At 62.9% G+C, this 52,068-nt stretch carries 41 protein-coding genes and 3 tRNA genes; 28 read left to right on the top strand and 16 right to left on the bottom strand.

Annotated elements, in window-relative coordinates:
- The coding region (locus AAC023_RS00450) for an amidohydrolase family protein (RefSeq protein ID WP_339736996.1) at positions 1-1,916 on the bottom strand (1,916 nt) is incomplete at its 3' end.
- Positions 1,917-2,155: 239 nt separating this feature from the next.
- Here AAC023_RS00450 and AAC023_RS00455 point away from each other — a divergent pair.
- The 9 genes from AAC023_RS00455 (at position 2,156) to AAC023_RS00495 (ending at position 14,400) form a co-directional block, all read left to right on the top strand.
- Positions 2,156-4,030, top strand: a complete 1,875-nt coding sequence (locus tag AAC023_RS00455; RefSeq protein WP_339736998.1) for a cation:proton antiporter — start codon at positions 2,156-2,158, stop codon at positions 4,028-4,030.
- 102 nt (positions 4,031-4,132) lie between these two features.
- Complete coding sequence (locus tag AAC023_RS00460; RefSeq protein ID WP_339737000.1) at positions 4,133-5,707, top strand: L,D-transpeptidase family protein; 1,575 nt, start codon at positions 4,133-4,135, stop codon at positions 5,705-5,707.
- 330 nt (positions 5,708-6,037) lie between these two features.
- Positions 6,038-7,192 (top strand): OmpA family protein, encoded by a 1,155-nt coding sequence (locus AAC023_RS00465; RefSeq protein ID WP_339737002.1) that lies wholly within the window; start codon positions 6,038-6,040, stop codon positions 7,190-7,192.
- Positions 7,193-7,406: 214 nt separating this feature from the next.
- Positions 7,407-8,693, top strand: coding sequence for a cystathionine gamma-synthase family protein (locus tag AAC023_RS00470; RefSeq protein WP_339737004.1), 1,287 nt, complete (start codon positions 7,407-7,409; stop codon positions 8,691-8,693).
- 78 nt (positions 8,694-8,771) lie between these two features.
- Positions 8,772-10,040, top strand: a complete 1,269-nt coding sequence (locus AAC023_RS00475; RefSeq protein ID WP_339737006.1) for a hydrolase — start codon at positions 8,772-8,774, stop codon at positions 10,038-10,040.
- Positions 10,041-10,056: 16 nt separating this feature from the next.
- Positions 10,057-11,073 carry an arginine N-succinyltransferase gene (locus AAC023_RS00480; protein ID WP_339737008.1) on the top strand — a complete coding sequence of 339 codons (1,017 nt, stop codon included), beginning with the start codon at positions 10,057-10,059 and terminating at the stop codon, positions 11,071-11,073.
- Between the two features lie 4 nt (positions 11,074-11,077).
- The gene (astD, locus tag AAC023_RS00485; protein ID WP_339737010.1) at positions 11,078-12,523 is read left to right on the top strand and encodes a succinylglutamate-semialdehyde dehydrogenase; all 1,446 of its coding nucleotides are present in this window, start codon (positions 11,078-11,080) and stop codon (positions 12,521-12,523) included.
- 20 nt (positions 12,524-12,543) lie between these two features.
- Positions 12,544-13,884, top strand: a complete 1,341-nt coding sequence (gene astB / locus AAC023_RS00490) for an N-succinylarginine dihydrolase (protein WP_339737012.1) — start codon at positions 12,544-12,546, stop codon at positions 13,882-13,884.
- A gap of 90 nt (positions 13,885-13,974) precedes the next feature.
- The gene (locus tag AAC023_RS00495) at positions 13,975-14,400 is read left to right on the top strand and encodes a response regulator (protein WP_339737014.1); all 426 of its coding nucleotides are present in this window, start codon (positions 13,975-13,977) and stop codon (positions 14,398-14,400) included.
- A 41-nt stretch (positions 14,401-14,441) separates the two neighbouring features.
- On the opposite strand, the gene phhA is transcribed toward AAC023_RS00495, so the two are convergent.
- From phhA to AAC023_RS00510, 3 genes are all read right to left on the bottom strand, one after another.
- A complete protein-coding gene (gene phhA, locus AAC023_RS00500) occupies positions 14,442-15,323 on the bottom strand; it encodes a phenylalanine 4-monooxygenase (RefSeq protein ID WP_339737016.1) in 882 nt (293 codons plus the stop codon).
- A 158-nt stretch (positions 15,324-15,481) separates the two neighbouring features.
- Positions 15,482-16,738 (bottom strand): beta/gamma crystallin-related protein, encoded by a 1,257-nt coding sequence (locus tag AAC023_RS00505; RefSeq protein WP_339737018.1) that lies wholly within the window; start codon positions 16,736-16,738, stop codon positions 15,482-15,484.
- A gap of 139 nt (positions 16,739-16,877) precedes the next feature.
- Positions 16,878-19,007 carry an AsmA family protein gene (locus tag AAC023_RS00510; RefSeq protein ID WP_339737020.1) on the bottom strand — a complete coding sequence of 710 codons (2,130 nt, stop codon included), beginning with the start codon at positions 19,005-19,007 and terminating at the stop codon, positions 16,878-16,880.
- Positions 19,008-19,139: 132 nt separating this feature from the next.
- On the opposite strand from AAC023_RS00510, the gene AAC023_RS00515 reads away from it, so the two are divergent.
- Positions 19,140-19,934: a M48 family metallopeptidase gene (locus AAC023_RS00515; protein WP_339737022.1), complete on the top strand. Its 795-nt coding sequence runs from the start codon at positions 19,140-19,142 to the stop codon at positions 19,932-19,934.
- A 108-nt stretch (positions 19,935-20,042) separates the two neighbouring features.
- Positions 20,043-20,119: transfer RNA gene (locus tag AAC023_RS00520), tRNA-His, on the top strand.
- Between the two features lie 40 nt (positions 20,120-20,159).
- Here the strand turns inward: AAC023_RS00520 and AAC023_RS00525 are convergent.
- The 3 genes from AAC023_RS00525 to AAC023_RS00535 form a co-directional block, all read right to left on the bottom strand.
- Positions 20,160-22,766, bottom strand: coding sequence for an EAL domain-containing protein (locus AAC023_RS00525; RefSeq protein ID WP_339737024.1), 2,607 nt, complete (start codon positions 22,764-22,766; stop codon positions 20,160-20,162).
- Positions 22,767-23,069: 303 nt separating this feature from the next.
- Positions 23,070-25,898 carry a S8 family peptidase gene (locus AAC023_RS00530; RefSeq protein WP_339737026.1) on the bottom strand — a complete coding sequence of 943 codons (2,829 nt, stop codon included), beginning with the start codon at positions 25,896-25,898 and terminating at the stop codon, positions 23,070-23,072.
- Positions 25,899-26,139: 241 nt separating this feature from the next.
- Complete coding sequence (locus tag AAC023_RS00535; RefSeq protein ID WP_339737028.1) at positions 26,140-26,544, bottom strand: DUF6491 family protein; 405 nt, start codon at positions 26,542-26,544, stop codon at positions 26,140-26,142.
- 145 nt (positions 26,545-26,689) lie between these two features.
- On the opposite strand from AAC023_RS00535, the gene AAC023_RS00540 reads away from it, so the two are divergent.
- Both AAC023_RS00540 and AAC023_RS00545 read left to right on the top strand, forming a co-directional pair.
- Positions 26,690-27,490 (top strand): hypothetical protein, encoded by an 801-nt coding sequence (locus AAC023_RS00540; protein ID WP_339737030.1) that lies wholly within the window; start codon positions 26,690-26,692, stop codon positions 27,488-27,490.
- Between the two features lie 80 nt (positions 27,491-27,570).
- Positions 27,571-28,707, top strand: a complete 1,137-nt coding sequence (locus AAC023_RS00545; protein WP_339737032.1) for a DUF2336 domain-containing protein — start codon at positions 27,571-27,573, stop codon at positions 28,705-28,707.
- Here AAC023_RS00545 and AAC023_RS00550 read toward each other — a convergent pair.
- The 4 genes from AAC023_RS00550 to AAC023_RS00565 form a co-directional block, all read right to left on the bottom strand.
- Complete coding sequence (locus AAC023_RS00550) at positions 28,683-29,207, bottom strand: Hpt domain-containing protein (protein ID WP_339737034.1); 525 nt, start codon at positions 29,205-29,207, stop codon at positions 28,683-28,685. The genes AAC023_RS00545 and AAC023_RS00550 overlap by 25 nt on opposite strands.
- Before the next feature lie 13 nt (positions 29,208-29,220).
- On the bottom strand, positions 29,221-29,727 hold the full coding sequence (locus AAC023_RS00555; RefSeq protein WP_339737036.1) for a response regulator: 507 nt from the start codon (positions 29,725-29,727) through the stop codon (positions 29,221-29,223).
- Between the two features lie 78 nt (positions 29,728-29,805).
- Positions 29,806-30,570: an NAD kinase gene (locus AAC023_RS00560; protein ID WP_339737038.1), complete on the bottom strand. Its 765-nt coding sequence runs from the start codon at positions 30,568-30,570 to the stop codon at positions 29,806-29,808.
- A 28-nt stretch (positions 30,571-30,598) separates the two neighbouring features.
- Positions 30,599-31,615 carry a DUF2336 domain-containing protein gene (locus AAC023_RS00565; RefSeq protein ID WP_339737040.1) on the bottom strand — a complete coding sequence of 339 codons (1,017 nt, stop codon included), beginning with the start codon at positions 31,613-31,615 and terminating at the stop codon, positions 30,599-30,601.
- A gap of 144 nt (positions 31,616-31,759) precedes the next feature.
- Here AAC023_RS00565 and egtB point away from each other — a divergent pair, with 144 nt between their 5' ends.
- From egtB to AAC023_RS00580, 3 genes are all read left to right on the top strand, one after another.
- Positions 31,760-33,019, top strand: a complete 1,260-nt coding sequence (gene egtB / locus AAC023_RS00570; protein ID WP_339737042.1) for an ergothioneine biosynthesis protein EgtB — start codon at positions 31,760-31,762, stop codon at positions 33,017-33,019.
- Between the two features lie 63 nt (positions 33,020-33,082).
- Positions 33,083-33,850 carry a class II aldolase/adducin family protein gene (locus AAC023_RS00575; protein ID WP_339737044.1) on the top strand — a complete coding sequence of 256 codons (768 nt, stop codon included), beginning with the start codon at positions 33,083-33,085 and terminating at the stop codon, positions 33,848-33,850.
- Positions 33,851-33,927: 77 nt separating this feature from the next.
- Positions 33,928-34,614, top strand: coding sequence for a hypothetical protein (locus AAC023_RS00580; protein WP_339737046.1), 687 nt, complete (start codon positions 33,928-33,930; stop codon positions 34,612-34,614).
- On the opposite strand, the gene AAC023_RS00585 is transcribed toward AAC023_RS00580, so the two are convergent.
- The gene (locus tag AAC023_RS00585; RefSeq protein WP_339737048.1) at positions 34,611-35,129 is read right to left on the bottom strand and encodes a cytochrome c family protein; all 519 of its coding nucleotides are present in this window, start codon (positions 35,127-35,129) and stop codon (positions 34,611-34,613) included. The two genes, AAC023_RS00580 and AAC023_RS00585, sit on opposite strands and share 4 nt — an antisense overlap.
- Positions 35,130-35,335: 206 nt before the next feature.
- Here AAC023_RS00585 and AAC023_RS00590 point away from each other — a divergent pair, with 206 nt between their 5' ends.
- From AAC023_RS00590 to AAC023_RS00600, 3 genes are read left to right on the top strand one after another with little or no spacing between them, the layout of a single operon-like run.
- Positions 35,336-36,178 (top strand): sulfotransferase, encoded by an 843-nt coding sequence (locus tag AAC023_RS00590; protein ID WP_339737050.1) that lies wholly within the window; start codon positions 35,336-35,338, stop codon positions 36,176-36,178.
- Positions 36,179-36,185: 7 nt separating this feature from the next.
- Complete coding sequence (locus tag AAC023_RS00595; protein ID WP_339737052.1) at positions 36,186-37,616, top strand: sulfotransferase family protein; 1,431 nt, start codon at positions 36,186-36,188, stop codon at positions 37,614-37,616.
- Between the two features lie 6 nt (positions 37,617-37,622).
- Complete coding sequence (locus AAC023_RS00600; protein ID WP_339737054.1) at positions 37,623-39,455, top strand: ABC transporter ATP-binding protein; 1,833 nt, start codon at positions 37,623-37,625, stop codon at positions 39,453-39,455.
- Positions 39,456-39,819: 364 nt separating this feature from the next.
- Here the strand turns inward: AAC023_RS00600 and AAC023_RS00605 are convergent, their stop codons facing one another.
- Positions 39,820-40,299: a thermonuclease family protein gene (locus tag AAC023_RS00605; protein WP_339737056.1), complete on the bottom strand. Its 480-nt coding sequence runs from the start codon at positions 40,297-40,299 to the stop codon at positions 39,820-39,822.
- Between the two features lie 148 nt (positions 40,300-40,447).
- Positions 40,448-40,523 (bottom strand) — tRNA-Thr (locus AAC023_RS00610).
- A gap of 88 nt (positions 40,524-40,611) precedes the next feature.
- Between AAC023_RS00610 and AAC023_RS00615 the strand changes: the two genes are divergently transcribed.
- Positions 40,612-41,808: an APC family permease gene (locus tag AAC023_RS00615; RefSeq protein WP_339737058.1), complete on the top strand. Its 1,197-nt coding sequence runs from the start codon at positions 40,612-40,614 to the stop codon at positions 41,806-41,808.
- A 49-nt stretch (positions 41,809-41,857) separates the two neighbouring features.
- Here AAC023_RS00615 and AAC023_RS00620 read toward each other — a convergent pair whose 3' ends face one another.
- On the bottom strand, positions 41,858-42,301 hold the full coding sequence (locus AAC023_RS00620; RefSeq protein WP_339737060.1) for a DUF1761 domain-containing protein: 444 nt from the start codon (positions 42,299-42,301) through the stop codon (positions 41,858-41,860).
- A gap of 120 nt (positions 42,302-42,421) precedes the next feature.
- Between AAC023_RS00620 and metG the strand changes: the two genes are divergently transcribed.
- From metG to AAC023_RS00655, 7 genes are all read left to right on the top strand, one after another.
- The gene (metG, locus tag AAC023_RS00625) at positions 42,422-44,137 is read left to right on the top strand and encodes a methionine--tRNA ligase (protein WP_339737062.1); all 1,716 of its coding nucleotides are present in this window, start codon (positions 42,422-42,424) and stop codon (positions 44,135-44,137) included.
- Positions 44,134-45,093: a peptidylprolyl isomerase gene (locus tag AAC023_RS00630; protein ID WP_339737064.1), complete on the top strand. Its 960-nt coding sequence runs from the start codon at positions 44,134-44,136 to the stop codon at positions 45,091-45,093. The genes metG and AAC023_RS00630 overlap by 4 nt, the downstream gene beginning before the upstream one ends.
- A gap of 22 nt (positions 45,094-45,115) precedes the next feature.
- Entirely contained in the window at positions 45,116-46,414 is a 1,299-nt protein-coding gene (locus tag AAC023_RS00635) for a flavohemoglobin expression-modulating QEGLA motif protein (protein ID WP_339737066.1), read from the top strand.
- 23 nt (positions 46,415-46,437) lie between these two features.
- Positions 46,438-47,889, top strand: coding sequence for an amidohydrolase (locus AAC023_RS00640; RefSeq protein ID WP_339737068.1), 1,452 nt, complete (start codon positions 46,438-46,440; stop codon positions 47,887-47,889).
- Entirely contained in the window at positions 47,890-48,300 is a 411-nt protein-coding gene (locus tag AAC023_RS00645; protein WP_339737070.1) for a RidA family protein, read from the top strand. It begins immediately after the preceding gene.
- Positions 48,301-48,379: 79 nt separating this feature from the next.
- Complete coding sequence (locus AAC023_RS00650; RefSeq protein ID WP_339737072.1) at positions 48,380-49,534, top strand: DUF819 family protein; 1,155 nt, start codon at positions 48,380-48,382, stop codon at positions 49,532-49,534.
- 450 nt (positions 49,535-49,984) lie between these two features.
- Positions 49,985-50,986 (top strand): DUF2807 domain-containing protein, encoded by a 1,002-nt coding sequence (locus AAC023_RS00655; RefSeq protein WP_339737074.1) that lies wholly within the window; start codon positions 49,985-49,987, stop codon positions 50,984-50,986.
- Here AAC023_RS00655 and rlmB read toward each other — a convergent pair.
- Entirely contained in the window at positions 50,983-51,807 is an 825-nt protein-coding gene (rlmB, locus tag AAC023_RS00660) for a 23S rRNA (guanosine(2251)-2'-O)-methyltransferase RlmB (RefSeq protein ID WP_339737076.1), read from the bottom strand. The two genes, AAC023_RS00655 and rlmB, sit on opposite strands and share 4 nt — an antisense overlap.
- A gap of 129 nt (positions 51,808-51,936) precedes the next feature.
- Here rlmB and AAC023_RS00665 point away from each other — a divergent pair.
- Positions 51,937-52,021, top strand: a tRNA-Tyr gene (locus AAC023_RS00665).
- The last annotated feature ends 47 nt before the right edge of the window (positions 52,022-52,068 follow it).

Here is a 52,068-nt window from a genome sequence, read left to right on the forward strand (position 1 = left end):
AGGTAGAAATCGGCCAGCATGCCCGGCGCGATGGTGCCCAGCTCGTCATCGACGCCGAGATAGGCGGCCATGCCATGGCTGGCCCAGGCGAGGATTTCCGGCGCTGTCATGCCGGTGCGCTGATACAGTTCCAGCTCGCGATGATAGGTGAAGGACCCGCCCAGATCGGTGCCGGGCACGATGAAAATGCCGGCTTCGCGCATCATCGAGATGGTGGCGATAATCTGGTCGAAGGCGCCGCGATAATTCGCATCATCCTCGGCATTGGCGATATCGGCCCAGGCGCTGCGGGCGCTGCGCTGGCTGTCCACCGGCATGTGATCGATATAATCGACAGCACCGGGCGTGAGCTCGCCATTGCGCGACAGCAGCAGGGCCTCATGGATCGCCAGGGTCGGATCGATGGCGACACCGCGCGCCGCCATCGCCGCGATCGTGTTCCGGACCGGCTCGCTTTGCAGGTCGAGCGCCGGTAGACGGCGAAGGGCGGTCAGGCGCAGCAGCTCGCGCGTGTCCTCGCCCTCTTCGAGCACCCAGCCGAGCATGACCTGGTTGATATGGGTCATCTCGTCATAGCCGGCGGCGATCATGGCGTCGGCATTGGTGAAGGCGGGCACATGGCCGGCGACGCGCAGGCCGCGCTCATGGGCGCGTTCGATCATGGCGGGCACCCAGTCGGGATTCATCGAGTTGTAGATCTTGATCTGGATGTAATCGCCGGTATCGGCATAAGTGTCGACGGCGGCGACCGCCTCTTCCTGGGTTTCAACCAGAATGCCGTTATTGGAGCTGAACGGGCTGCGACCTTCGATGAATCCGCTGCGGAAGACGCGCGGTCCGGCCAGCTGGCCGGATTCGATGCGATCGATCAGGGCGCCGAGGACCTCGTTATTATTGCCCATATCGCGCACGCTGGTGACGCCGGCGGCGAGGTTGAGCAGGGCATCGGTCTCGCCCATATGGCCGTGCATTTCGAACATGCCGGGCAGGAGGGAACCGCCGGCACCGTCAATCTCGACCTCACCGGAGCGCGTCGGCACGTCAAGCGCGTCGATGGCGGCAATGCGATTACCCTCGATCACGACCGAAACCGGTGCGCCAAGCGCCTGGCTCGCCGGATCAAAGACCCGGACATTGCGGATGCGGACCGGCGTGCCGTAATCATGGGCAGTGCTGGCCTGGATATTCTCGAGACGCGCCGCGCCATAGGCAGCGGCGATGCCGCGCAGGCGTTCGTCTTCGACTTCAAAACCGGTTTCCAGGATCGCGAAGCCCGGTGTGATCAGGCCGAAAAAGGCGCGGCCGTCCATCAGGATATAGGTCGGGTCCAGGCTGGTGCCGGTCATGGCATAGCTGGTGACCATGCGCTGGTTGGCGCCATCGGAGACGCTGAGCTGTTCGATCTCGCTGAGCTGCAGGGCACCGCCGGGAATGGCGTTGAGTATGCCGGTCTCATTGTCCATCAGGGCGCGCGCGGCGATCGCCAGCCAGTAGGGGCTGCCATCCTGGGGCACGTAGAAGGCCTCGCCCTCGATCACGGCCGCATCGCTGCCGGTGGCATCGGACCAGCTGGCCTGGTCGTCCTCGAACTCGAAGCTCTCCGAGATCGGATTGCCGAAGGTCGAGGCGCCTTCAATCGTCCAATGGGTCGGCAGGCCGGCCGCGCTCAGGGCCACGGTTTCGGAGATGGTCGGGCCGCGGCCATTATTGCGGTACTCGTATTCGACGCCATAGCCGGTCTCGGAGGCGGTGATTTCGAGCGCACCGATTTCAGTGCCGCCGACCAGGATGGTGAAGCGCGAGGCCTCGGTGGCGGCGGTCGCGGTCTCGCTGTCCGGCGTGGTGCCGGAATTGCCACAGGCGGCAAGGCTTGCGGCCAGCGCCAGCGCCAGGCCGAGTTTGGACGATGCATGCATGAGAATTCCCCCGAAAACGTGTCGATTGCCGCCCAGCACTAGCACCGAATCCGGCCGCTGTCAGCGCAGCGGGGCCGGTGTCTTGTCCCCGCCGGGCTGCGCTGTGCGATCATGGCGCCCGGGCCATGCCCCCGACGCAGAGATAATAGTCGTAGCAGGAGTGCAATTTCTCCCGTTTTGCAGAATTTTCCGATCCCCGCCCGATTGAGCTTTGCCCCGGGCACGCGCACTGTGACCCCATGGAATCATTTCTGCTGCAGGCGGCTATCTATCTCGGGGCCGGCGTCGTCGCTGTGCTGATCGCGCACCGGCTCGGGCTCGGCTCGGTGCTGGGCTATCTGCTGGCGGGGATCGCGATCGCGCCCTTGCTCGAACTGGTCGGCTCGCACACCGAGGACGTGCAGCATTTTGCCGAATTCGGTGTTGTCATCATGATGTTCCTGGTCGGACTGGAATTGCAGCCACGCCTGCTCTGGGACATGCGGGTCAGGCTGATCGGGCTGGGCGGCATGCAGGTCGCGGTGACGGGCCTGACCCTGGCCGGCGGTCTCGCCCTGGGTATGGACTGGCGGGTGGCCATCGCCCTGGGCATGATCCTGTCGCTCTCCTCGACCGCCATCGTGCTGCAGACGCTCGGCGAAAAGGGCTGGCTGCGCAGTGAGGGCGGCCAGTCGGCCTTTTCGGTTCTGCTCTTCCAGGACGTCGCCGTGATCCCGATGCTGGCCCTGATGCCGCTTCTGGCCGTCAGCACAGGCACGGGCGAAATGCCGATGGCGGGCGGTCCGCTCCTGGCCGAAGGGGCTGACGCGCCGGCGGCGGATATCAGCCTGATCATGCACCTTCCGGCCTGGGGCCAGGCGCTGCTGACGCTGGGGGCCGTTGTCCTGGTTGTCCTGGTCGGACGCTATCTGACCCGGCCGGTGTTTCGCGCCATCGGCCGCACCGGCCTGCACGAGATATTCTTCGCCGCTTCACTCTTGCTGGTGATATCGACCGCGCTGTTGATGGGCTGGGTCGGCCTCTCGGCTGCACTGGGGACTTTCCTGGCCGGTGTCGTGCTGGCCGACAGCGAATACCGCCACGAACTGGTCAGCGTGCTGGAACCCTTCAAGGGACTGTTGCTCGGGGTCTTCTTCATTACGGTCGGGGCGGGGATGCAGTTTTCCCTGCTGGCGCAGACACCGGCGCTCATCCTGGGCCTGGTCCTGGCGCTGATCCTGGTAAAGGGCGTGATCCTGTGGGGGCTGACCCTGGTCTTCGGCATTCGCGGACATGCCCGCTGGCTTTTCACCTTCTCGCTGGCCCAGAGCGGTGAATTCGGCTTCGTCCTGCTGACCTATGCGGTCGGGGTGCAGGTCCTGCCTGATCATATCGCCAATATCACCGGTCTGGTTGTCGCGCTCTCCATGATGGCGACACCGCTGGTCATGATCGTGTTTGAACGCTGGGTCGCGCCGCATGTCACGCGGCGCGGCGGGCCGTCCCGGCCAGCGGACCTGATCGAGGAAGAGGCGTCGGTGATCATCGCCGGCATGGGCCGTTTCGGCCAAATCGTCCAGCGGCTTCTGGTGATGGATGGCCACCGCCCCGTCGTGCTCGACAATTCGCCCGCCCATATCGAGGTGATGCGGAAATTCGGCATTCAGGTCTATTATGGCGACGCGTTGCGCCCGGGTCTGCTGGAGGCGGCGGGGATTGCCAAGGCGCGTCTGCTGATCGTGGCCACCGACAGCCAGGAGCGGGCAGTCGAGCTCGTCCAGCACGTCAAGCAGCGCTTTCCCCATGTCCGAATCATCGCCCGTGCGGCGAGCCGGGAGCATGTCTATCAGCTGCGCGCGGCCGGTGCCGACAGCGCGATCCGCGAACTGTTCGGCTCATCGCTCGAGGCCGGACGGCAGGCGCTGGAATTTCTCGGCCGCTCGCCCAGCCAGGCCGAGGGCAAGGCCAGGGCGTTCGCCGAGCATGATGAAGAAAGCCTGCGGCAACTCTTCGAAGTCTGGGACGCCGATACCGATGTATTCGACAATGCAGCCTATATGGAAAAAGCCCACTCGCGGGTGGTGTCCCTCGCCGAGCTGATGGCCGAGGATGCCGAGGAGAGGCTCGAGAACTGATCTCGTGCAAGGCGCGCCGGCCGGCCGCCGGTGAGCGTTTCGGCTTTCGGTTGCAACCAAATGTGACTAATACTCGACGTCAGGTTCTGGGAGGGGCCGGCCGTGCTTCGGATTTCTTGTTTCGTGACGCTAGCCTTTTTGCTGGCCTGTGGCCCGGTTGCCGCCGGTGCCGAGGATGTGCGCGAGGCCGGGGCGGGTGCGGTGCCGCCAACGCCTGCCGCGCACGGACCCGCAGCGAATTTGCCGGCCTGGAGTGAGACCAGTATCGAACAGCTGGCGATCGCCCTGTTCGATGCGCCCAGTCACGGCTTGCCTTCGCTGGACCAGACTGCCGGGGCCTTGCTCGACCGCTCGCTAGGGCTCGAGCAGCGCGCAGCGATGGCAAGTTCGGCCTTTCTGCGCTTTGGTGGCTGGCTGCGCTATGGCCTGACGGATTCGCAAACCCGCCAGCTCAATACGCTTGATGAGGCCGAGCGGGCCGAGCTGCACACTGTACTCGCCCGCGCCCTGGCCGAAGAGCGGGTCGCCGATGCGCTGGATGCGCTCGCTCCCGATCTCGGTGAATACCGCGCCCTGCGCGCCGAAATGCTGCGCTTGATGGCCTTGCAGCCGATCTGGCCCGGGATCGAGCCCGGCGCGACCCTCGCCACTGGCGATCATGGTCCGCGCGTCGATCAGCTACGCGCCCGGCTGTCGGCTGTCGGCCTCTATCGCGAGAGCTGGAGCGCCGGGGATGCGTTCGAATTGAGGCTTGAAACAGCGGTCAGGCGGTTTCAGGGACGGGCCAATCTCTCGCCCTCCGGGCAGATGGACCAGGCGACGCTAAACCATCTCAATATCACGCCGGAGCAACGGCTGTCGCAATTGCGCGTCAATCTCGAACAGCGCCGCTGGCAGAGCCGGGAGCCCGGCCGGCGTCATATACGGGTCAATCTCGCTGATTTCACGCTCGAGGCCTGGGCCGATGGTGCCCTGGCGCGCCGTCACCGGGTAATGGTCGGACGGCAGGTCAGTTCGACCCCGGAGTTTTCCGAGGACATGCAGTATCTCGTCCTCAATCCCTGGTGGGGGATCCCCGGCGGGTTGGCGCAGACCCGCTTCCGCTCCTTCCGGCGCAATCCGGGCCTCGCGGCCCAGCGCGGATTCCGCATTTATGATGCGGGCGGCAACCAGATATCCGTTTATGAGATCGACTGGAGTCGCTGGGGCCGGGACTGGCCCTATCGTATGTCGCAGCCGCCGGGCGCCGATAATCCGATGGGCGAGGTGAAGTTCATCTTCCCCAATAGTCACAATGTCTACATTCACGACACCACCGAGCGCGACCGGTTTTCCGAGACGCGCCGTGATTTCTCGGCCGCCTGTATTCGTGTCCATGACCCGCTTCTGCTGGCTGAATGGGTGCTGGACGGTCAGGAGGGCTGGGATGCCGAGCAGATCGAGCAAGTCGTTGCCGGCAACACGCCGACCGTGGTCTGGCTCGATGACCGCTTGCCGGTGCATATCAATTACTGGACGGTCGTCAGCAATGCTGATGGCGATGTGCGCTATCTCAATGATCTCTACCGGCGCGACGGGGGCCTGATCCGGCAATTCGAACTCGCCCTCGAGCAGGCCCGCGAGCTGGAAGGTGTGCGAATCGCCGGGAGTGGCCTGTCCCGGGCACGGTTTGAGTGACTGATTTGGCCCGGTTTCAGCTTGCAACGGACCTGAGATGACACATCCCGGCGCGGACGCACGCTCAGGGTGATGCCGCAGTGCAGCATTCCGGGTTCCGCGCGGCTGCCGGGCGCTTGGGGTCAAGTGTTCCGGCTGCATCCAAGCTGTAGCTCGCCTGCGCGCCTCTATGGCCGCAAATTGACCGCCGAGGCCTGCCCAGCTTTCGCCGCAAAGGTGTAGCGTCTCTGCAACGGCACCAGAAATTTGCACCGAATACGTGTTTTTTCGGACTTCGCGGTGGCGAAGCAGGACAGCTTGTTGTAATGAAATGAATGGGAAATATCCGGAGTGGGTGTTTTCGAATTTTCCGGAACGATTCCGGGAATACACTTTCACACCAAGGAGGCGAAAGCCTCCGGAGGGGGTATGATGAAAAAACGGCTTTTTACGGCGGTCGCCGTCGGAGCCTTCCTGGCAGCGGCTCCTGCGTTCGCTGACGAAGGCTGGTATGGTCGTGGTGCTGTCGGTTACGGCGGCCCAGGCGATACGGATGTATCTGGTTCGCTGAATGGCGAAATCAATGGCAAGGGCAATTGGCGCGAAGCTGTTGCTCTCGGCTATGAATGGGCCGACGGGTTCCGTTTCGAAGGCGAGCTTGCTCAGCGTTACAACAACACTGGTGCAATCGGCGGCTTCGAAGACAGCCTCAGCGATTTTCAGATCTGGTCGGTCATGGCGAACGCCATTTTCGATTTCAATCCTGAAGGCAGCTACCACCCATATATCGGTGTCGGCGTCGGTCTTGCTCGTGTCGATGGCTCGCTCGCGGGTTGGTCTACGGGTACGATTCCTTTCGCACCGACTCCAGCTGACTATGTTGTCGCGACTGGCGACGACTCGCCATTCGCTTGGCAGGTCATGGCCGGTATTGGCTGGGACCTCACCGAGCGTCTGACCCTGGATACCGAATACCGGTATTTCTCGGCCGGCGGCACGGATTTTGACCCAGGCGTGAGCGTTGATGCGCTTGCCGGTCATGAGGCCTGGATTGGTCTGCGTTATTCTTTCGCAGCCCCACCACCTCCACCACCGCCACCACCACCACCACCACCGCCACCACCGCCACCGCCACCGCCACCACCACCACCACCACCGGTCGTGTGTAACGATGTGCAGTTCCCAGTCTACTTCGAGTGGGATCGTGCGGACCTTACGGATCAAGCGCGTGCGGTTATCGCACAAGCTTCGAACCAGCGCGGTTCTTGCGGCGTGACACGCGTTTCGGTTTCGGGCTTTACCGACCGTTCCGGTGCAGCATCCTACAATGTGGGTCTGTCCGAGCGCCGTGCCCGCGTTGTTCGTGATGAACTGGTTCGCCTCGGCGTCCCGGCCAGCACGATCACGCTGGAAGCCTTTGGCGAAACCCGCAATGCGGTTCAGACGCCAGACGGTGTGCGCGAGCCGCTCAACCGTCGTGCAGAAGTGGTCATCGTCCTCAACTAATCTTGAGTATGATGCCTGAAATCGGGCGGTCCGGCTTTTTGCCGGGCCGCCCTTTTTCTTGGAATATTCGTGCTGTGAAACCCGCAGAACTGAGCAGATCGGGAGGCATTTTTCGCCTTCTTCAGGACAGACTTGACCCCGGCCGAAAGCTGGTTCTAATCGCCCCGACACGCAGCCGGGTGGTTTTGCCCGGCGCGATTTCGAGGACATTTCGATGAGCAAACCCGACAAGCCCTACCGCAAGCACGCCGTGGCCGGCCACAAGCTGAGCCCCGAAACCCAGATGATGAGCTATGGCTATGATCCAAAGCTCTCGGAAATGTCGATCAAGCCGCCCGTCTTCCTGACCTCGACCTTCGCTTTTGAAAGTGCCGAGGCCGGGGCCTCCTTCTTCCGTGTCTCCCTGGGCCAAGCCCAGGAAGGTGATCCGGAATCGGCTGGACTGATGTATTCGCGTTTCAACAACCCGAATATGGAAGTGCTCGAAGACCGTCTGGCGCTCTATGACGCCGCCGAAGAGGCCGCCGTGTTTTCGTCCGGCATGGCAGCGATCTCGACAACCCTGATGGCGCTGGCGCATGCCGGTTCCGTTATCCTGCAATCGACGCCGCTCTATGGTGGGACTGAAAGCCTGTTGCGCAAATTCTTGCCCAATTACGGTATCAAGAGCGTTGATTTCTTCGCAGCCGCTTCGGAAGACGAGATCCGTGCTGCCGCCGAGACCGCCATGGCGCTCGGCCCGGTCTCCGTCATCTATACCGAGACCCCGACCAATCCGACCAATGATCTGGTCGATCTGGCGGCCTGCAATCGCATTGCCGACATGATCGCCGAGAAGCAGGGCAAGCGCCCCTGGATCGTGGTCGACAATACCTTCCTCGGCCCGGTCGGCCAGGCGCCATTGGAACTAGGTGCCGATGTGCTGGTTTATTCGCTGACGAAATATGTGGGCGGCCATAGTGACCTGATTGCCGGGTCCGCGCTGGGTGCTTCCGAGCCGATGGCCCTGGTGCGCAGCCTGCGGGGCTATCTCGGAACCAATCTGGATCCGCATACCTGCTGGATGCTGCTGCGTTCGCTGGAAACCGTGAAGATCCGGATGGATGCTGCAGCCCTCGGTGCCAAGAAGGTTGCCGCCTTCCTGCGCGACCATCCCAAGGTCGACCGCGTTCGCTATCTCGGCTTTCTTGGCGAGGGCAATCGCGACGCGGAGGTCTTCAAGGCGCAATGTACCTCGGCCGGCTCGACCTTTGCCTTTGACCTGGCTGACGAAGCGAGCGCATTCCGCATGCTGAATGCCCTGCAGGTCATGAAACTCGCCGTCAGCCTTGGCGGTACCGAGACCCTGATCTGCCATCCCGGTTCGACGACCCATCGCGGTGTTGATCCGGAATTGCGTAAGCGCCAGGGCTTTTCGGAAGGCCTGGTCCGGATCTCGGTCGGCATCGAGAATCCCGATGACCTGATCGCCGATCTGGCGCAGGCGCTCGAGAAGGCCTGAGCCGAATTTGACAGTCTGGCCCCGGCGGATATGTCCGCCGGGGCTAGACCCCTTCTTTTAAACCATTATCACTGAGCCATGCTGAATCCTCTGGAGCTCAATGCTGACGAGCGCGCCGTCCTCGACTGGGTCGATACGCGCAGCGATGCGATGATCGAGACCGTCAAGGCCTGGTCCGCGATCAATTCCGGCAGCCGCAATCCCGAAGGGCTGGAGCGCATGAGGGCCTGTCTCGAGACCGCATTCGGCGCACTCGACGATGCCCGTATCGATGCCGTTGACCTGCAACCTTCCACCGTGGTCGAACCCGATGGCCGCGTGCACGAACAACCCTATACGCCATCCTTCCGCTGCCAGATCCGGCCGGAAGCGCCGATCCGCATCGCCATGACCGGCCATCATGACACGGTGTTTCCGCTCTCCAGCGCCTTCCAGTCGACGACGCTCTGGGATGAGGACACGCTCAATGGACCGGGCGTGGCTGATATGAAGGGCGGGATACTGGTCATGCTGCACGGCCTGCTGGCCCTGCAGCGTTCGCCTTGGAAGGATCAGATCGGTGTCGATGTGCTGATCAGTCCGGACGAGGAAATCGGTTCGCTCGGCTCGGCGCCGGTGCTGGCGGAAATCGGTGCCCGCGCTGATATCGGCATGACCTATGAGCCGGCCCTGGCCGATGGCTCTCTGGCCGGTGCCCGCAAGGGGTCGGGAAACTGGTCGCTCAAATTGTCAGGCCGCGCGGCTCATGCAGGCCGTGAACACCATCTCGGTCGTAATGCGCTCGCCGCAGCCTGTGCCTTCGGCCTTGAGCTGGACAGTCTCAATGGCCGCCGCGAGGACGTCACTTTCAATCTCGCCCGCATTGATGGCGGCGGCCCACCCAATGTCGTGCCCGACAATGCGGTGGTGCGTTTCAATATCCGGGTCAAGACCGAGAATGACCGTATCTGGGTGCTCGCCGAACTTGAGCGCCTGCTCGACATGGTCCGCATCCGCGACGGGATTGGCGCCGAACTCTATGGCGGTTTTACCCGCCCGCCCAAGCCGATGAGCCCGGCGAATGCCAAAATGTTCGAATGGACGCGCGCTGCCGGTTCGAGCCTCGGGCTAGATATTCGCTGGCAGGATACGGGCGGTGTCTGCGAGGGCAATAATCTGTGGGCCGCCGGCTGTCCGAATGTGGATACACTCGGCGTGCGCGGGGCCGATATTCATTCCGATCGCGAGATCGTGAAACTGTCCAGTTTCGGCGAGCGTGCCAAGCTCTCGGCCGTGATGCTGATGAAATTTGCTCAAGGCCGGTTCGATGCGCGCGAAGCGCGCGCGCTGGTCCAACAACAAGACTGACAGGTCGGGGAAGACAATGCTGATCGTACGCGCTGCCAAGGCAGCTGATATCGATGCCTTGAGCCTGTTGGCCGAGGAAGCCGGGACCGGATTCACCAGCCTGTCCGTCACACGCGATGTGCTGGCCGAACGGCTGGAAAAATCGGCGGCGGCCTATCAGTCCAACCCGCAAGGGCAGACCGAGGACACCTATCAGCTCATGCTGGAGGATACGGAGAGCGGCAAGATTATCGGTTGTTCGGCGATCAAGGCGATGGTCGGTGTGTCCAAGCCCTACTGGGACTTCAAGATCATCACCATTGCCCAGCATTCCGTCGATGCCCAGCGCCGCTTCGACATGGACGCCATGCTGCTGGTCAATGATTTCGCCGGATCGACCGAAGTCGGCACGCTCTTTGTCTCCGAAGCCGGACGCGGCGGCGGCGCCGGCCGTCTGGTCGCCCAGTCGCGTTATCTGCTGATGGGGGCGGCGCCGGAGCGCTTTGGCGAGAAAGTCCTGGCTGAATTGCGCGGCGTCGTGCTCGATGATGGCTCTTCGCCATTTTTCGACCATGTCTCGCGACCCTTCTTCCACATGGATTTCGATGAGGCCGATCGTCTCAGTGCGTCCACCGACAATCAATTCATCCTCGATCTCGGCCCGCAGCATTTGATCTATGTCGATCTACTGCCGGAATCCGTGCGCGATGTCATTGGCAAGACCCACCGTGACGGGGCTGGCGCGATGAATCTGCTGCGCTGGGAGGGCTTCCACTACGACAAATATGTCGACATTTTCGACGGTGGTCCGCTGGTTTCGACCTGGACGGAGAATATCCGCACCTTGCGTGAAAGCCGGGAAGTGACGGTGCGCGCCGCGACGACGGCTGGCGGTGTGCAGGGCATATTGTCGACGGACAGAATCGAAGATTTTCGCACGTGCGCTGTCGAGGCCGTCGATGATGGCGACGTGCTCGGCATCGCCTATGAAGTGATGCAGGCAATGGATTTGCGAGACGGAGAGCGCGCCCGTTTCTGGCGCCATCAGAGGTGATAGAATGAATTTCATCAATGGAGATTGGCGCGACGGCACGGCCGGCGCCTTCACCTCGACCAATCCGGCCGATAACTCGCTGGTCTGGACGGGCAAGGCTGCGGGCGCCGATGATGTCGCCCAAGCCTTCACCGCGGCGCGCCGAGCCTTTCCCGCCTGGGGACGTACCTCGCTGGCCGAGCGCATTGCGGCGGTCGAGCGCTTCAAGGCCGAGCTTGAGAACTGCAGGGAGGCACTCGCCGAACTGATCGCGCGCGAGACTGGCAAACCCTTGTGGGAAACAGCAGGCGAAGTCGGCGCGATGATTGGCAAGGTCGAGATTTCGATTTCCGCCCATGCCGACCGCACTGGTGGCTATGAGACGGATACCGCCTTTGGGTTTGCCCGCTTGGCACACAAACCGCTGGGCGTAATGTTCGTCCTCGGGCCCTATAATTTCCCCGGTCACCTGCCCAATGGCCATATTGTTCCGGCCCTGATCGCCGGCAATACTGTCGTCTTCAAGCCTTCCGAGGTCACGCCGGGCGTTGGCGAAGCCATGATCCGCGCCTGGGAGGCTGCCGGGCTTCCGGCGGGCGTCATCAATATGGTGCAGGGCGCGCGCGACACAGGTGCCGCGGCGCTCGACAATGCCGAGCTCGACGGCGTGCTCTTCACAGGTTCCTGGAGCACCGGCAAGTTTATCCATGAGAAATTTGCCGGCCGTCCCGGAATTCAGCTGGCGCTCGAAATGGGCGGCAATAGTCCGCTGGTGATCTGGGATGCTGCCGATGCCCGCGCCGCTGCCAGCATCGCGGTGCATTCGGCCTTTATCACTGCCGGACAGCGTTGCTCCTGTGCGCGCCGTCTGATTGTCCCGCGCGGCGAGTCTGGCGATGCCGTGATCGCGGCGATTCTGGAATTGTCGGACAAGTTGACGATCGGCAAATGGAATGACCCGGTTCAGCCCTTTATTGGCCCGCTGGTTTCGGCCGGGGCGGCACAGGTCGTGCTGGATGCCCAGGATGATCTGATCGCCCGCGGCGCCATCGCCCTGCGCAAGGTCAAGCGCGACACGCTTGGCGATGCCTTCCTGCGCCCGGGGCTGCTCGATGTCACCGGTATTGATGTGCCGGATGAAGAAGTCTTTGGACCCATGCTCCAGGTGACCCGCGTCGCCAGTTTCGAGGATGCCGTACAGGCGGCCAATAATACCGCCTATGGCCTCGCCGCTGGCCTGGTGTCCGACAGCCGTGAGCTGTGGGAGCGCTTCTGGGTCGAGAGCCGCGCCGGTATCGTCAACTGGAACCGGCCAACCTGCGGGGCTGCGTCCAACATGCCGTTCGGCGGACCGGGCCAGTCGGGCAATCTGCGGCCGAGTGCCTATTACGCAGCAGATTATTGCGCCTTCCCCGTCGCCACCCAGGCTGCGCGGGAGCCGGAATACATGGCCATCAAGGGCGTTGACTGAATTCAGGGAAGGCCTGCGCGATGACTGCCATTGAAGCCAATTTCGACGGACTGGTCGGCCCCACGCATAATTATGGCGGTTTGTCTGAAGGCAATCTCGCCAGTGCACGTAGTGAGGGATTGGCGTCCTCGCCGCGTGAAGCGGTGCTCGAAGGCATCGCCAAGATGAAGTCGCTGGCCGATATCGGCTTGCTGCAGGGCGTGATGCCACCGCATGAGCGGCCATTTCTGCCGCTGCTGAGAACCCTCGGCTTCAGCGGCAGTGATGCCGGGATCATCGAACAGGTCGGACGTGAAGCGCCGCATCTTCTGCGCCGCGCCAGTTCGGCTTCGGCGATGTGGGCCGCCAATGCTGCCATGGTCTCGCCCTCCGCTGACAGCGCTGACGGGCGGGTGCATTTCACGCCTGCCAACCTGCTGACGACCGGACATCGCGCGATCGAGGCGCCACAGACGCGCCGGGCGCTGGAGCGGATCTTCGCCGACGAGACCCGCTTCAGTGTCCACGACTCCTTGCCCTATCAGCCGGATTTTGCCGATGAGGGCGCTGCCAATCACGTCCGCCTGTGCGAGGCGCATGGCGCCACTGGCGTTGAAATTCTGGTCTGGGGGCGCGATGCGGCCTCAAGCTATGACGGGCGTTTCCCGGCGCGGCAGACGCGTCAGAGCTGCGAGGCCATAGCCCGCAGGCATGGCCTCGACCCGGCGCGCACCGTGCTCCTGCAACAGTCACGCACCGCGATCGAGGCGGGGGCTTTTCACAATGATGTGGTCTGCGTCGGGACCCGTACCTGTCTCTTCTACCATGAACAGGCCTTTGAGGATCGCGACGGGGCGGTTGCGGCCATCCGGCGGGCGGCTGATGGCCTGTTTGAACCGGATTTTGTTGAAGTGCCGGCAAGCGAAGTGACGCTGGACGATGCCATCACCTCCTATCTGTTCAATTCCCAATTGCTGCAAATCCCCGGCGAGGATCGTCTGGTGCTGCTGGCGCCTGAGGAAACCCGCGAGAACCCTGCCACACGGGCCTATTGCGAGCGCCTGGTCACCGGCAATGGCCCGATCGGCGCGGTGCGTTTCGCCTCGGTGCGCCAATCCATGCGCAATGGTGGTGGCCCAGCCTGTCTGCGGCTCCGTGTTGTGCTGACCGAAGTCGAGCGCCAAGCGCTTTCGGCGAATGTGATCATGACGCCCGACCTGTTCGCAGCGCTCAATGATTGGGGCATGACGCATTATCGCGAGAGCTTGTCGCCGGGCGACCTGGCTGATCCGCAATTGCTGGTCGAGAGCCGGCAGGCACTTGATGCCCTCAGCGTATTGCTCGGCCTTGGTTCGGATTTCTATCCGTTCCAGCGCGGATAAGGGCTGTTGAATCAATAAAGGCGGGCTGTATTTGACCCGAATCAGGATGGTATCGCGCCGAACCTTTCGCGGTTGTCATGGGGAGAAGGCGTGAGCCAAGGCGTTCCAATCATTCTGATCGATGACGATCCGGACGAACACTTCCTGTTCAGGACTGATCTTGAGGATGCCGGGTTTGAGCTCGACTTTTTGAGCTTTACCCAGCCCGAGGCGGCCCTTGCGCATCTGTTCCGGCGGGCCGGCGGACCTGTTCTGGTCCTGACCGATATGGGCTTGGCCGGTGATGATCCGATCGAATTCATAAAAATGGCAAGCGAAGTCCTGCATGGCGGCGCGATCGGTGCTTTTTCCGGCGCGCTGAATCCGGACAAGGAGGCGCGGTGCCGCCAGGCCGGCGCCAGCTTCTATATCGTCAAACCCATCTCGGGCGAGAAGCTCGAAACGGCGCTTGCGAATACGCCATCGCTGGGCATTGAAGTGCTGGCCGACGGCCGCCGCCGTCTGATCTGCCGCTAGCACGCTGCAGCATCGGGTCGAACTGACAGGTCGATGGATTTCTAGAGCGCTGCCGCCTGCTTCAACAGGCCACCGGCGCGGGCATATTCCTGGCTGCCCTCGCTATAGACCCGGTCGCCCTCGATGATCTGGGAGGGCTTGAGGTCGGGCTGGCCGCGCAGGCGCTGATAGATCGATTCGAAGTCCTGATAGGTCGCTTCCATCAATTCCTCGAAACTGTCGATCACGAAATAGCTCTGCTGAAAATCATCATAGCGATAATCGGTCCGCATGATCCGTTCGATGTCGAAATGGATGCGGTTGGGCGAGCGCGCTTCGAGGCTGAAGATTGATTCCGCACGCGAGGAGACGATCCCGGCACCATAGATCCGCCGACCCTCGGGCGTGTTGATGAGGCCGAACTCGACCGTATACCAGTAGAGCCGGGTAATCTGCTCGATGGCATCGAATCCGATCGAACGAAGGCCGCCGCGGCCATAGGCGGCCATATAGTCGGCGAAAACCGGCAGGCTCAGCAGCGGGACGTGGCCGAAGACATCGTGGAAGATGTCGGGCTCGGGTAGGTAGTCGAGTTTTTCGCCATCGCGAATGAAACGGCCTGAGACGAAGCGGCGATTGGCCAGGTGTTCGAAGAATTCCTTCTCCGGGATGAGACCGGGCACGGTCACCACGGTCCAGCCGGTCAGGGCTTCCAGCTTCTCATTGACGCGCCGGAAGTCGGGAATGCCGCCCTCATTGAGATTGAGCAATTCCAGACCCTTGAAGAATTCCGGTACGGCCCGATTGCCGAGAATTTTCATCTGACGCTCGTACAGCGTCGTCCAGATAGCGTGTTCCTCGGCCGAATAGCGATCCCATTTCTGCTCAATCGTGAAGTCCGCAGCCGGGGTCTGTTCGGCGATGACGGGGTCGTTGACGGGCATGGCGGATATCCTGGGCGCGATCTGGTTTCATTTGTAACCAATATAGGCTGGTTTGGCGCGCCGCGAAACGGGCGAATGGACACAGCGCTGCGCAGCACGAAAACGCCGCCCCCGGTGCGGGGACGGCGCTTCATCGTCAGGCTTGCGGCTGGCGCGGATTAATTGCTGCAGAGCAGATCGACCATCGGCTCGCAACGTCCGTCCCGGCATTCCTGGTTTGCACCAATATACCAGGTTCGCGCACGGCTATAACGGTCGACCGAGAAATGCACGGCGCGGCTATAACCGGCTGACCGGCAAACCCGGCGAGCCACTTCTTCATCGCAAAAGCGGCCGCCTTCGCCGAGGCAGCGGTCGATGCCCATGCCGTTGACTTCAGGACGGGCAAAGAAGGTCGCGTCCACACCGCGCACACCGCCGCGCACATTCATGCCGCGATCACCGCCGGGACCGGGGTAGCCGGAGCCGCCGCCGGGGCCAGGATAGCCATTGCCGGGCTGGCCATAGGAGCCATCGACGCGGCGCAGAGAGGAAATCGTATTGCGCAGATAGAAGCGCGTCAGATCCTCGACGCTGTCACCCTCGAAATATTCGCATCGGCCACGATAGTCCGAATGCTCGCAGGCCTGCCATGTCTCACCGCGGGCGACCGCCAGGCTGTCAGCGCGATCATTGAATCCGATCCGGTCGAGATCGGGGTTGTCCTGCTGGATATCGACGCGTTGCCCGGTGAAGCGTGTGCCATCGAACAACCACACGCCGTTCCTCGGCTGCGGACCATAATCACCGCCCGGACGCGGGCCACCGGTATTGCCGTTATAGTCAGGCTCCGCCGAACTGATCCGGCCGGCCAGCCCGCCACGGATTGCGGGGAGATCGCCATCTACCTGCATGCAGGGCGCGCCAAAATTGGCGTCATCGCAAATGCGCCAGCTGCCGCGGCCGCTATAGCGGATAGACTGGGTGGCATCATTGAAACCCAGGCGGCTCAGATCGGCCTGGGATTCGGTGAGAATGACAGCCCGTCCGGTGTAGTTCGGGCCGGCATAGAGCGTCAGCGAATTGCCGCCACCCGGGCGGCCCTGGCCGGAATTGGGTGCCGGCGCGACCGGGCGGACGCCGGTATAGAGATTGTCGTAGCGACCGAGGTTGGCCTCATTGCCGGCATAGGTGAAGCAGCCGCCCGAGTAATTGGAATCAACACACAACTCCCACTGACCCGACACAATCCGGAATGAACTGGTGCGGTCGTTGAAGCGCATTGAGGACAGATCGCTCGTCGCCCGGTTGATGGTCAGGCTCTGGCCCTGGAAATTCGGTTGGTCATAGAGAATGATTTCCTGGGCGCTGGCGGTGCCCGCGGCGCCAGCAAACGCCAGGGCGGCCATGGCTGCCAGTCTGTAGCGTATCGTCATTTTTGCTCTCCCTCAGTACAGGATTGTGAGTGTAACGCGATAATCATGGCGCAGGGAAACTGAACTCAAGCGCGCAGCCATGTTCAGTCGGTATTCAGGCTTTCGCGCCTGCCTGTTCCGCTCGTGCCGGGGTTGCAAGCTAGCCATTTCCGTCATCATCGGCTGGTTCGTCCGTCGGTGCCGGGTCTGGTGGCGGGGTATTGCGGGCCCGGTTGAGCAGGCCGCGCAGGAGTTGCTGCGCGGGGTCTTCGGCTTGCGGCTGTGCCGGCTCGCTCTCGTCTGCCGGCTGTTCGGGAGTGCTGTCGCCGCCCAGTCCGAGCGCATCGAGCAAGGTATTGCGCACGGCTTCCTCCGGTGTCGTGGCTGCGCCGCTCGAGCCGCCGAGCGCGTTTCTGACGGCGCCGGTGAGCAAGGCCTGACCGACGGCCTCGGTGTCGACGCCAATCGTGACATCATTGAAGCTGCCGCGAATGCGGACAGGCACAGTAATGCCCTGCAAGTCACGATCGCCGCCCTGGCCCTGGATCGAGGCGACGGCCCGAGGCTGTAGCCGGTAGTCCACAGTCTGGTCTGGCAGATTGACCCAGCCCGAGCCGGTAATGCGCAGGAGCGGGCTGAGCAGGAGCAGGTCGCTATTGGTGATCCGCCCCGCGCTCGCATCGAATGTGCCGGTGAGGGCACTGAAATCAGTCTCGGCATTGTCACCGGTCGCGGCCGGAGTGGCCGGGTCGCTGGCAGATGCATTGCCATTGCCGGACACGAAGCTGGAGACATTGCGGATGGTCTGGGCCACGTTGATGCCGGTGATGGCACCGTCGGCGAAGCTGAATTGACCATTGCCCGCCAGGCTTCGCATAATGCCCGCCTGGCTCTCGCCGGAGCTGGTGAAGGCCAGCGCCATGGACCCTGTGCCGCGCAGGCGCTCGAAGCCGGCCGCGGCAGTCAGGAAGGGCTGGGCGTCGAGCCCGGTCAGGTCGGCGCGCAGCGAGTAGGATGCCGGGCGCGACCGGCCATTGACGACGATGTCGGCTGTGCCCTGGCCTTCATAGAGCGCGATCTGTGTCAGATTGGCTTCCAGTCGGCTATTGGCGATGCGCACACGCAATTCGGTATCGCTGACTTCGATTTCGTTGAATTTCAGCGTGCCGACGCCGAGCCGCAAATCGGCATCCACCAGGCCAAGGCCCGCCAGATCGATGGTTTCCTCGCTCCAGGGGGCAATTGCGGCGGGGCCGGCGCTGGTCTGCGGGGCGGGCTCGGGCAGATAGGGGGTGATGTCCAGCCGGCCCAGGGTGAGCGTGCCGTTGAGCCGGGGTTTCGCCGATTCCAGATTGATGTTGAGGCTGCCGGATCCGGCGATGTCGTCGAGCTGGATCGCATTGGCGGTCAGCGTGATATGGGTCGGGTCGCCGGCGAGGCGTCCCGCAGTGCTGAAACGGCGCAGGCCGTCGCCTGGCGGCATGTCGAAGCTGGCAAATCGAGCCAGATTGCGGATCGAGGGGATGGTCGTATTGAAGGCCCCGTCGAGGGCGAGATCGGCGGATTCGCGGAAATTGCCGTCGAAATGCGCGGTCACCAGATTGCCGCCCAGATCGAGCAGGAAGCCGGTCTCCCGGCCTTCGAAGAAACCGCGCAGCGAGGCGATGCGCGCCGTGAAGTTCATCCGTTCGCCATTGGCGCTCAGCGAACCGTCCAACTGCATCGGACCGTCCAGGGAGGGCAGGCCGATCGCGAGGTCGAGGCCGGTAATGTCATGGCTCTGGCTGGCGTCGGAATAGGTGATCGTACCGTTCTCGATCCGGATATCACCGAAACTGGCGTCCAGGGGCAGGGCGCCGGGACGGCGAAACCCGTCGCCGGAAGCGGGCGGCGGGGTCTGACCTGCTTCCGCCATTGTCCAGTTATTGCGCCCGCCGCGCTGCTGCAGCCGGATAATCGGATCGATCAGGACGAATTCGGCGATCTCGATCTGGCGCGACAGGAGCGGTTGCAGCTTCACGGCTACCCGCATTTCGCCCATTTCCGCGAATGCGGCATCGCCGAACCCCTCGGCATTGGCGATCGAGACAGTGCTGGCCCGGATCTCGATGCGCGGCAGCAGGCGCAGCTCCAGCTCGCCATCCAGAGCGACATCGCGATGCAGGGCCTCGCTGGCGGCGATCTGTACGCGGTCGCGATAGAAGGAGGAGGGGATTACGAAGGGGATAATGATCGCCGCGCCGATGACGAGCACGATCAGAACGAAGATGACTTGCAGCAGGCGTGTCATGAGTAGGAACTCCAGGCGGGTTGCTCGCAGATGCCGCGCGGTCACCGGTCAGCCGATTTTCGGACGAGACGGGGTCGCAGCGCTGCGATAGTCTTACGGTTAATTGACGCAAAATCGAAGGGGGAGTTGAGGATGGACAATGGAAAATCGACGGAACTGTTCCGGCGCCGCGAAATTCTGATCGGCCTGGCCGCCGGGACAATGCTTCCCTTCATCTCCGCTTGCGCCGAAAATGCCGCCCTCGGGCGCAGCCAGCTCATGCTGATATCCGACGCGCAGCTGACGCAATTATCGGCTCAGGCGTGGCAGGAGAGCCTGAATCGCGAGCGTGTTTCGCGCGATCCGGCCTATACGCGCCGGCTCGACCGGGTCGGGCAGCGGATCGTGCATGCCTCCGGCCAGACCCATCTGGACTGGGAGTTCGTTGTCTTTGACAGCGACACGGTCAATGCCTGGGTGCTACCCAATGGCAAGGTCGGGTTTTATAAGGGCATTCTCGACCTGATGGAAACCGACGACCATGTCGCGACCGTGATGGGCCACGAGATTGGTCACATCGCAGGGCGGCATTCCGCCGAACGCGCCAGTCAGCAAATGGCCGCGCAGATTGGCATGAGCCTGGTCAGCACGGCGCTCAACACGAGTGCCGATATTGCCTATAGCGACCAGCTTGGCGCTGCGCTGGGCATGGGGGTGAGCCTGGGAATCATCCTGCCCTATTCGCGCCAGCACGAGTTCGAAGCCGATCGGCTCGGGATCGACTACATGGTCGCTGCCGGCTATGATCCGCGCCAGGCGATCGATTTCTGGATCGCGATGTCCACCACCCACCAGGGTGGCCAGCTGGAGTTCGCATCGACTCACCCGTCCGACGAACACCGGATCGAGGCGATGCGGGCGCATATGGCCGCGCGCGGCTATGTCTGAGGCTGGATGATGCCGGCCTGCAAATCGCCTGATTGCATGGTTGCCACCGCACGAGGGTGGCGCTAGTTTCCCGCGCCTCACGCCCTGTCCAACAGGTGCGTGCCCGGTGCCGCCTTAGCTCAGTTGGTTAGAGCGCTAGAATGTGGATCTAGAGGTCCCCCGTTCAATTCGGGGAGGCGGTACCATTTCCAACCATCCAGCGGCAAGCCTGCCACCGGCCGGTGCCTATCGCGCCTGGCCCTTGGCGTCCGGTGTGAGGTCGGCGGACACGATGACCTGGGCATTGGCCTCGAGGAATTCGATCAGGGCGGGCAGGGGCATCGCCTTCGCGAGCGCATAGCCCTGGGCCCAGTCGCATCCCATCAGTTTCAGCAGTGCCAGGGATTCGAGGGTTTCGACGCCCTCGGCCGTCATCTCCAGGCCCAGGCCGTGCGCCAGGTCCGATGTCGATTTGACCAGCATCCGGTCCCGTTGCGACGAGGCCATATGGGTCACGAAGGCGCGGTCGAGTTTCAGCTCATGGCTGGGCAGGGTCTTGAGATAGGCCAGTGAGGACAGGCCGGAACCGTAATCATCGATCGCCAGCTTGATGCCGGCCGCGGCCCATTTCTCGAGATTTTCCAGCGCTCGTTCCGGGTTCTGCATCGCGGCCGTTTCGGTCACTTCGAAGGAAATGCGCCCGGGGCCGCGGGTGGCTGTACGCAGGGCCAATTCGGCAAAATCAGGGTCAGAGATCAGCGAACCGGAAATATTGACCGCGAGGCTGATATCGTGACCGGCGGTGCGGAGAGTCTCCTGGTCGCGGACAACCTGTTCGATCGACCACAGCGTGAATTCACGGATATGCCCGGTCTCTTCGGCCAGCGGGATGAAACTGTCGGGGAAGACGACGCCCTCCTCGGGATCGGTCCAGCGGCACAGGGCTTCGGCGGCACGGTAGCTACCCGACGCCAGATGAAGCTTGGGCTGATACTGCATCGCCATATCGCCATTGCGCGTTGCGGTGATCATGCGGCTCATCAGCGTCAGATTCTGGTCGGGATCGCCGAAGCGCACGGCGTCGAAGACCGCGGCCCAGCTGGAGGTTTCGCGCGCCTGGTCGACGGCGATGATGGCATTTTTGACGCAATCCTCGCCGCCGGTGCCGGCGTACAGGCCTGCGGTGACGGCGACGTCGATATCGACACCGTCCAGCGTCACCGGGCTGTTGAAGCACATGCGGATCCGTTCGGCCGCCGGCAGGACCGCATTGGCATCGGCGACGGCGATGATGACGCCGAGTGTGTCCGGGCTCAGCGTAGCGACAATCTCACAGCCGAGATTGGCGCGAATCCGCTCCGCCATCGCCGCTTTGAGCATGGAGATGCGGGCAAAGCCGAGGGCGTTCTTGAGATGTTTGAAACGCTCGATGCCAAGCGCGACCAGAGTGACCGGATGTCCGGCCGTCCTGGCCAGGTGGACAATCGAACGCTCGACGGCTGTCCGGGAGGGCAGGCCGGTCTCGATGTCCTCGTAAAGCGCTTTTTCAAGCACAAGCTGACGATCGCGCGAGGCGCGCTGGCGGACATAGATGAGCAGCAGGACGACGACTGCGAGCACCAGCAAGGCGCTGACGGCGATCAGGCGCTGGCGGGCATGCGCATTGGCCAATTGCAGGTCCTGTTCCGACCCGACGAGGCGAAGCTGTTCGATCCGCATATTCTGTTCGGCGAAGTCGAACTGGGCGGCCAGCAGGCTGGTATTGGCTGAGGCCGCGACTTCGCGCGCATCGTCGTCAAGGCGCTTGAAGGCGCGCAAATGCGGTATCGCCTCACTCCACAGCGTCAGCGCCTGATAGATGTCCGCGGCGGTGGCATGGAATTCGGTGTAGCTCTGGGTCGTTTCGGCGAGCGAAACGCCGTCGAACGTGCGGGCGATTTCCCTGCGCGCGTCTTGCAGATCGCCGCGCTCATAGGAAATCCGTGCGTGCGTCCCCCAGAGAAAACGCGTCCATTCATCGCGGGCGGAATCGCCGCTGATGGAAAAGGCCTCGTCGACGGTGTTGGCGGCTGCGTCCAGTTCGCCGAACGCGACTTGCAGCGAGGCCATATTGTTGAGGATGCGGGCCTGCAGGGCCGTGCTGCCCATCTCCGCGGCGAGCTCGCGGGCCCGCTGGAAATGCTCCAGGGCTTCCTGGTACTGGCCCAGTTCGCGATAGGCATTGCCCAGATTATTATTGGCTGCCAGGTCGAGCGAGGGATCGCCCGGATGGCGCCTCATCGCATCGACATAATAGCTTTCGGCGCGGCGGTACTGGTGCGCATCATTATAGATCGAGCCGATCGACTGCAGCACGATCGACTCGCTGCGCGTATCGCCGATCGCGCGAAAGACTTCGTAGGCGCGCTGAAAATTGTCGAAGGCCGCTCCGTATTCGCTGGTCACCTTGTCGATGCGGCCGAGGGAGACCAGGATATCGGCGAACAGCTTGGTCGGCTCCGGCTCTGCGCCGAGAATGTCCAGGGCCTGCTGGGCGACAGGACGGGCCTCGACCGGTCGGCCGAGTCGCGTCAGGGCTTCGGATTTGAGCCACCAGACGGTTGCGAACTCAGTGTCGATCCCGGTTCGCCCGGAACCGTCAGCCAGCAGCGCTTCGGCGGCGGTGATGTGGGCCAGGGCGGCATTCGGGTCGGCCATCATGTTGGCGCGCGCCGCAGCGAGCTCCGACTCGACCGTCCTGACGTCTGGCTCCAGCATTTCGGCTGCGGGCAGCTGCAATTGCACCGCCTGCGCCGGACTGGCCAGGAGCAGGAGCGCGCTCAGCGCGGTCGCGGGGAAATGCCACATCTTCATGCCGTCGCTCCGGCCGGCGGCGCGAGGGCGGCGCGGGCGAGTGTGGGACGGCGAATTTCATTGAGGCGGCGCATCCCGGATCCTGACTGGGCTCGTGTGGTCTGTTTGAGCTACCAGGTTGGACGACAATGGTTAAATTCGCGCGAACATCGGACTTTCTCAATGATTTGCGTGGGTTGGCGAGCGATTCTTGGGTGGGGCTGGCCGGGCCTGCCACGCGGCGCGGGAGGGGCACACGCGAACCGCCGCCCCAGAGATCTGGGACGGCGGTCCGGTTGTGCAGGGCTGCGCTCGATTGCGCTGCTAGAATTCGAGGCGGAAGCGCGCGCCTGTCGCCATGCCGGCGACATCTTCGGCGGAGGTCTCGCCAGCGAGTTCGGCGCGGGTGAAGAGGCTCAGATCGGCGCGGCCGTCGAAGACTGGCGTTGCGTAGATGAGCTCGGCGAATAATGGCCGCTGTCCACCCAATTCCCAACGCTGCAGATCGGTACCCAGTTCGCCCGTGGTCCGGTCAATGACCTTGGTCGAATTGTATTCGAGGGCACCGGATTCCACGTGCAGCGGCTGGATGATGCTGAAACGTACCGCATCCACCGAGGTGAACAGCCCGTCACGGCGTGCCGTCAGCTGGAAGGCGCTTGAAACGGTGCCGTCCGGCAGCGACAACAGGGAGTCGCCGAAGCTGGCGGACCGCGTCCGGGCCAGGGTTGCGGAACTGCTCAGGGTCACCGCCAGCGGCAGGCGGGCCTCGGCCCCGATCGTCAGGGAGTCCGTGGTCGCTCCACCTTCCAGGCTCAGGCCGCTGCTGCCCTGGGCACCGAGCAGGCCCGAGGCTTCAAACAGGCCGGTATAGGTGACATGGGCGGTCAAATTGTCGTTGATCTGATGGCTGACACTGGTCAGGAAAGCGGTCGCTTCATAGGCGGCCAGCCCCTCGGTCGAGGTCTGCTGTTCGCCGGTGATCGGATTGACGAACAAGTGCTCATCTTGCGAGGTGGTGACGCCGAAATCCATGCGTGTCCGGTCGCCAAGCGGCAGGGTCGACATGGCGTAGGCACCGCCTGAGGCAAAGCCGAGGACGGGATTGACGCCACCGGTTTCCGGGCGGTGATCGGAGAACAGTCCGAAGCCGTCCTGCTGGTTCAGGGCCATTGCCCCTTCGCCTGAGCCGAGACGCAGTTCGCGGCCGGTTTCGGTATCCCGGAAACTGATGCCGGCCTGGAATGGCAAGCCGCTCGTCGAGAGCGGTGCCCGCGGGTCGGCGGCGGCAGCGGTGCTGCTGATCGCGAACCGGCCGTCGGAGGAGAGCTGGTAGGCGGTTTCGCCGGTATCGTTGAACTGACGGCCATTGACGAGCCACCAGGTGCGTTCACGCAGATAGGTTTCCGCATTGGCCCGCATGTTCCGGTCGCGGCCGGAATCGTCGAACATCAGATCGGCAACCGAGATTTCGAAATCGCGATAGGTGTCGCCGATCGGCTCGAATACGGTGATCGAGTTGTCGCGTGCCCGGCGGAAGGAGAGCCGTCCGCTGGCCAGCGAAATGACATCGATCGACTGTTCTGTGTAACCGCCTCGTCTGGACCGCGAACGTTCCAGATGCACCAGGTTTGTCATGTCGAGCGGGGACATGGCGGCATCGATATCGAGCAGGCCCCAGCCATAGACTTCGTCGACACCGGGGGCGCCGAGATCTTCGGCCGAGAACAGCAGCACATCGGCGACATCGCCAGCCTCGAGCCAGTTCCAGCGACCCAGGACCAGCGCCGCGGCGCCGGTGACCAGTGGGGCCGCGAAGGATGTGCCCGAGAGGCGCGTGACACCGCCTTCACCGTCGGAGACCAGCAGCAATTCGCCGGGCGCGACCAGGAAACGGTCCATCAGCCGGTAGCCGTCCCGGCAACGTCCACGCACTGTCAAGCACGCCGTGCCCGGGCGATTGGAGAAGGAAGAGATGTCGCCATTCGGATTGACCGAGCCGACGATCAGCAGATTGTCCAGGGTGGACACGCCTGTCCAGTCGAGATCGGTCGTCTGTGTGACGCCGTCATTGCCGGCGGCCACGACCAGCAGGATGTCATCGGTCGCACGGGCGATGTGCTTGTCGCTGAAAATGGTGGCCCACTGCTGATGCAGCGTCCAGCCAGGCATGCCGAGCGACATGTTGATGATGTCGGGCCCCGGACGGGCCAGTTGCAGCAAGCCGCTGCGAACATCATCCCAATTGGTGCTCAGCGTTTCGTCGAAAGGATTATAGGTGTTGAAGATCACGTCCGGGGCAACGCCCATCACGCCGCTCCCATCATGGGGCGCGCCGATCAGACTGGCGACGGCCGCGCCATGATTGAAGTTCAGATAGTCGCGTTCGCCGTATTCCGAGCGAACATTCATGCCCTCATCGGACTGGAAGCTGAAGTCCAGCAAGCCGACCAGCACACCATCGCCGCCGCCGGCAGCCTGTGACAGCGCCGGGGACCAGTTGATGGCCGGCATCCAGTGATCGAAACGATCCGTGCCGGAGAAGTTCATCAGCCCGTCATAGAAGGCCAGGAAGAAGGCCGAGCGTTGTTGCGCAGTAACCTGGTCCAGGGAATCCGGATCGTTCGGGTCGATGCCATAACGGGCCAGCAGGTCCTGCAGGAACTGGTTGCGGAAGGACTGTCCGGTCTGCGCCTCGACGGCCTCGCCGAAGACGGCCTCAGCCTGGTCGAACAGACCTTCCAGCTGGGCAGCCAGTGCGGTCGCGTCGCCCGTGAACGGATCGATATCGCCCCAGAAGGCATCGATATCACCCCACAGGGGGCCGACATCGCCCCAGAAGGCATCGATATCGCCGTAGAAGGGGTTGATGTCGCCGTGGAAAGGATCGATATCGCCCCAGAAGGCGCTGATATCGCCGTGGAAGGGATTGATGTCACCCCAGAACGGACTGATATCGCCCCAGAATGGCGAGATGTCGCCATAGAAGGGGTTGATATCGCCGTGGAATGGATTGATGTCGCCATGGAAGGGATTGATGTCCCCATGGAATGGCAGGACAAATTGCGTTTCCGCCGAATCCGACGTGACGCCCCTGTCGCTGCCCGCCATTGCGGCGGGAGCGAGGAGTGATCCAGCGGAGGCCGTCAACATCAGAGTGGCGGTGGTCCGTAAGAGGAAGTTTTTCATGTCGATCCCGTCCAAATGTATTTGCGTCTTGGATCGATAATGCGCCTCTGAACGTAAGGCGGTCCTAACAAGGTAGGTTAGCAAACCCTTAATCTGAGCAGTGGTTTACAGCTGATTGAGCAGTGTCGGCAAATGCCGCGCATTTTCCGGCCTGCCGCGGTGAGCCGCAGGCCGGAATCGCTTGCGTGGATCGGGCTCGCCGCCGTTATGCGTCCGGTGCGGCCGGGCCCTGCGCCTCCGCGGCGGATTCTGCAGCGGCGCGTTCCTCGATCAATGCGCGCGCTGCATCCAGGCTGTCGACCGGCTCGATCGTGTCGATGAAGCAGCGGACATCGTCGCGTGTGTAAACATATTCGAGGAAGGGCGTGTACAGCGTCGTTGTCGAGGGGAAGCTGAGGCCGACCTCGACGCCGAAGCGCAAGCCCGGGCACCGATGGCGCAGCGTGACCAGATAATGATGGCTGGCGCCGCCATTGAGCACCAGGTGCTCATTATCGATCACGCTATAGCCATTGATATTGACCAGCCGGATACGTTCGGCTGCCGCCGGGGCGCTCAGCGCCAGCAAGCCGGCCAGTGCGGCCATGATGGATAAATGGATCCGGTTCATCTTGAACTCCCGTTCAGTGTGGTCCCTCACGCGCAGATTACCACATCGGTGCCGCGGGCAAGCATAATCATCGTTAACGTGCGGTTAGGCGTAAGGGCCCGATGCTTGGCTGCGAATCGATTCAGCAAAATTGCGGAGGTCTGACGTGGTCAGCCCGATTGAAGTAAGCCAGCAGGAATCCACCACGCGCCTGATCCGTCAGGCTGCGCGGGAAACCGGCACGGATTTCAACTTCCTGCTGCGGACGGCGGCGCGGGAAAGCAATTTCGACGCCGGCGCGCAGGCTTCGACCTCAAGCGCGGCGGGCATGTATCAGTTTATCGAGCAAACCTGGCTGGGTGTGATGCAGCGCCATGGTGGCGAGCATGGGCATGGCGATGCGGCACAGGCGATTACCCAGGGCGAAAATGGCCGGTTCGCCGTTTCCGACCCCACCGAGCGGTCCCGTATCCTGGATCTGCGCTTCGACCCGGAAACCGCCGCCCGCATGGCTGGTGAGCTGGCCTCGGAGAATGCCCAGGTCATTGAGTCACGACTGGGACGGCCGGCGTCCGGTGGCGAGCTCTATGCCGCACATTTCCTCGGTGCCAACGGCGCGGCCGGCCTGATCGCCGCCGCCGAGCGCTCGCCGGGCATGCGGGCCGACGAATTGTTTCCGCAAGCCGCGCAGGCCAACCGGCCGATCTTCTATGAGGGCGGCCGCGCACGATCGGCGAGCGAAGTGCTTGCTTCGCTGACGCGTGAACGGCCTGTCGTCAATCTTCCCGCCTCGGGGCCTGCCCCGGTCGTGGTGCCGAGGACGGGCTCCGGTTCGCCGGGCGGGCTGTATGGCGGACCGGTCAATCCGGGAAGTCAGCGCGTGGGGGATGGTGAGCTGTCACCGGCTTTGATGGAAATTCTCGCCTCGCTGGACGCTCCGGCTGCCGGCCGTGTCCGCGAAACGTAAACGGATACTTTCCGCGACAAGCTTTCATTAAGCATGTCGGCGTTAAGCTTCATTAAGTTCTGAAAGAATTCGGGAAAGCCATGACCGTCGTCGCGCTGCGAAATCGCCTGACTGAAACCGATGTCCGCCGCCTCGTGCGTGGGCAGACGGACGAAGACCGCGCCCTGGCGGCGCGCAAGATCTGCCATCGTATCGATGGGGCCAATCTGACCGATGCGGAACGCGCTGCGGCCCACGATATTCTTGAATTAATCGCACGCGATGCTGCAGAGCTGGTCCGGCGGGCGATGGCGGTCACCTTGCGCCAATCGCCCAACCTGCCGCACGACATTGCCGTCAAACTTGCGTCTGATGTCGATTCAGTGGCCACGCCCGTCTTGTTATCCTCTCCAGCGCTGACCGATGAGGATTTGATCGAGATCCTGAATGGCGCGAGCTCGGCGAAATACTGTGCCGTTGCCGCACGCGATCATGTGTCGCCGATCATTGTGCACGAGATTCTCGACTCCAGGGATGAGAAAGCCGTCGGTGTTGTCGCATCCAATGACGGGGCGGAATTCAACGAGGCGGCCTATCAGCGCGCCTTCAGCGAGTTTTGCGAGTGTCAGCCGGTGATGGATGCCTTCGTGGCGCGTTCCCATCTGCCGCTGGATATCACCGAGCGTCTGATCTCGCACATAAGCGACCAGGCGCTTGACCGTCTGGTCAAGAACCATGCCCTGCCGCCGCAGCTCGCCGTCGAGATCGCCGAGGGCGCGCGTGAGCGTGCGACCATCGATCTGGTGGATCAGGCCGGTCTCGCGCATGATCCGAGGCATTTTGTGCAGCAATTGCGGATGAATAGCCGGCTGACGCCGTCATTGATCCTGCGCGCCCTGTTCCGCGGTCATGTGAGTTTTGTCGAGCATGCCTTCGCGGAATTGTCGGGCTTGCCGCATGCGAAGGCCTGGCTGCTGGTTCATGATGCCGGACCGCTTGGGCTGCGCGCCATCTATGACCGCACCGGCATGCCACCACGCCTCTATCCGGCGATCCGGGCAGGCCTGGATGTCTATCACTCGACCGAAATGCCTCATGACGGCGAGGGGCGCGAACACTTTCGTCGTGTGCTGGCGGAGCGGGCCATCACACGGTTCCAAGGCATTCCCGAAGAAGATCTGGATTATGTTCTGCGGCGGTTCGCCGAGGACGCTCAGCCGTTGGCAGCTGCCGGCTGAGGCTGGTCCTTCCAGGGCGCTGCAAAGGCTTCGGCCATCTCTTCAAGCTGACCTGCCAGCTCGGCGGCAACCGGATCGGTGGTGTCGCGGATATTCTGTACCAGCGCCGCGCGGATGGCATTTACATGCGCCAGAACGAGGCCAGCCGGCGCGACTTCGCGCTTCTCGGGCATGTCGATCATCTTGGCCATTGATGAGGCGAGGCGGGTGATGATCGGGAATTCATAGGTCGAGCCGAGGCCGCGCAGATCGTGCGCGCGGATGAAGAGGTCTTCGCCCTCCTGGCCTTTCAGCCCTTCCTTGCGAACAATACTCGCGGATTTTTCGAGTTTCTCGACCTCATCTTCAAGCCAGAGCGCAAAATCTGACCGCATCTCATTGAGGGCATTGTCCGCCTTCTCGATCAAATGCAGGTCAGCGGCGCCAATCGGCCCACCGATTTTGATCTGCAGCATGTTCGGCGCGGCAATCATTTCGACGTCGGGATTGGTTTTGGCCATGCGAGAAGTCCTCTTAATGGGAAGCGGTGAGTTGGGCTGCCGGACGGATCAGGTCAGACCGATCGGCTTCCCGGCGTTCGGGGCCGACATAGGAATCGGTTTCCACGAACCCTTGATCGCCGGTCAGGACGTCACGCAGGCAACTGGCGAGTGCGGCGGCTGTGACAGGCTTGATGAGGAAGGCGTTGACGCCGGCCCGGCGGGCCTGGCGAATCTTGTCTGTACCGTCATAGGCGGTCAGCATGATGACCGGCAGGCCCGGAACCGGGCTGGAAACAGGGGAGCGGATGCAGCTGACCAGATCGATCCCGTCGCGCGGCTTCATTTTCCAATCGGTGATGACCAGATCAATCGCTTGCGATTTCAGGAGGTCGAGCGCCTGGGACACCGATCCGGTCTCGATGACTTTCGCGCAGCCAAAGGCCTGCAGCGAGACCCGAAGGACGCCGCGCAGTGCAGCATTGTCGTCCACGACCAGAATTCGTGTCTGGGACAAGGTTTCTTCGAGCGCCATTTTCATCGTCTCGCCGGTGCGGATGCGAATTGAGTTACTGGCCGCTACTGTAGTGATTGGTGCTTAACGCCGCCCTAAGCGTGGCTAACTTTCAAACTGTTCGGTGAGGATGCGCTCGGCCAGGTCACGGCCGCGATCAAACAGGATGGTGAGAGTGACGTCCTCGGCCTCGACGACCTCCACCCAGGCCACTTCCCGGAATTCCTGATTATCGGCGACGGCGTGAACCGGGCGCAGGCGCGGTTCGGCAATCTCAAATCCGACCTTCGCGCTGTGCGGCAGGAGCGCGCCGCGCCAGCGACGTGGCCGAAAGGCGCTGATCGGCGTCAGGGCCAGTACCTTGGAATCGAGCGGGAGGATGGGGCCGTGGGCCGAGAGATTATATGCGGTCGAGCCCGCTGGCGTGGCGACCATCACACCATCGGCCTGCAGCTCGCTCATCCGGGCGCGGCCGTCAATATTGATGCGGATCTTGGCGGTCTGGCGGGTGCCACGCAGCAATGAGACCTCATTGATCGCCAGGGCCTTGAAGGGGTGGCCATAGACATCCTCGCCGGTGGCGCGAAGCGGGTGGAGGCGGGCGTGCTCGGCATCCGCCAGGCGGGCGAGCAGGCCATCTTCCCTGAATTCATTCATCAGGAAGCCGACCGAGCCGAAATTCATGCCATAGACGCTGGCCCCCGTCCGCATCGCGGCGTGGAGCGCGTCCAGCATGAGACCGTCACCGCCCAGGGCGACAATGATCTCGGCCTGGTCCAGTTCCACATGACCATATTGTTGCTCAAGCCGGGCTTTGGCGGCCTTGGCATCGGGGCGGGGGCTGGCGAGAAAAGCGAGGGTAGGGGGCAAGAGAGCGTCCGTTATGACCGGCGCGTATTCAAGACCTGCTTCCGAGTTGACGCAAGGCGTTGGCAGCTTTCTCCGGCCCGTACATCCGGAAGATATTGGCAGCGGCGCTCATTGCGTCGCCCTCAAGCTGTTGATGCATGCGTCCGTCCCGCTGCAGGGCCCGGTGGACGGTCGGGTAGTCAGTCCGGTCGAGGCCGCAAGCCTGGCAAGCCATCGCTGCGGCACGCACGCCGCCCATGGCGAGCGCGACGCGCCATTGTGCCGGTGTGAGATTGCAGAGCCTGGCGACCGCATGGTCAAACACTGCGCCCTTGCCGGCCCGCAGGGCGGTCAGTGCGTAATTACCCGTCAGCGCACCAGACTTCATGGCTGCGTCCACTGCCTGCGCGGCTTCCGTGTCGACACCGGCCGAGGTGGCACTCAGCGCGGCCTTCACCGCCAGGCCCTCGACGTAATTCTTGTCGAGGGCGAAGCGACGGTATAAATCCTCACGCCAGTTTTCCGGCAGCATGATGCAAAGCTGGGTCGCATAGTCGGCTGTCAGATCATGCCGGCGGGCCAGGGCCTCGCGCAGCTTCATATGATCCTTGGCGACGGACAGGCAGATATCCAGGGCCGATTCACTGATCTGCGCTGTCGCGTTATTGGCCAGAGCCCGCAGAATGATGGCTTCGCCCGGTTTTGCCAGCACATCGGTGACGGCGGGGCCAAGATTGGCCCGGCCGGCCAGATGCCGGCGGTGATCGATCGATCCGGTTTCGGCGAGACTGATCATGTCCTGCTGGGTCAGCCGCTGGCTGTTGCGAATGACAATGCAGGCGACGTCGATTTCGTCGAAGGCGAAGTGCCGGATCGCGGAATGCGGTGCCCATTCGGACGACGCCAGTTTTTCCACCATGGCAATTTTGGTGGGCGCGTCGATCGTGCTGGAGAGGGTGACCAGCAGGTCGCCCGCGATCGGGTCTGCGGTCGGCGATAGCGGTTGGGCCAGGCACATTTCCGTGACGCCCAAAGCAAGCTCGCGACGCTTGGAGGGGTCTCGCATTTTTGCGAGTTGGGCTATAGCGTGTGCAGATTGACTGACCATGGACCTGGCGTGAGTTTGCTTATTCTTGCGATCTATTAAGACTGACTTGCCTTGAAAACTTGTTAATGAGGCTGAGCCCGGAGGCGACTGGCAGTGAAGGATATGTCCGAACCAATACTCTTGGCTGAGTACTCGCGTGTCAGGACGAACACACAGACGATGGTCGACCATCTCGGCTGCGAGGACATGGTGATCCAGACCATGCCCGACGTCAGCCCAACCAAGTGGCACCTCGCACATACCAGCTGGTTCTGGGAAACATTCCTGCTGCTTGAGTCGCTCGACGGGTATCAAGAATATAGGCGCGATTATAATTATTTATTCAATTCTTACTATGAGGCGATCGGAGAGCGGCACCCGCGTGAGCGGCGTGGTTTTCTCTCGAGGCCCGGCCTGACCGAGGTGTTGGGCTATCGCGAGCATGTTGACGAGGCGATGGGGCGTCTGCTGTCTGCACTCGAGGGCGAGGCGCTTGAGCGCCTTGAGCCTCTAGTCAGGCTTGGGCTGGCGCATGAGGAACAGCACCAGGAGCTAATCCTCACCGATATCAAGCATGTGCTGTCGCACCACCCATTTGCCCCGATCGCCTTTCCCGAACGCCGCCCGGATGTCGTGGCCGGTGACGGGGCCGCGCCGTCCTGGGTCGGTTTCGATGGCGGCGTGTTTGCCTTCGGTGCGGAGGGATTACCGTTTCAGTTCGACAATGAGGGACCGTCTCATGAGGCCGTGCTGACTCCTTTTGCCCTGGCTGACCGGCCGGTGACCAATGGGGAATATGCCGCTTTCATCCGGGATGGCGGCTATCGCACGCCCTCACTCTGGCTGGCCGATGGCTGGGCTCGTCTCAATGCCGAGGGCTGGCAGGCGCCGCTCTACTGGCGTGAACGCGACGGGGAGTGGCGCGAGTTTACCCTGCATGGCGAGGGGGAAATCCGGCCGGATTCTCCGGTCGTGCATCTCAGCTATTATGAAGCATCCGCCTATGCCGAATGGGCCGGAGCGCGTCTCCCCGGCGAGCGCGAATGGGAACATGCTGCCAGGCGTGCAGCCGGTCCGGACGGGCGTTTTGCAATGCCGGGTTATTCGGCGCATCCAGGGGATTGCGAGCCGGGCACAGGTCTGCGCCAGATGTTTGGCGGGGTGTGGGAATGGACGCGGTCCGACTATGCTCCCTATCCGCGTTACCGGCCGGCCGCCGGCGCGGTCGGCGAATACAATGGCAAATTCATGAGCGGCCAATACGTCCTGCGCGGCGGGTCTTGCGCCACCTCGCGCGGGCATGTGCGGCCGACCTACCGGAATTTCTTCCCGCCGCAGGCGCGCTGGCAGTTTTCCGGCTTGCGGCTGGCAAAGGATATTTGACCGCGCCCGCCGGGCGGCGGATGATCGGAACGATATAATCAAAACACCTTGCGGGAGGTAAGCATGGACGATCAAACGGCCCTGTCGGTTCAGGATCAGGTTTCGGCCGAAGAATGGAAAGCGCGTTGCGACCTGGCGGCATTGTATCGCCTGGTACGCATGCATGGATGGGATGATCTCTTTTTCACCCATATCTCGATGCGGGTGCCCGGACCGGAAGAGCATTTCCTGCTCAATCCTTTCGGCCTGCTCTATGAGGATGTGACCGCCTCCAATCTGGTCAAGGTTGACCTGGACGGCAATGTGCTTCCGCCGTCGCGCTATGGCATTAATCCGGCCGGTTTCACCATCCACTCCGCCATTCATGCGGCACGCGAAGATGTTCATGTCGCGCTGCATCTGCACTCCGACGCCGGCGTTGCAGTAGCGGCGCAGAAGGGCGGTTTGCGGCCAATCTCCCAGCTCGCCATGAATATTTTCAACGATGTGGCCTATCATGGCTATGAAGGCATCGCGCTGGAAGCCGATGAGAAACAGAGGCTTGTTGCTGATCTGGGCGACAAGAATCTCATGATTCTGTCCAGTCATGGCACATTGTCGGTTGGCGACCACCCGTTCAGCGCGTATATTCGAATCTACCTACTTGAACGTGCGTGCCGCATTCAGGTGATGGCACAGGCCGGCGGAGAACTGATCGAATGGGATCAGAAGATGCAGGATCGGGTGTTTGGCCAGTCATCGGAGATCTCGGGCAACGAGTTCTTCAAGGAAATTGCCTGGGCGGCGCTGCTCGACCGCGTCCGCCGCGAAAGCCCTGGCTTCGACGCCTGACGCTGCCGCTCGCGCTGTTTGCGATCGCGGCGCCGGCTCAGGCCGGGGCGTGGCCGCAACAGCGCGGCGAGGGCTTGATGATTACCACGACCTTGCTCGACCGCGCCGAGCTGAGCTTCGGTCCGAATGGCGAGCGGCGTGATGACGGCTATTTCTACAAGGACGAGCTGGCGCTCTATCTCGAATACGGGCTGACCGACAGGTTCACCCTGGTGTCACGCGCCGCCTGGCAGACGGTTGAGCGCCGCAATGGTCCTGACTTCGACAGCGCTCAGGGCTTCGCCGCAACCGAGTTTGGCCTGCGGCGCGTGCTATATCTGGATGGCGGACAAGTCTTGTCGCTGCAGGCGATGGCAATCCTGCCGGGGGCGGGCGAGAATATTTCCGATCAACCGCTGGGCGATGGCGGCAATGCCTGGGAGGCACGGGGCCTGTGGGGGGGCAATCTGACGCGCAACCTGTTCGCGGATGTCCAGCTGGCCTATCGCTGGCGCGACGGTTTGTATGCCGATGAGGCACGGCTCGACCTGACACTGGGCTGGCAGCCCGCAGACGCCTGGCAGGTTCTGGTCCAGGGGTTTTCCGTCTGGAGCCTGGACGCCGTGCAGCCGCATGTGCGCCCGTTCGAGCAGCACAAGGTTCAACTCTCGATCGGGCGCGAAATCGGTGAGATGGAGTATCATCTCGGCGCTGTATTGACGCCGGCAGGGCGCAATACAATCGAGGAACACGCGCTCTTCCTCTCGGTCTGGCGCCGCTTCTAGTCTGCGGGTTGCGAATTGTCGGGCGCGGTTCTCGCTTCGATAAAGGCGATCACGTCGCGGCGATCATCGGCATTGCGAAGTCCGACAAAGCTCATTCGATTGCCCGGCACCAGTTCGCGCGGATTCTCGATCCAGGCGTCCAGTGTTTCCCGACCCCATGTCAGGCCCGATTCCCGTAGCGGGCGTGAATAGCTGAAGCCGGCCGCATTTGCCGCCGGCTGGCCCAGCACATCGTGGAGATTGGGCCCGACCGTGTGCCGGCCGCCCTCATTGAGTGTGTGGCAGGACTGGCAGCGACGGAACTGGCGCTGGCCATTGGCTAGGTCGACGCCGGGTGTGGCCGCAGCGAGCTGCTGCGCCGCTGGGACGGCGGCCGGCGCGGGGGGGGCGGACCGGGCCGGAGCGTCGGCAGACTGGGCTGCGGCGGCTGCCCCACTGGGCGTCGCCGGATCGGCGCTATCACCACATCCCATCAGGGCAAGCGAAGCGAGGGCGGGCAATAGAATTCGGGCCATGGGGCTTCTCCGCGTCTGGCATGAGTATCTGGTATAGTGCGACCGCGAGGCAATGCCATGTGGCAGCATGCCGCCCTTGGTCGTGCGCCGGGGCCGGTGGCTGACGATGCAATTTCCCTTGCAGTGTGTCAGGATTTGGAGTTCCACATCGCCGATCAAGGGCATCCCGCCCGTTCGCGGCTGGATTGGCCGATCAAGGAGGCGCCATGAATCGCGTTGATGAGCTGAAAGCCGTACTGATGTGCGGCGCAGGGCATTCCGGATCGACGCTGTTGGGCATGATCCTGGGCAGTCACTCCAAGGCGTTCTACGTCGGCGAGGGTGCCAAGGTCCGCAATCTCGGTGATGAGAAGAAGCCCCTGCGCAAGCGGGTCTGCAAGATTTGTGGCGAGGGCTGCGAGGTCTGGGCTGGCTTTCGCTGGGATCGCGAGAGCCCGCTTTATGAACAGATTTCCGCGCACGTTCATCGCACAGTCATCATCGATTCGACAAAAGATGAAGCTTGGATCGAAGCGCGTGCCGCCGAGATGAACAAGGCCGGGGGGCAAGCCTTCCTACTTTTCCTGACCCGGGATGGACGTGCTGTGGTCAATTCGCGAATCCGGAAATATCCGGAGCGCGGTGCCGAGGCGCAGATACGGCAATGGATGGAAAAGATGGTGTTGAGTCAGGCACTGTTCGAGCGCTTCGAGGGCCCCAAATTGCAGGTCAGCTATGAAAACCTGTCGACCCGGACCGAATCCGAGGTTCGCCGTGTGTGCGACATGATGCAGATCGAGTTCGAGCCGGCCATGCTGCGCTTCGCCGAACAATCGCACCATGTGCTCGGCGGCAATAGCGGCACCCAGTTCATCGCCGCGAAAACGCGGTTTGACGATCCCGACGAGGCCTTTGTCAGCCTGACGGACCGTACCAGTGCCTATTACGAGAATCATTCCGGCGGGATTGAGATCGATTTGCGATGGAAGCAGGAATTCGACCCGGCCCACCTGGCCTTGTTTGAAGAGCTTGCCGGGCCATTGAACACGCAGTTCAGTGTTGGAGCATAAGCAGATTATGGCAAAAGTTGACCTTGTTTTCCGGCAGATTGACGAGCGCACGCGCGATGTCGCCCTGGCCCTGGCGCAGGAGCATATCCGGCCCGAAAACACCTTCATTCTTGACGATGTCCGGCCGTTTACCGAATGCGTCAATCAGATGCTCCAGATCGAGCATGACTGTGATTATGTAGTCTATGTCGATGCCGACTGCCTGATCCTCGAGGATATGCGGGCCTTCATAGATGCCTGCGATGCACCCTATGTCGATGCCTATGTCAGCGACCGATTCCGCGGCCGCTTGCATTGCGGCGTCCACATTACCCGGATCGATGTGGTGCGGGCTATGGCGGCGACGAAAGTCCCCGAGAATGACCTCAAATACGTGCTTCGCCCGGAATCGCGTCTGCGCAATCTGGCAATGAAGCCGATGGGCTCAAGCAAGCAATTCCGCAATTTCGACATTCTGCACGACCATTTCCAGTCCTATCACCACGTCTTCATGAAATACGCCCTGCGCCAATTGCGCAGCCGCACCAAGATCCAGGCGCAACGCCTGACCCGTGCCATGCGGGCCTGGCAGTCGCAGGACGGGATGATGTGCGACTTGACCATGGCGCGCCATGCGGTCGAATTCGCGCGCAAGGCCGTTCCGGCCTCGGCGGCGCCGAAGGAGGTCCATGATTTCATTGAGGCCCTGCCGCAGCATGCCACCGCCGAGATCGCGCGCATGGGGCTTCAGGAAAAGGGCGCCTTCACCCGCGAGGAGCTGGATGACTGGCTGGTCGAGAACCGAGGCCGTGTCGCCTATGGCCAGAGCGCCCAGAAGCCGAAAGTCTTCGGTCTCGGCCTCAGCCGCACCGGCACGCGCAGCCTGACCGGTGCGCTGCAAATGCTTGGCTTCGACTGCTCGCATTATCCGATCGACGAGGACACCTATATCGAGCTGTCCAATGCGCAATATGACCTGACCCTGCTGCGCGATCTCGACGGGCTGACCGATATCACGACCATTCCCTTCTACCCGCATTTCGACAAACTCTATCCGGGCAGCAAATTCATCCTCACCGTTCGCGACAAGGATGACTGGCTCGCCTCCTGTTCGCGCCATTGGTATAATCGTCCGGCCTTCAAGGATTTCGATGATCCCGATGAGGGGATACATTTGCGGATGCGCCAATTCCTGCGCGCGGCCGTCTATGGTTGCTACAACTTCGATCCGGAGCGCTTTTCCCACGTGTATGACCAGCACGTCCGTTCAGTGATGGAATATTTCAAGGATCGGCCCGAGGATCTTCTGATCATCGATATCTGTTCCGGTGAAGGTTTCAGCAAGTTGGCTGATTTCCTGGACCGGCCGGTCCCGGCGGCCCCTTTCCCGCACAAGGGCGCGGTCCTCTCGGCGATGATGACGGCCGAGGCCGAGCCGCAATCGGCTCGCGTGGCCTGAACAATCATGTCCGGAACCGGTGAGTCAGAGGATGCCGTGACGCCGCCGGTTCCCGGATTCTCTGAAGCCGCCGGCCATGCCTGGCGCACGCTTGGCCTGACCTGGTCGGCCAGTCGTGGCCTGACCGTGCTGATTGCCGGCCTCACCGTGTTCGTCGCTTTGCTGCCGGCCCTGGCACTCTATCTGTCGAAGCTTGTGATGGACGGTGTCGTCACCGCGATGGAGAGTACGAGCCCCGCCGACCGGGATCTGGCCCTGCTCTGGGTTGCGGCCGAAGCGGCAATCCTGGCTGTCCTGCTCGCGGCGCGGCGCCTTCTGACCTTCTACAAGACCCGGCTGCACGCCGAGCTCGGTTTCGCGGTCACCTCGCTCATCCTGCGCAAGTCGGCGGCGCTGTCGCTCGCCCAGGTCGAGGATGCAGCGGTGCAACAGCAATTCCTGCTGGCGCGGCAATATGCGGCGAGCCGGCCCTATAATCTGGTCAATCGCCTGTTCGACGCAGCCCAGCAAGGCCTGACCCTGGCCTCGGTCGCCGCCTTGCTGGCCGGGTTTTCGCCCTGGCTCTTCCTTTTGGTGGTCGCTGGCGGCCTGCCGCTCTTTATCGGCAATCTCCACTTCGCCGGCACCGCCTATCGTTTCTACACCGGCCGTTCGCCGCAAATGCGTGAGCGCAGTTATCTGGAAAGCCTGGTCACTACCGAGGCGGCCGCGCGGGAGCGTTTGCATTTCGGCTTTGGTGATGAATTGCTGCGCCGCTATGGCGAGCTCTTCCACACCCTTCATGCCGATGACAGCGCCCTGCATGCGCGCCAGGCCTGGATTGCCTCGGCGCTGGGCGTGCTCAGCTCGGCGGTATTCCTCGGCGGCAAGGTCTGGATTGTCTGGGTGACGATTGGCGGCGCCATCTCGCTGGGCCAGATGGTGATGCTGGTCGGCCTGCTCAAACAGGGGCAGGCGAATGTCTCCTCGCTGATGGCGGCGTTCAATGGCGTCGTCGAGGATTTGCTCTATGTCGCCAATCTGTTCGCGGTGATGCAATTGCCAGAGGAGGACCGCAGCAGCGGTGCGACTGCCGGTCCCGACCCGGCCGACGGGCTGCGCTTCGACAATGTCAGCTATACCTATCCCGGTCGCAAACGTCCGGCGCTGGACGCCATCAGTTTTCATCTTCCTCCTGGCAGCCGGCTGGGTATTGTCGGCGCCAATGGCTCGGGCAAGACGACGCTGGTCAAGCTCGCGACCGGTCTTTATGCGCCCGATAGCGGCCGGGTGACGCTCGACGGTCTGGTCTTGCAGGACTGGCAGCGCGCGGCGTTGGCGCGGCGGCTGGGCGTGATGTTCCAGCCCTTCATGAATTACAAGCTGACCGCGCGCGACAATATCGCTGCCGGGCTGGGCCTGGCCGAGGCCGATGAGGCCAATCTGGCCCGTGCCGCCCGGCTGGGTCTCGCCGAGGAGCTGATTGCCGAATTGCCGGCTGGTCTGGACACGCGGCTCTCGCGCCATTTCGTTGACGGGCATGACTTGTCCGGAGGCCAGTGGCAACGCCTCGCCATGGCACGCGCCTATCTCAATGACGAAGCCGATATCCTGATCCTCGACGAGCCCACCGCCGCGATGGACCCGGCTGCCGAAGCCGAATTCATGCAACGCCCGCTCGATGGCAAATCGGTGATCCTGATCTCCCACCGCCTGTCCAATCTGCGCCATGCCGACCAGATCATCGTCCTCGACAAGGGCAAGCTGATCGAAATGGGATCCCACGACTTGCTGATCGCGCAGGGCGGGCTTTATGCGGGGCTGTTCGATAGCCAGGCGGATCCGTACCGGGACGTATGAGTGCGGGGCGCTCGTGCCGCCAATCCCTGCCGTCTCTCCATTATTCGACCGCATCCTGACGCAAGTCAGGACCTGGCCCCGCCAGGTGCGGAGCCCATGAAATCGAGACCTGGCCATCGGAGAGGAAGGCGGCACAAGGCTCGACTGCCCTATCCACTCCGGTTTCGGGGCGGGGCGCAAGGCGTCCGAGCAAGTCTCCCATCTTTTTCCAGGACGACTTGGCGGGGCGTTTCGGATGTCTCAACTATCTATTGCGCTAAACGGCATTCGCCGCGTCCCGCACACCCCCGAACAGGGAGAAGCCACTCAAACCTCCAGCCGCTCGCGGCGTGGAGATTTTGGCGCATCGCTTCCAGTGGCAATCTCAGCGGCACCAGTCCGGTTTTTGCGTCTGGGCGCGGCCGTTGCGGTGTGGCCAGGGGCGTAGATGACCGGCGGCAATTCCGGTGCGGGCGAGGTCCTGTCCATCGATCGAGAGCTGCAGCACGCGGCGGCCATAGCGGTCGGTGCCTTCATCGCCGGAGATGGTGATGGCGCTGCGGCGGGTGAGGGCGATCATATAGGTCTTGGCGGCCTGGCCGAGCTGGCGCTCCTGCTCACAGCGGGCACCGCTGCGCGAGCCCACCGCCCCGGTTTCCGGCGCATCGATACCGGCGAGCCGGAAACGCATTCCGTCAAGCCGGCCGCTATCGCCATCGGACCAGGAGATTTCATGGACGGCTTCGGTCGGGGCAGAGGGCCGAACGGAGACGGCTTCGCACCCCTGCAGGACGAAAAGACCGAGCAGGGCTACGGCAAACGCAGGGTGAATTTTCAGGATCCGGTTCCGATTCGATTTCGGCATGCGGCGGCATCGCCGCTCCTCAGCGGGAGCGAACCAGGGCAGCGAATATCCGGCCGGGCCGGGCGCTACTGGCAATAACGAAGAGGCAAGACTGCGGGGAGGGCCCTGAGCGGTCACGGGCGCCGCCGCGCGCCCGCAGAGTTCGAAATGGTGCCGGCTGAGGGACTCGAACCCCCGACCCCCTGATTACAAATCAGGTGCTCTACCAGCTGAGCTAAGCCGGCCCGATTTCGATCGTCTGGCGCTCTGATAGCCGCAGCCGCGACATCTCACAAGGTTTCGCTGCAATGCATGCAGTGATATGCGCTTGGGATGGCCCAGCTCAATCGCGTTATCGGACTTCCCGGCCTTTGCCTGTATGGGATTGGCGTCACGCTCGGGGCGGGGATTTACGCCCTGGTCGGTGAGATCGCCGGGCTGGCCGGGCTCTATGCGCCCTGGGCCTTCGTCCTGGCGGGGACGCTGGCGGCTTTTACCGGCCTGTCCTATGCCGAGCTCGGCTCGCGCTATCCGGAGAGCGCTGGCGAGGCAGCCTATCTCGCCCATGGTTTCAAGCGACGCTGGCTGACGGCAGCGGCCGGCTATGGCGTCGCCCTGTCCGGCTCGATTTCCTCGGCGGTAGTGTTGCACGGATTTGCCGGCTATCTCGGTGAGCTGGTGCCGCTGCCCGGCTGGATCGCCATAATCGGCGCGCTGGCGATTCTGGCATTGATCGCGATCTGGGGTGTGCGGCAATCCATTGTGATCGCTGGCATCATCACCCTGGTCGAAGCGGGCGGCCTGATTCTGATCATCGCCGTTGCGGCGCCCGGCGCGATCGCGGCTCCGCCGCCAGTGGATTTCGGGCCCGTGCCCTGGTCGGGCCTGTTTGCGGCGAGCGTAATGGCCTTCTTTGCCTTCATCGGCTTCGAGGACATCGCCAATATGGCCGAGGAGGTCAGACGCCCGCGGCGCACCCTGCCGCTGGCGATCCTGATCACTCTGTCAGTCTCGTCACTGATTTACCTGGCGGTGGCCTGGGTTTCGGTGCGGGCCCTGCCGCCCGAAGTGCTCGCGGCCGAGGGCGGGCCGCTCGCGGCCGTGTTCGAACACGCGACCGGTCTCAATGGCGATGGCATCGCTGCGGTCGCCCTGTTGGCAATGGTCAATGGCGCGCTGGTCCAGATCGTGATGGTCGCGCGTGTGCTTTACGGACTCGCGAAGCGCGGCCTGGCCCCGGCAGCCCTGGGCGCTGTGCACCCGGTTCGCCGCACGCCGGTATGGGCGACGCTCGCCGCCGCTGGCGCGATTGCGATATTTGCCATGTCCGGCGCACTGGGCCCGCTGGCGATGGCGGCCTCAACCGTGACATTGCTGGTGTTCTCGCTGGTCAATGCCGCCTTGCTGGCCTTGCGCCTGCGCCGCGAGCCGGCCGCCCCGGAGAGCTTCAGCGTGCCGATACTGGTCCCGGCGGTCGGACTGACCGTGAGCCTCGCGGTCGCGGCCGGTGCGATCGTGACAAGCCTCTAGTGGTCGCCAGTCTGGCGCGCGGTGTCTGGTTGGCACCGCGCGCCGGATATCAGGCGTATTCGGATTTGACGGCGAGACCATCGAGTGCCGTCTGGACAATGGCGACAACGACGAAACCGACCAGAAGGTGAGAGGCGTCGAGCACGAACAGCATGAAGGGCTGCATCGCATACACGAAGCTGTAGGCCAGCGTCGTCAGCGCGAAACCGGCCCAGAGCAGGACGGCGCCCTTGATGGCCGGTATCATGCCATCGCTGCCGAAGCGCTTCAGCACCAGGCCGATGAAAATGGCCGTAACCAGGGAAATCAGGAAGCCGTGCAGCATGCCGAGTGCCATGTTTTCGTTGGCGGCGACCATCTGGGCTTCGGTGAAGTCGTGCAGGCCGACCCACAGGTCGACGAAGAACAGGCCGTAAAACAGAAAGCCGACAAAATAGAGCGCGATGGCCGAAGCCAGCACGGCGATGATGTTGAGACCGAAAATGCGCGGCATTGGGTATTTCCTCCCCTTGTCAGGACGGCTATGTCTGGCCGTCCTGTGCGCGGGTTTTGAAACTCGCGCTTCAGGCGAATAGATATACACGCATTCCGCCGCAAAGAAGAAGTACCCGCCATGGCCCGTATCCTGATCACCAGCGCCTTGCCCTATATCAACGGGGTCAAACATCTCGGGAATCTGGCGGGCTCGATGTTGCCAGCCGATGTCTATGCGCGCTTCCAGCGGCTGGGCGGCCATGACGTCCTCTATATCTGCGCCACGGACGAGCACGGCACGCCGGCCGAACTGGCGGCGAGCGAGGCGGGCATGGATGTGCGCGCCTATTGCGATGAGCAGCACGAGATCCAGAAACGCTCCGGCGAGGGCTTCTCGCTGAGCTATGATTATTTCGGCCGCACCTCCAATCCGGAAACCGCGCGGCTGACCCAGCATTTCGCCGATGTGCTCGAGGATAAGGGCCTGATCGAGGAAGTGCTCGAACACCAGATTTTCTCGATCGATGATGATCGCTTCCTGCCCGACCGTTATGTCGAGGGCACCTGTCCGCATTGCGGTTTCGAGCGCGCCCGCGGCGATCAGTGCGACAGCTGCGGCCGCCTGCTCGAGCCGACCGATCTGATCGAACCCTATTCGAAAGTTTCCGGCTCGAAGAATCTCGAAGTGCGCGGCACCAAGCATCTGCATCTGATGCAGACCAAGATGGCGGACCGCATTCGCGCCTGGGTCGATGCCGCTGTCGGCTGGCCATCCCTGGCCAAGTCGATTGCCTATAAATGGCTCGATGAAGGCCTGCGCGACCGGGCGATCACGCGCGATCTGAAATGGGGTGTGCCCGTGGCCCGCAAGGGCGCGCCGCGCGAGGGCTTTGAAAACAAGGTCTTCTATGTCTGGTTCGATGCGCCGATCGGCTATCTCGGTGCGACGGCCGAATGGGCCGCGCTCAATAATGCCGATTGGGAGAGCTGGTGGCGCACCGACAAGGGCGCCGATGACGTCACCTATGTCCAGTTCATGGGCAAGGACAATGTCGCCTTCCATACGGTGAGCTTCCCGGCGACGATCCTGGGTTCGGAAGAGCCGTGGAAGACGGTCGACAAGCTGAAGGCCTTCAACTGGCTCACCTGGTATGGCGGTAAATTCTCGACCTCTGAACAGCGCGGCGTCTTCATGGACAAGGCGCTTGAGATCATGCCGGGCGATTACTGGCGCTGGTATCTCACCGCGAATGCGCCGGAAGGCTCGGATTCCGCCTTCACCTGGGAGCATTTCCAGTCGGTGATCAACAAGGACCTGGCCGATGTGCTGGGCAATTACGTCAATCGCGTCCTGCGCTTCAACAAGTCGCGCTTCGAGGCCGTGGTGCCTGCCGGTGGCACCTGGGGCGAGAATGAGGACTGGCTGGCGGCGGAGATGACGGTGCGGCTGGAGGCGGCTGCGGCGAATTTCGAGGCGATGGAATTCCGCAAGGCCGCCGCCGAGGTTCGCGGCCTGTGGGCGCTGGGCAATGAGTATCTGACCCGCGCTGAACCCTGGACCAAGTTCAAGACCGATCCGGAAGGCGCGGCGGTTGGCGTGCGAACGGCGCTCAATTTCATGGGTATCATGGCGATCGTCGCCCAACCGATCATCCCCGTCTCGGCCAAGACGATACTGGATGCGCTTTCCATACCGGACGAACACCGCAACTGGCCCGGGGGTGATGCCAAGGCGATGCTGAGCGCATTGCCGGTTGGCCTGTCGGTGGAGCCGCCCGAAGTCCTGTTCAAGAAGATTGAGGAAGACGATATCGCCGATTGGACGGAACGGTTCGGCGGCGCGGAGCAGGGATGATGACTTTGAACCGGATGATGATACGGGCGTTGGTGCTGGGAATCTTGGTCCTGGGCCTGGTGGCCTGTTCGCCAGCCGCCGACGAGGCGGAAATCGACATGTCTGCCTTCGGCCCCGACGAATCCGAACAGGCCATGGCCGAGGTTGAGATTCCCGAGTTTGGCGACATTCCCGACTGGCGCCTGGCTGATCCCGAGGACCTCTTGCTGATCGAGACACGCCACGGCGTGATCACGGTTGAGCTCTCCGATGAATTCGCCCCCAATCACGCCGCGCGCATGCGCCAGGCGGTGCGTGACGGTTTCTTCGACGGGCGCGATTTTTACCGTGTGATCGACGGTTTCGTCGCCCAGGGCGGGCGTGGCGAGGAGGCGGATTCGGTGGATTTGCCGCAATACCCGCTACTGGCCGGCGAATTCCATCGTCCCACAGCCGGCATCAGTTTCACCGCCATGATTGATGAGGATCTCTATGCGCCCGTGGTCGGCCATGTGAATGGCTTCCCGGCGGCCCAAAGCGCCGACGGGGCCGAAACCTGGCTGATCCATTGTCCGGGTACCATGGCAATGGCGCGCGGCAATGGCCCCGATACCGGCGATGTCGAATTCTACATCGTGATCGGGCAGGGGCCGCGTCATCTCGACCGCATCATGAGCGTGTTCGGACGGGTGATTGATGGCATGGAGCATGTTCAGGCGCTCCATCGCGGCGATCCGATGGTCAATTCCGGGGTGATTGCTGATCCGGCCCTGCGTGACCCGATCCTGTCCATGCGCATCGCGGCAGACCTGCCCGAGGGCCAGCGGCCGGTCTATGAAATCATGCGCACCGATAGCGAAGCCTTTCATCTCGCCAAGGCGGCGCGCCGCAATCGGACCGCAGAGTTTTTCTTCGAAACGCCGCCCGCCGTGATCGAAGCCTGCCACATGCCCGCCCGGGTACGGCGGGTGAACTGATGCGCGGCCAGGGCGGCTCGGCATGATGGAGCGCCTGAGCGAAGGCGAGGTTGAGCGGCTGTCCCGCGCTGCCGCTTGCCTGCTCGAGGCCGAAGTCCGGCTGCCCGTGCTCAAGACCATCGCCTGGGACCGCTCGCATGCCGATGCCTTCTTCGCGACGGGCGGGCGCGAATTGCCCAAGCCGATCTATCCGCAGATCGACCCGGCCCCATCGCTCGAGCGTATCGCGGCGGCGCGCAGCCTGATCGATGGCGACAGCCCGGTGCATGACTGGCTGCGGCGGCTGGCCGACACGCTTACGCAAACTGCGGCTCTGCTCGCCAGTACCGGCACCAGGGCCTTTCACACGCATTCGCGCGCCCTCTACGGCGACCCGCGATCCCCGATCGCCGATGGCAAGCGCAATGCGCTTGATCTTGCACGCCGGCTCGACACATTGCTCGCGGATTTCGAGGAGGGGAGTATCCGGCTGGAGCCGCCGGAACGCCTGACCGCCGAGGAACTCAAGCGCCGGCTCGATGCGGAATTGCCGCGCTATTTCGGCCAGGCGGCGCCGCAGGTGGAAGTGACCTTGAATGTCTCGGCCAAGGCCGCCGCCGGCCGCGATTATATCAAGCTGCGGGCCGACGCAGCTTTCTCGGATCTCGATGTGATCCAGCTCTTGCAGCATGAGGCCCTGATCCACATTGCCACCAATATGAATGGCGCGGCCCAGCGCCGTTTCCCGATCCTGGCCGAGGCGCATCCCGGCAATGCGCGGACCCAGGAAGGCCTGGCCGTGTTCGCTGAATTCATTTCCGGCGCCCTCGACCCGCGCCGCTTCCGGCGCCTGGCCGACCGGACCATCGCCATCGACATGGCGTCCGAGGGCGCCGACTTCATCGAATTGTTCAATTTCTTCCGCGAACGCGGCAGCCATGACGCACCGATCGAGGCGTTTGAGAATGCGCGCAGGGTCGTGCGCGGCGGACTGGTTGGTGGTGGGGCACCTTGCACCAAGGATTCGATCTATCTCGGCGGTTTGCTGGAAGTGCACAACTATCTGCGCACGGCCGTGCGGGCAGGGGATCCGGCCTTCATCCGCCTGCTCTTTGTCGGCAAGATCGATCTGGCCGATCTGGACGCGATGAAAATGCTGCGCGAGCAGGGGCTGATTGCCGAACCGGCCTTTCTGCCGCCCTGGGCGACCGATTTGCGTTATCTCCTGTCCTATCTGGCCTATTCCACCTTTCTCAACGAGATCGACCTGAGCCATGTTGCGGCGCGCTATGAGAAGCTGCTGGGTGCGGCACAGCCGCCCAATTCCCCACAGGGAGATTGACCTCATCGCGAGTCGCGGGTCGAATGGGATCAGCTGATGATCACGGGGACTGGACCGATATGAAACGCCAATTTTTGAGTGCCGTCGCAGCGCTGGCCCTGATGGGCTGTACACAACCGGATGCCGAGACGCCCGGCGATGTGGCGACGCCGACCGATTCTGCCGCGGTGGAGACGGCGCCGCCGGTAGTCCGGGCGCCCGGTGATGATGCCCTGCGCGCATCGATCGCGATGGATTACACCGACAATCTTCAGGCCCTCTACGAGCATTTCCATGCCAACCCGGAACTTTCCCTGATGGAGGTCGAGACTGCGGCCCGTCTGGCGGCCGAATTGCGCGCCCTGGGATATGAAGTCACGGAAGGCGTTGGCGGCACCGGCCTGGTTGCTGTGCTTCCGAATGGCGAGGGCCCGACGGTCATGATGCGCGCCGATATGGATGCGCTGCCCCTCGAGGAACATACCGACGTGGCCTATGCCTCGACCGTGACCGGCATCGACCGGCGCGGGCTGGAGAGCCATGTCATGCATGCCTGCGCCCATGATACCCATATGACGGCGCTGGTTGGCACGGCCCGTCAGATGATGGAGCGGCGCGATGACTGGTCAGGCACGCTGGTGCTGATCGGCCAGCCGGCCGAGGAAATCGGGCTGGGTGCCGGCATGATGATTGAGGATGGCCTGTTCGAGCGCTTCCCGCTGCCCGATTACAATCTGTCCTTCCACACATTTTCCGGCATTCCATCCGGCCATATCACCTTCGCCCCCGGTTATGCGATGGCCAATGTCGACTCGGTCGATATCAGCGTCCATGGCCGCGGCGGCCATGGGGCCTATCCGCACGCCACCAAGGATCCGGTCTATCTGTCGGCCCAGATCATCGTCGCGCTGCAATCGCTGGTCTCGCGTGAGCTCTCGCCGCTCGATCCCGGTGTCATCACCGTTGGCGCGATCCATGCCGGCACCAAGCACAATATCATCAGTGACGGCGCGCATCTCCAGCTCACCGTTCGCTCCTATACCGACGAGGTGCGCGAGCACCTTCTCACCGGGATTGAACGCATCGCTCACGCCCAGGCGGCGTCCTACGGGCTGACGCCGGAGGAATACCCCGATGTCGAGGTCGAGCTGCCCTATACGCCGGCGATGTACAATGACCCGAACCTGACGGCGCGGGCCGTCTCTGCGATGCGCGCCCGGTTTGGCAATAGCGCCGTGACCGAGGCCGAACCGGTGATGGGCGGCGAGGATTTCGCGCAATATCACCGTACCGAGGCCGCGATCCCGAGCTTCATGTTCTGGGTTGGCGGAACGACGCAGGAAAGGCTGGATGATTTCGCCGCGCGTGGTGTGCCGGCACCGTCCAATCACTCTCCGCTTTTCGCGCCTGACGATCCACAGACCAGCATCACCATGGCGATCGAAGCCAGTACCGCAGTCGCTATGGACCTGCTCGCCAGGCCAACGGAGGGTTAGGTGGCGGTTCCGGCCCGGCGCGCATTTTCGGGGGCGCCGTGGGAAGACAAGGTCGGCTATTGCCGGGCCCTGCGGCGCGGGCCGCATGTCTGGGTAACCGGGACAGTGGCGATGGATGTCGCCGGCGGCGTCTATGCCGCTGGTGACCCGGAGGCCCAGGCGCGGCGCTGTTTCGAGATTATCGGCCAGGCGCTCGAGGATGTTGGCGCCACCCTGGAAGACGTGGTGCGCACGCGCATGTTCGTCACCAATATCGATCACTGGGAAGCTTTCGGCCGGGCTCATGGCGAGGTGTTCCGTGACCACCCGCCGGCGACGACGATGGTCGAGGTTTCCCGCTTCATCGGCCCGGAATTCATGGTCGAGATCGAGGCCGATGCCTTCGTCGATGAAGGTTGCGAAGCCGCCTGACCGGCCTTGCGCTGGGGCCGCCGCCGCGTAGGATCAAAACAGGCGTCCAGCACGTCACCGGAAATCTGGGGGAATAGGCATGTCATTGATACCAGCAGACAATGCCGTGGCCGCAGTTGCGGCGCTCTTCGTTATTGCAGCCGCCGGATTCCTGATGGAAAAGACCCGGATTGGTGCACTGCTGACCGGCGCGGTCTGGGCGATCCTGTTTGCCATCATCGCCTCGAATATCGGGCTGATTCCGCAGGACTCTCCCGGCTATGGCTTCGTCTTCACCTATTTCGTGCCGATCCTGATCCCGCTCTTCCTGATGAAGGCGGATCTGAAGAAGATATTCTTCGAGACGGGCCGCATGACGCTGGCCTTTCTGCTGGCCTCGCTGGGGACCGTGCTGGGTGCCATCCTTGCCTTCTCGCTGATCGATATCGGCGAGAACCAGGCCGCCGCGGCCGGGACATTTACCGCGACCTATATCGGTGGATCGGTCAATTATGCAGCGCTGGTCGACCTGACCGGCCTGGCCCGCAATGACCCGAATTTCGTCTCCTCGGCGACGGCGGTCGATAATCTGTTCTCCGGCCTCTTCCTGGCCATGCTGGCGGTTCTGCCCGGCTGGCACTGGCTGGCCCGGCGTTTTGTCACACGCGATCACAGCAAGGCCGAGATCGAGGTCGATGCGTCTGAGCCGGCGGGCAAGGCGACCGCGGCGACGCTGCTCTATTCGGCGGCCTTCGCGCTGGTCGTGCTGGCGCTGGGTGATCTGCTGACCGGTCTTGCCGTGGCGCAATGGGGCGAGGCTGCCGGCAATTGGCGCTATGCGATCATTACGGTGCTGGCCCTGATCCCGGCGACCGCCTTTCCCAAAACGATGGCCAGCCTGCATGGCGGCTATGAGCTGGGCATTGGTCTGAGCTTTGTCTTCTTCGCGGCGATCGCGGCGGGGGCCGACGTGATCGGACTGGTGCAGACCGCGCCGATCCTGATTGCCCTGATCGCTATCCTGTTGACAGTGCACGCGATTGTCACTTTCGGCCTCGGATCGATCCTGAAATTCTCCCTGCCCGAACTGATCACCGCCTCCAATGCCGCCATTCTTGGCGCGACAACGGCGCCGGCACTGGCGGCCGCCAAGGGCTGGAAGGATCTGGTGACGCCGGGGGTGCTGGTCGGGGTGTTCGGCTATGCCATCGGCACGGTGATCGCGACGGCAGTATATCAGTTCTGGCCCGGCTAACCTTCGGATATCGAACTGGTATTCCCTGGTAGTTGCGCGCCTCTGAAGGCGTGGTCGCGGCGCGGCGCGTGCCCTGACGCGTTGAGCCAGCCCACCCCGAATGTCCTGTGGACACAGGGTTTCTCGCCGGAATCGACCAGCGGTGCCGTTCTTTGACGCCATCATCCTCCGGTGATGCGTTGATGTAACATTGTGCTGGCCTACTTTATCACCCCGCTACTCCTGATCATCATGTCATTGGCCCCGCCCTGAAGCTTCGGCGTCGCTCGGCACATGGCCTGTACGGGACCGGATCGGCATCATTCCCTCTCAACGATCGCACTGCGCCCCAGTATTACTCCATTGTCACGCGCCCGTCAGTGCCCGGCAGGACTGGATGCTTCAGGTTTGCATCCATTCGGAGGCCTTGGGGCATCCAGTCTATATCAGACCTATCCAGAGGGGATATTCATGACGCGTAAATCAGCATTGATCGCCGGAACGGCCTTTGCCCTGGCCAGCCTGGCTGTAATCGCCAATGCGGCTACGGCCCAGGATCAGGGCCAGAGCTATTCCGCTGATGCCGTCTCGATCGAGAATTTCATCGGCCGGGTCGAGATCCGCACCGGTGATGCCGCCGGTGTCAGTGTCAGCATCACCAATCCGGGCGGCCTCGTGGAAGACCCGCAATTGCGCCAGACCGGCGCCGGCCTGGCGATCGATGGCGGCCAGTCTATCCGCAATCTCAATTGCAATGTGCGCAACGGGGTCATCCGCATCGGCCGCCGCTGGAGTGGTCAGCACGAGATCAGCGAATATCCATTGCTGACCATCACGGCCCCGGCTTCCCTGGCCCTGCAGCTGCGCGACGCAGCCTTCCAGGGCACGGCTGGTGATCTCGGTTCGCTTGATCTGGAGATGAGCAGCTGCGGCAATTTCGTGACCGGTGCCATTGCCCATGACGTTGATGTTAACATCAACGGGTCCGGTGACCTGACCACACGCAATATCGGTGGCGATGTTGATATCGGGATCAATGGCTCGGGTGATGTCGTGCTTGGCGATGTTGCCGGAATGATGGATGTCGGGATCAACGGTTCCGGTGACGTGCGCGTGGCTGGCGTTACCGGCCATACCGATGTTGGCATCAATGGCTCCGGCGATGTCGAACTCGGCAATATCGCCGGGCTTGAGGTCCGGATCGCCGGCTCTGGTGAAGTCGAGGCCCGCACCATGGACGGGCCCTTCAGCGCCCGGATCGGCGGCTCCGGCGATATCGCCATACACGGCGGCCGCGCCGAGCCGTTTGATGTTTCGATCAATGGTTCCGGCGATGTCAGTTTTGGCGGCACAGCGGTCAATGTCACCGTGCGCGAGACCGGCGGCGGCGATGTCAGCATCGAGGAGATCGAAGGCTCGGTCGACTGGCGCCGCAATGGCCGCTCGGTCCTGCGTGTCGGCGGTACCGACTAGGCGGGATCCTCGATCGGCGCCTTGCCGCGGGCAGGGCGCCATTTCGACGCCTCATAGAGGGCGATTGCGGCCGCGTTCGAGACATTCAGGCTCTCGATCGCGTCCATCATCGGAATCCGTACCAGCTGGTCGCATTCCGAGGCGACGCGCGGCCGCAACCCCTTGTCTTCCGACCCCATCACCAGAACCAGTCCCGGGCCATGGCCCTTGCCGTCAAAGCCGGCAATCGCATCGGCGAGCGAGGCTTCGCCTTCGCCAGCCAGGCCGAGCACATGACGGCCGGCCTTGCGGAAGCTCTTCAGCGTATCGGCGATATTGGTCACCTGGATGTGGGGCACGCGTTCGGCTGCACCGACCGCGCTCTTGCACACGGTGCCAAAGATCGGCGGCGACTTGCGGTCCTGCATGATGATGGCGCGAATCCCGAAGGCGGCAGCGGAGCGGAAGATGGCGCCGACATTGTGCGGATCGGTAATCTGGTCGAGCACGAGCAGGGCGCCATGGGTCGGATCGACCACGGCATTGATGTGTTCGCTTTCCAGCGCGCTGCATTTGAGGGCAAAACCCTGATGCACCGCACCCTCGGGCAGGGCCTGGTCGATCTCGCGCGGCTCATAGAGCCGTTTCGCCAGGCCTTCCGGGATCTCTTTCACCGCATTGCGCGTCACGCGGATTTCGATCACTTTGCGCTTGCTGTTTTGCAGCGCTGCGAGCACAGCGTGGCGCCCCCAGATCCAGCCGGAATTCGCTGTCTGGGCAGGGCTGGAGCGGCGTGTGTAATCGCCGCGGTTGGGAGTGTTGCGCATAGGGGGCTTCGTCACTATAGTCCGCGCTCCTGTCTCAGGGCGGTTGCAGATTTCGGCGCAGGCATAGCATGCCAGGCGAGGAGCGCAGACCCTTTGTTGCAGGTCTTCCCACGGCCCGTTTATCGTGCCCGAGGGACACCCTGTGGAGGGGTGGCCGAGTGGTTAAAGGCAGCAGACTGTAAATCTGCCCGCATAGCGTACGCTGGTTCGAATCCAGCCCCCTCCACCACCCTTCGCCCTGCGGGCTTCGGGTGGCAAGCCACCCGCAGCGCGCAC

The sequence above is a fragment of the uncultured Maricaulis sp. genome (genome assembly GCF_963976135.1).
Classification (GTDB): domain Bacteria; phylum Pseudomonadota; class Alphaproteobacteria; order Caulobacterales; family Maricaulaceae; genus Maricaulis.

What these genes read in the sequence shown, in the direction of transcription:
- AAC023_RS00565 (WP_339737040.1), bottom strand. Translation starts at nt 31,615, where the DNA reads ATGCGAGACCCCTCCAAGCGTCGCGAGCTTGCTTTGGGCGTCACGGAA.
- astB (WP_339737012.1), top strand. Translation starts at nt 12,544, where the DNA reads ATGACTGCCATTGAAGCCAATTTCGACGGACTGGTCGGCCCCACGCAT.
- AAC023_RS00510 (WP_339737020.1), bottom strand. Translation starts at nt 19,007, where the DNA reads ATGACACGCCTGCTGCAAGTCATCTTCGTTCTGATCGTGCTCGTCATC.
- AAC023_RS00650 (WP_339737072.1), top strand. Translation starts at nt 48,380, where the DNA reads ATGTCATTGATACCAGCAGACAATGCCGTGGCCGCAGTTGCGGCGCTC.
- AAC023_RS00480 (WP_339737008.1), top strand. Translation starts at nt 10,057, where the DNA reads ATGCTGATCGTACGCGCTGCCAAGGCAGCTGATATCGATGCCTTGAGC.
- AAC023_RS00630 (WP_339737064.1), top strand. Translation starts at nt 44,134, where the DNA reads ATGATGACTTTGAACCGGATGATGATACGGGCGTTGGTGCTGGGAATC.
- AAC023_RS00530 (WP_339737026.1), bottom strand. Translation starts at nt 25,898, where the DNA reads ATGTTGACGGCCTCCGCTGGATCACTCCTCGCTCCCGCCGCAATGGCG.
- AAC023_RS00535 (WP_339737028.1), bottom strand. Translation starts at nt 26,544, where the DNA reads ATGAACCGGATCCATTTATCCATCATGGCCGCACTGGCCGGCTTGCTG.
- AAC023_RS00455 (WP_339736998.1), top strand. Translation starts at nt 2,156, where the DNA reads ATGGAATCATTTCTGCTGCAGGCGGCTATCTATCTCGGGGCCGGCGTC.
- AAC023_RS00580 (WP_339737046.1), top strand. Translation starts at nt 33,928, where the DNA reads ATGATTACCACGACCTTGCTCGACCGCGCCGAGCTGAGCTTCGGTCCG.
- egtB (WP_339737042.1), top strand. Translation starts at nt 31,760, where the DNA reads ATGTCCGAACCAATACTCTTGGCTGAGTACTCGCGTGTCAGGACGAAC.
- AAC023_RS00505 (WP_339737018.1), bottom strand. Translation starts at nt 16,738, where the DNA reads ATGACGATACGCTACAGACTGGCAGCCATGGCCGCCCTGGCGTTTGCT.
- AAC023_RS00600 (WP_339737054.1), top strand. Translation starts at nt 37,623, where the DNA reads ATGTCCGGAACCGGTGAGTCAGAGGATGCCGTGACGCCGCCGGTTCCC.
- AAC023_RS00635 (WP_339737066.1), top strand. Translation starts at nt 45,116, where the DNA reads ATGATGGAGCGCCTGAGCGAAGGCGAGGTTGAGCGGCTGTCCCGCGCT.
- AAC023_RS00620 (WP_339737060.1), bottom strand. Translation starts at nt 42,301, where the DNA reads ATGCCGCGCATTTTCGGTCTCAACATCATCGCCGTGCTGGCTTCGGCC.
- AAC023_RS00555 (WP_339737036.1), bottom strand. Translation starts at nt 29,727, where the DNA reads ATGAAAATGGCGCTCGAAGAAACCTTGTCCCAGACACGAATTCTGGTC.
- AAC023_RS00575 (WP_339737044.1), top strand. Translation starts at nt 33,083, where the DNA reads ATGGACGATCAAACGGCCCTGTCGGTTCAGGATCAGGTTTCGGCCGAA.
- AAC023_RS00525 (WP_339737024.1), bottom strand. Translation starts at nt 22,766, where the DNA reads ATGAAGATGTGGCATTTCCCCGCGACCGCGCTGAGCGCGCTCCTGCTC.
- AAC023_RS00475 (WP_339737006.1), top strand. Translation starts at nt 8,772, where the DNA reads ATGCTGAATCCTCTGGAGCTCAATGCTGACGAGCGCGCCGTCCTCGAC.
- AAC023_RS00585 (WP_339737048.1), bottom strand. Translation starts at nt 35,129, where the DNA reads ATGGCCCGAATTCTATTGCCCGCCCTCGCTTCGCTTGCCCTGATGGGA.
- AAC023_RS00550 (WP_339737034.1), bottom strand. Translation starts at nt 29,207, where the DNA reads ATGGCCAAAACCAATCCCGACGTCGAAATGATTGCCGCGCCGAACATG.
- AAC023_RS00590 (WP_339737050.1), top strand. Translation starts at nt 35,336, where the DNA reads ATGAATCGCGTTGATGAGCTGAAAGCCGTACTGATGTGCGGCGCAGGG.
- AAC023_RS00515 (WP_339737022.1), top strand. Translation starts at nt 19,140, where the DNA reads ATGGACAATGGAAAATCGACGGAACTGTTCCGGCGCCGCGAAATTCTG.
- AAC023_RS00640 (WP_339737068.1), top strand. Translation starts at nt 46,438, where the DNA reads ATGGGATCAGCTGATGATCACGGGGACTGGACCGATATGAAACGCCAA.
- metG (WP_339737062.1), top strand. Translation starts at nt 42,422, where the DNA reads ATGGCCCGTATCCTGATCACCAGCGCCTTGCCCTATATCAACGGGGTC.
- AAC023_RS00615 (WP_339737058.1), top strand. Translation starts at nt 40,612, where the DNA reads ATGGCCCAGCTCAATCGCGTTATCGGACTTCCCGGCCTTTGCCTGTAT.
- AAC023_RS00595 (WP_339737052.1), top strand. Translation starts at nt 36,186, where the DNA reads ATGGCAAAAGTTGACCTTGTTTTCCGGCAGATTGACGAGCGCACGCGC.
- AAC023_RS00605 (WP_339737056.1), bottom strand. Translation starts at nt 40,299, where the DNA reads ATGCCGAAATCGAATCGGAACCGGATCCTGAAAATTCACCCTGCGTTT.
- AAC023_RS00655 (WP_339737074.1), top strand. Translation starts at nt 49,985, where the DNA reads ATGACGCGTAAATCAGCATTGATCGCCGGAACGGCCTTTGCCCTGGCC.
- AAC023_RS00545 (WP_339737032.1), top strand. Translation starts at nt 27,571, where the DNA reads ATGACCGTCGTCGCGCTGCGAAATCGCCTGACTGAAACCGATGTCCGC.
- astD (WP_339737010.1), top strand. Translation starts at nt 11,078, where the DNA reads ATGAATTTCATCAATGGAGATTGGCGCGACGGCACGGCCGGCGCCTTC.
- AAC023_RS00470 (WP_339737004.1), top strand. Translation starts at nt 7,407, where the DNA reads ATGAGCAAACCCGACAAGCCCTACCGCAAGCACGCCGTGGCCGGCCAC.
- phhA (WP_339737016.1), bottom strand. Translation starts at nt 15,323, where the DNA reads ATGCCCGTCAACGACCCCGTCATCGCCGAACAGACCCCGGCTGCGGAC.